General features: G+C 65.5%; 55 protein-coding genes and 3 tRNA genes (2 of these 58 running past the window's edge). 29 read left to right on the top strand and 29 right to left on the bottom strand.

Translation table 11 applies throughout. The annotated features are described in order from the left end of the window. Positions 1-930: the 5' portion of an acyl-CoA dehydrogenase family protein gene (locus ACF3ND_RS05010; RefSeq protein ID WP_394064840.1), read on the bottom strand. 675 nt of this gene lie to the left of the window's left edge; 930 of the gene's 1,605 nt are visible here — the first part of the coding sequence; its start codon is at positions 928-930; its stop codon lies beyond the left edge, outside the window. Between the two features lie 43 nt (positions 931-973). Beyond that, positions 974-1,978 carry a magnesium and cobalt transport protein CorA gene (locus ACF3ND_RS05005; RefSeq protein WP_394064838.1) on the bottom strand — a complete coding sequence of 335 codons (1,005 nt, stop codon included), beginning with the start codon at positions 1,976-1,978 and terminating at the stop codon, positions 974-976. Positions 1,979-2,069: 91 nt separating this feature from the next. Here ACF3ND_RS05005 and ACF3ND_RS05000 point away from each other — a divergent pair, with 91 nt between their 5' ends. The 7 genes from ACF3ND_RS05000 to ACF3ND_RS04970 all read left to right on the top strand — a co-directional run bounded on the left by ACF3ND_RS05000 (position 2,070) and on the right by ACF3ND_RS04970 (position 6,712). Continuing rightward, positions 2,070-2,444, top strand: coding sequence for a DUF423 domain-containing protein (locus tag ACF3ND_RS05000; protein WP_394064836.1), 375 nt, complete (start codon positions 2,070-2,072; stop codon positions 2,442-2,444). Positions 2,445-2,502: 58 nt separating this feature from the next. Further along, positions 2,503-3,540 carry an adenosine deaminase gene (locus ACF3ND_RS04995; RefSeq protein WP_394064834.1) on the top strand — a complete coding sequence of 346 codons (1,038 nt, stop codon included), beginning with the start codon at positions 2,503-2,505 and terminating at the stop codon, positions 3,538-3,540. Then, positions 3,533-4,132 carry a DNA-3-methyladenine glycosylase gene (locus ACF3ND_RS04990; RefSeq protein WP_394064832.1) on the top strand — a complete coding sequence of 200 codons (600 nt, stop codon included), beginning with the start codon at positions 3,533-3,535 and terminating at the stop codon, positions 4,130-4,132. The genes ACF3ND_RS04995 and ACF3ND_RS04990 overlap by 8 nt, the downstream gene beginning before the upstream one ends. A 48-nt stretch (positions 4,133-4,180) precedes the next feature. Next, positions 4,181-4,501: an I78 family peptidase inhibitor gene (locus tag ACF3ND_RS04985; RefSeq protein ID WP_394064830.1), complete on the top strand. Its 321-nt coding sequence runs from the start codon at positions 4,181-4,183 to the stop codon at positions 4,499-4,501. A 6-nt stretch (positions 4,502-4,507) separates the two neighbouring features. Then, complete coding sequence (locus ACF3ND_RS04980) at positions 4,508-4,915, top strand: PaaI family thioesterase (protein WP_394064828.1); 408 nt, start codon at positions 4,508-4,510, stop codon at positions 4,913-4,915. A 160-nt stretch (positions 4,916-5,075) separates the two neighbouring features. Next, positions 5,076-5,675, top strand: coding sequence for an NAD(P)H:quinone oxidoreductase (wrbA, locus tag ACF3ND_RS04975; protein WP_394064826.1), 600 nt, complete (start codon positions 5,076-5,078; stop codon positions 5,673-5,675). Between the two features lie 26 nt (positions 5,676-5,701). Further along, positions 5,702-6,712, top strand: a complete 1,011-nt coding sequence (locus tag ACF3ND_RS04970; protein WP_394064824.1) for a glutathione S-transferase family protein — start codon at positions 5,702-5,704, stop codon at positions 6,710-6,712. Here ACF3ND_RS04970 and ACF3ND_RS04965 read toward each other — a convergent pair. Continuing rightward, on the bottom strand, positions 6,709-7,878 hold the full coding sequence (locus ACF3ND_RS04965) for an L-lactate dehydrogenase (protein WP_394064822.1): 1,170 nt from the start codon (positions 7,876-7,878) through the stop codon (positions 6,709-6,711). The genes ACF3ND_RS04970 and ACF3ND_RS04965 overlap by 4 nt on opposite strands. A 294-nt stretch (positions 7,879-8,172) precedes the next feature. Between ACF3ND_RS04965 and ssuD the strand changes: the two genes are divergently transcribed. From ssuD to ACF3ND_RS04945, 4 genes are all read left to right on the top strand, one after another. Next, entirely contained in the window at positions 8,173-9,300 is a 1,128-nt protein-coding gene (gene ssuD, locus ACF3ND_RS04960) for an FMNH2-dependent alkanesulfonate monooxygenase (protein WP_394065782.1), read from the top strand. A 172-nt stretch (positions 9,301-9,472) separates the two neighbouring features. After that, positions 9,473-9,549: transfer RNA gene (locus tag ACF3ND_RS04955), tRNA-Arg, on the top strand. A gap of 126 nt (positions 9,550-9,675) precedes the next feature. Then, positions 9,676-9,752 (top strand) — tRNA-Arg (locus ACF3ND_RS04950). Between the two features lie 134 nt (positions 9,753-9,886). Continuing rightward, a complete protein-coding gene (locus tag ACF3ND_RS04945; protein WP_394064820.1) occupies positions 9,887-10,222 on the top strand; it encodes a hypothetical protein in 336 nt (111 codons plus the stop codon). Positions 10,223-10,273: 51 nt separating this feature from the next. Here the strand turns inward: ACF3ND_RS04945 and ACF3ND_RS04940 are convergent, their stop codons facing one another. Genes ACF3ND_RS04940 through hisD form a run of 7 tightly spaced genes read right to left on the bottom strand, consistent with a single transcriptional unit; the run spans position 10,274 to position 17,701 of the window. Further along, entirely contained in the window at positions 10,274-11,710 is a 1,437-nt protein-coding gene (locus tag ACF3ND_RS04940; protein WP_394064818.1) for an NAD(P)(+) transhydrogenase (Re/Si-specific) subunit beta, read from the bottom strand. Beyond that, the gene (locus ACF3ND_RS04935; RefSeq protein ID WP_394064816.1) at positions 11,707-12,027 is read right to left on the bottom strand and encodes an NAD(P) transhydrogenase subunit alpha; all 321 of its coding nucleotides are present in this window, start codon (positions 12,025-12,027) and stop codon (positions 11,707-11,709) included. Before ACF3ND_RS04935 ends, ACF3ND_RS04940 begins: the two co-directional genes overlap by 4 nt. Before the next feature lie 3 nt (positions 12,028-12,030). Next, positions 12,031-13,149, bottom strand: coding sequence for an NAD(P) transhydrogenase subunit alpha (locus tag ACF3ND_RS04930; RefSeq protein WP_394064814.1), 1,119 nt, complete (start codon positions 13,147-13,149; stop codon positions 12,031-12,033). A gap of 1 nt (position 13,150) precedes the next feature. Continuing rightward, positions 13,151-14,164 carry an alcohol dehydrogenase catalytic domain-containing protein gene (locus ACF3ND_RS04925; RefSeq protein WP_394064812.1) on the bottom strand — a complete coding sequence of 338 codons (1,014 nt, stop codon included), beginning with the start codon at positions 14,162-14,164 and terminating at the stop codon, positions 13,151-13,153. A gap of 9 nt (positions 14,165-14,173) precedes the next feature. Beyond that, positions 14,174-15,547, bottom strand: coding sequence for an MFS transporter (locus ACF3ND_RS04920; protein WP_394064810.1), 1,374 nt, complete (start codon positions 15,545-15,547; stop codon positions 14,174-14,176). Positions 15,548-15,601: 54 nt separating this feature from the next. Beyond that, positions 15,602-16,366: an SDR family NAD(P)-dependent oxidoreductase gene (locus ACF3ND_RS04915; RefSeq protein WP_394064808.1), complete on the bottom strand. Its 765-nt coding sequence runs from the start codon at positions 16,364-16,366 to the stop codon at positions 15,602-15,604. A 21-nt stretch (positions 16,367-16,387) separates the two neighbouring features. Beyond that, on the bottom strand, positions 16,388-17,701 hold the full coding sequence (gene hisD, locus ACF3ND_RS04910) for a histidinol dehydrogenase (RefSeq protein ID WP_394064806.1): 1,314 nt from the start codon (positions 17,699-17,701) through the stop codon (positions 16,388-16,390). Between the two features lie 169 nt (positions 17,702-17,870). Between hisD and ACF3ND_RS04905 the strand changes: the two genes are divergently transcribed. The 4 genes from ACF3ND_RS04905 to ACF3ND_RS04890 all read left to right on the top strand — a co-directional run bounded on the left by ACF3ND_RS04905 (position 17,871) and on the right by ACF3ND_RS04890 (position 23,126). After that, positions 17,871-18,878, top strand: a complete 1,008-nt coding sequence (locus ACF3ND_RS04905) for a substrate-binding domain-containing protein (protein WP_394064804.1) — start codon at positions 17,871-17,873, stop codon at positions 18,876-18,878. A gap of 504 nt (positions 18,879-19,382) precedes the next feature. Then, on the top strand, positions 19,383-20,432 hold the full coding sequence (locus tag ACF3ND_RS04900) for an ABC transporter ATP-binding protein (protein WP_394064802.1): 1,050 nt from the start codon (positions 19,383-19,385) through the stop codon (positions 20,430-20,432). A gap of 5 nt (positions 20,433-20,437) precedes the next feature. Beyond that, complete coding sequence (locus tag ACF3ND_RS04895) at positions 20,438-22,105, top strand: ABC transporter permease (RefSeq protein ID WP_394064800.1); 1,668 nt, start codon at positions 20,438-20,440, stop codon at positions 22,103-22,105. Positions 22,106-22,121: 16 nt separating this feature from the next. Further along, positions 22,122-23,126 carry an extracellular solute-binding protein gene (locus ACF3ND_RS04890; RefSeq protein ID WP_394064798.1) on the top strand — a complete coding sequence of 335 codons (1,005 nt, stop codon included), beginning with the start codon at positions 22,122-22,124 and terminating at the stop codon, positions 23,124-23,126. Positions 23,127-23,291: 165 nt separating this feature from the next. Here ACF3ND_RS04890 and ACF3ND_RS04885 read toward each other — a convergent pair whose 3' ends face one another. Then, entirely contained in the window at positions 23,292-23,882 is a 591-nt protein-coding gene (locus ACF3ND_RS04885) for a phenylacetic acid degradation protein PaaY (RefSeq protein WP_394064796.1), read from the bottom strand. 116 nt (positions 23,883-23,998) lie between these two features. Between ACF3ND_RS04885 and ACF3ND_RS04880 the strand changes: the two genes are divergently transcribed. Beyond that, the gene (locus ACF3ND_RS04880; RefSeq protein ID WP_394064794.1) at positions 23,999-24,250 is read left to right on the top strand and encodes a hypothetical protein; all 252 of its coding nucleotides are present in this window, start codon (positions 23,999-24,001) and stop codon (positions 24,248-24,250) included. A gap of 48 nt (positions 24,251-24,298) precedes the next feature. Here the strand turns inward: ACF3ND_RS04880 and ACF3ND_RS04875 are convergent, their stop codons facing one another. Beyond that, positions 24,299-24,658 (bottom strand): DUF4870 family protein, encoded by a 360-nt coding sequence (locus tag ACF3ND_RS04875; protein ID WP_394064792.1) that lies wholly within the window; start codon positions 24,656-24,658, stop codon positions 24,299-24,301. 233 nt (positions 24,659-24,891) lie between these two features. On the opposite strand from ACF3ND_RS04875, the gene ACF3ND_RS04870 reads away from it, so the two are divergent. Further along, entirely contained in the window at positions 24,892-26,538 is a 1,647-nt protein-coding gene (locus tag ACF3ND_RS04870; RefSeq protein WP_394064790.1) for a methyl-accepting chemotaxis protein, read from the top strand. A 72-nt stretch (positions 26,539-26,610) separates the two neighbouring features. On the opposite strand, the gene ACF3ND_RS04865 is transcribed toward ACF3ND_RS04870, so the two are convergent. The 9 genes from ACF3ND_RS04865 to cysS all read right to left on the bottom strand — a co-directional run bounded on the left by ACF3ND_RS04865 (position 26,611) and on the right by cysS (position 34,375). Continuing rightward, positions 26,611-27,528, bottom strand: a complete 918-nt coding sequence (locus ACF3ND_RS04865; protein WP_394064788.1) for an SPFH domain-containing protein — start codon at positions 27,526-27,528, stop codon at positions 26,611-26,613. After that, positions 27,515-27,658 (bottom strand): hypothetical protein, encoded by a 144-nt coding sequence (locus ACF3ND_RS04860; RefSeq protein ID WP_394064786.1) that lies wholly within the window; start codon positions 27,656-27,658, stop codon positions 27,515-27,517. The genes ACF3ND_RS04865 and ACF3ND_RS04860 overlap by 14 nt, the downstream gene beginning before the upstream one ends. A 175-nt stretch (positions 27,659-27,833) precedes the next feature. Then, on the bottom strand, positions 27,834-28,340 hold the full coding sequence (locus tag ACF3ND_RS04855; RefSeq protein ID WP_394064784.1) for a hypothetical protein: 507 nt from the start codon (positions 28,338-28,340) through the stop codon (positions 27,834-27,836). 250 nt (positions 28,341-28,590) lie between these two features. After that, positions 28,591-28,683 (bottom strand) — tRNA-Ser (locus ACF3ND_RS04850). Between the two features lie 60 nt (positions 28,684-28,743). Beyond that, positions 28,744-29,997, bottom strand: coding sequence for an aspartate kinase (locus tag ACF3ND_RS04845; protein WP_394064782.1), 1,254 nt, complete (start codon positions 29,995-29,997; stop codon positions 28,744-28,746). Between the two features lie 253 nt (positions 29,998-30,250). Further along, positions 30,251-31,315 (bottom strand): tRNA lysidine(34) synthetase TilS, encoded by a 1,065-nt coding sequence (gene tilS / locus ACF3ND_RS04840; RefSeq protein WP_394064780.1) that lies wholly within the window; start codon positions 31,313-31,315, stop codon positions 30,251-30,253. After that, positions 31,287-32,252, bottom strand: a complete 966-nt coding sequence (locus ACF3ND_RS04835; protein WP_394064778.1) for an acetyl-CoA carboxylase carboxyltransferase subunit alpha — start codon at positions 32,250-32,252, stop codon at positions 31,287-31,289. The genes tilS and ACF3ND_RS04835 overlap by 29 nt, the downstream gene beginning before the upstream one ends. Before the next feature lie 27 nt (positions 32,253-32,279). After that, positions 32,280-32,951, bottom strand: a complete 672-nt coding sequence (locus ACF3ND_RS04830; protein WP_394064776.1) for a DNA-3-methyladenine glycosylase family protein — start codon at positions 32,949-32,951, stop codon at positions 32,280-32,282. Continuing rightward, on the bottom strand, positions 32,936-34,375 hold the full coding sequence (gene cysS, locus ACF3ND_RS04825; RefSeq protein WP_394064774.1) for a cysteine--tRNA ligase: 1,440 nt from the start codon (positions 34,373-34,375) through the stop codon (positions 32,936-32,938). The genes ACF3ND_RS04830 and cysS overlap by 16 nt, the downstream gene beginning before the upstream one ends. A 246-nt stretch (positions 34,376-34,621) precedes the next feature. Here cysS and ACF3ND_RS04820 point away from each other — a divergent pair, with 246 nt between their 5' ends. The 3 genes from ACF3ND_RS04820 to ACF3ND_RS04810 all read left to right on the top strand — a co-directional run bounded on the left by ACF3ND_RS04820 (position 34,622) and on the right by ACF3ND_RS04810 (position 36,751). Next, positions 34,622-35,269 carry a tetratricopeptide repeat protein gene (locus ACF3ND_RS04820; RefSeq protein ID WP_394064772.1) on the top strand — a complete coding sequence of 216 codons (648 nt, stop codon included), beginning with the start codon at positions 34,622-34,624 and terminating at the stop codon, positions 35,267-35,269. Between the two features lie 170 nt (positions 35,270-35,439). Next, complete coding sequence (locus ACF3ND_RS04815; RefSeq protein ID WP_394064770.1) at positions 35,440-35,949, top strand: peptidylprolyl isomerase; 510 nt, start codon at positions 35,440-35,442, stop codon at positions 35,947-35,949. Continuing rightward, a complete protein-coding gene (locus ACF3ND_RS04810) occupies positions 35,939-36,751 on the top strand; it encodes a UDP-2,3-diacylglucosamine diphosphatase (protein ID WP_394064768.1) in 813 nt (270 codons plus the stop codon). Before ACF3ND_RS04815 ends, ACF3ND_RS04810 begins: the two co-directional genes overlap by 11 nt. A gap of 57 nt (positions 36,752-36,808) precedes the next feature. On the opposite strand, the gene ACF3ND_RS04805 is transcribed toward ACF3ND_RS04810, so the two are convergent. From ACF3ND_RS04805 to ACF3ND_RS04785, 5 genes are all read right to left on the bottom strand, one after another. Beyond that, complete coding sequence (locus ACF3ND_RS04805; protein ID WP_394064767.1) at positions 36,809-38,107, bottom strand: type II toxin-antitoxin system HipA family toxin; 1,299 nt, start codon at positions 38,105-38,107, stop codon at positions 36,809-36,811. Continuing rightward, positions 38,104-38,406, bottom strand: a complete 303-nt coding sequence (locus ACF3ND_RS04800) for a helix-turn-helix transcriptional regulator (protein WP_394064765.1) — start codon at positions 38,404-38,406, stop codon at positions 38,104-38,106. Before ACF3ND_RS04800 ends, ACF3ND_RS04805 begins: the two co-directional genes overlap by 4 nt. Positions 38,407-38,578: 172 nt before the next feature. After that, a complete protein-coding gene (locus ACF3ND_RS04795) occupies positions 38,579-39,442 on the bottom strand; it encodes an undecaprenyl-diphosphate phosphatase (protein ID WP_394064763.1) in 864 nt (287 codons plus the stop codon). A gap of 25 nt (positions 39,443-39,467) precedes the next feature. After that, on the bottom strand, positions 39,468-41,051 hold the full coding sequence (locus ACF3ND_RS04790) for a TerC family protein (RefSeq protein ID WP_394064761.1): 1,584 nt from the start codon (positions 41,049-41,051) through the stop codon (positions 39,468-39,470). 143 nt (positions 41,052-41,194) lie between these two features. Further along, the gene (locus tag ACF3ND_RS04785) at positions 41,195-41,986 is read right to left on the bottom strand and encodes an inositol monophosphatase family protein (protein WP_394064759.1); all 792 of its coding nucleotides are present in this window, start codon (positions 41,984-41,986) and stop codon (positions 41,195-41,197) included. Between the two features lie 108 nt (positions 41,987-42,094). On the opposite strand from ACF3ND_RS04785, the gene ACF3ND_RS04780 reads away from it, so the two are divergent. From ACF3ND_RS04780 to ACF3ND_RS04770, 3 genes are all read left to right on the top strand, one after another. Further along, on the top strand, positions 42,095-42,943 hold the full coding sequence (locus ACF3ND_RS04780; protein WP_394064757.1) for an RNA methyltransferase: 849 nt from the start codon (positions 42,095-42,097) through the stop codon (positions 42,941-42,943). A 6-nt stretch (positions 42,944-42,949) separates the two neighbouring features. Further along, the gene (gene cysE, locus ACF3ND_RS04775) at positions 42,950-43,798 is read left to right on the top strand and encodes a serine O-acetyltransferase (protein WP_394064755.1); all 849 of its coding nucleotides are present in this window, start codon (positions 42,950-42,952) and stop codon (positions 43,796-43,798) included. 111 nt (positions 43,799-43,909) lie between these two features. Next, complete coding sequence (locus ACF3ND_RS04770) at positions 43,910-44,680, top strand: IclR family transcriptional regulator (protein WP_394064753.1); 771 nt, start codon at positions 43,910-43,912, stop codon at positions 44,678-44,680. Between the two features lie 67 nt (positions 44,681-44,747). Here the strand turns inward: ACF3ND_RS04770 and ACF3ND_RS04765 are convergent, their stop codons facing one another. Both ACF3ND_RS04765 and ACF3ND_RS04760 read right to left on the bottom strand, forming a co-directional pair. Next, positions 44,748-45,560, bottom strand: coding sequence for a mechanosensitive ion channel family protein (locus tag ACF3ND_RS04765; RefSeq protein ID WP_394065781.1), 813 nt, complete (start codon positions 45,558-45,560; stop codon positions 44,748-44,750). Positions 45,561-46,088: 528 nt separating this feature from the next. Then, positions 46,089-46,697, bottom strand: a complete 609-nt coding sequence (locus ACF3ND_RS04760) for a class I SAM-dependent methyltransferase (protein WP_394064751.1) — start codon at positions 46,695-46,697, stop codon at positions 46,089-46,091. 45 nt (positions 46,698-46,742) lie between these two features. Between ACF3ND_RS04760 and ACF3ND_RS04755 the strand changes: the two genes are divergently transcribed. The 4 genes from ACF3ND_RS04755 (at position 46,743) to ACF3ND_RS04740 (ending at position 51,420) form a co-directional block, all read left to right on the top strand. After that, positions 46,743-47,783, top strand: coding sequence for an LLM class flavin-dependent oxidoreductase (locus ACF3ND_RS04755; protein WP_394064749.1), 1,041 nt, complete (start codon positions 46,743-46,745; stop codon positions 47,781-47,783). Further along, positions 47,780-48,691 (top strand): LysR family transcriptional regulator, encoded by a 912-nt coding sequence (locus tag ACF3ND_RS04750; protein ID WP_394064747.1) that lies wholly within the window; start codon positions 47,780-47,782, stop codon positions 48,689-48,691. Before ACF3ND_RS04755 ends, ACF3ND_RS04750 begins: the two co-directional genes overlap by 4 nt. A 93-nt stretch (positions 48,692-48,784) precedes the next feature. After that, positions 48,785-49,813 (top strand): Bug family tripartite tricarboxylate transporter substrate binding protein, encoded by a 1,029-nt coding sequence (locus tag ACF3ND_RS04745; protein WP_394064745.1) that lies wholly within the window; start codon positions 48,785-48,787, stop codon positions 49,811-49,813. A 20-nt stretch (positions 49,814-49,833) separates the two neighbouring features. Further along, positions 49,834-51,420, top strand: a complete 1,587-nt coding sequence (locus tag ACF3ND_RS04740; RefSeq protein WP_394064743.1) for a gamma-glutamyltransferase family protein — start codon at positions 49,834-49,836, stop codon at positions 51,418-51,420. On the opposite strand, the gene ACF3ND_RS04735 is transcribed toward ACF3ND_RS04740, so the two are convergent. After that, entirely contained in the window at positions 51,414-53,111 is a 1,698-nt protein-coding gene (locus ACF3ND_RS04735) for a 2-isopropylmalate synthase (RefSeq protein ID WP_394064741.1), read from the bottom strand. The two genes, ACF3ND_RS04740 and ACF3ND_RS04735, sit on opposite strands and share 7 nt — an antisense overlap. Before the next feature lie 229 nt (positions 53,112-53,340). Here ACF3ND_RS04735 and ACF3ND_RS04730 point away from each other — a divergent pair, with 229 nt between their 5' ends. Together ACF3ND_RS04730 and ACF3ND_RS04725 are read left to right on the top strand one after the other, a co-directional pair. Further along, on the top strand, positions 53,341-54,135 hold the full coding sequence (locus ACF3ND_RS04730) for an AraC family transcriptional regulator (RefSeq protein ID WP_394064739.1): 795 nt from the start codon (positions 53,341-53,343) through the stop codon (positions 54,133-54,135). Between the two features lie 169 nt (positions 54,136-54,304). Continuing rightward, positions 54,305-54,532 carry the start of an ABC transporter ATP-binding protein gene (locus tag ACF3ND_RS04725; RefSeq protein WP_394064737.1) on the top strand. The gene runs 1,617 nt beyond the window's last position, so 228 of the gene's 1,845 nt are visible here — the first part of the coding sequence; it begins with the start codon at positions 54,305-54,307; its stop codon lies beyond the right edge, outside the window.

The following is a 54,532-nucleotide window of genomic DNA, read 5'->3' as shown; positions in this document are numbered from 1 at the left end:
CTGCACCAAAGCCTGGCGCATCAGGGCGGCGCTGCCCAACACGCAATCGACGCGGGTGCGCGCCGCCATGCCCGCCAGCAGCGCGATCCCCCGACCCGCCTCGCCCACGCGCCAGGCCAGCGCCCCGTCGAACTCGATCTCGGCGCTGGCGTTGGAACGATTGCCCAGCTTGTCTTTCAGGCGGCGGATGCGCAGGCCGTTGAGCCCGTCGGCGACATGGCGCGGCACGAGAAAGCAGGACAACTGCTCCTGTTCACGGGCCAGGACCAGATGAGCGTCCGCCTGCGGCACCGAGAAGAACCACTTGTGACCATACAGGCGAAAGGCCTGGCCGTCGCCGTCGGCATGCGCCTGCGTGGTGCAGCCGCGCAGGTCCGAACCGCCCTGCATCTCCGTCATGCCCATGCCCAGCAGCACGCTGTGCTTGCGCGCGACGGGGCGGCTGGAAGGGTCGTACTGGCGCACTTCCAGGCGTCGCCGCCAGTCCTCGAAGCCTTCGCCCTGCAGCAAGGGCGCCGCCGCGCGGGTCATGGTCAGGGGGCACAGGGTCCCGGCCTCGATCTGGCCGTGCATATAGAAACCCGCCGCACGGGCCAGATGCAGCCCCGGACGCGGCTCGTGAGGCCAGACATGCAGGCCCTGCCCCATGCCCAGCTCCATCAGGGCATGCCAGGCCGGGTGGAAGTCCACCTGGTCGATGCGCTCCCCCTGGGGCGACCAGGGCCGCCATTGCGGCGTCTCGCGATTGGCCAAGGCACCCTGGGCCCGCCAGTGGGCGGACCCCAGCTCGCGTCCGTAGCGCTCCAATCCATGAAGTCCCGGCTGCAGATGTCCGCGCTGCAGCCAGGCCTGCAGCACGGGATCGTCCTGCAGCAAATCATCGTCGGCCAGGTCCGGCACCTGGCTTTGCAATTCCTTGTCCAGATTCATGATGCCTCCTTGCGCGCTGCGCGGCTCAGCACCCCGATGCGCGCTAAAGCCACTTGGCTTTCTTGAACTTCCAGTAAAGAAACCCGCAGACTCCGCCCATCAGCGCCAGCGCCATGGGATAGCCCAGGTGCCAGTCCAGCTCCGGCATGAACTTGAAGTTCATGCCGTAGATGCCGGCCACGGCCGTGGGCACCGCCAGGATGGCGGCCCAGGCGGCCAGCTTGCGGGTGGTGTCGGTCTGCTGCATCTGTCCTATCATCAATCCGCCTTCGAACGCGAAGGCCAGCGCCTCGCGCAGGCTGCCGATGAACTCCGAAGTGCGCGAGATGCGGTCGGCCACTTCACCGAAATAGGCGCGGCTGTCCTCGTCCACATAGGCCAGCCCCACCCTGGAGAGCCGGCGGCACAACTCCGCCAGCGGCGTGACGGCCGTATGGATGCGCAACAGGTCGCGCCGCAGCCTGTAGATGCGGCGCACGTCGCTTTCCTTGAAGCCGCGGATCAGGAACTGCTGCTCGATGGTCTCCACGGCCTTCTCCATCTGCTCCAGCGACACCAGGTACTGGTCCACGATCAGGTCCAGCAGCTCGGAGGCCACGTAATCGCTGCCGCGCTGCAGCAGTTCCGGCGAATTCTCCAGCCGCGAGCGCAGCTCCAGATAGTTGCTGTTCGAGCCGCGCCGCACCGTCATCAGAAAGCCGGGGCCTATGACCAGCTGGGTATTGCCGAACACCGGCCGCAGCTCCTTCATGCCCAGCGTGATGGCCACCACGATCAGGCAATTGCTGTACTCCACCAGCTTGGGACGCCGGTGGGGGGAGATCAGTTCCTCGATGGCCTTGGAGGGCAGACCCAGCTGCGCGCCCACGCATTCCAGCAGTTCATCGGAAGGATCCTTCAGGCCTATCCACACAAAACCGTCCTGGGCCGGGTCCCGGGCCGGCAGGCTGCGCACGTCCACCGCCTCGGCCGGCCTGCCGGGCCTGTACCGGAAGGCGGCCACCACGGAAGACTGATCGTCCTGAAGCACGGGATCCGTCGCGTTCATGCACGCTCCTTGCAGGAAAAGCTGTTTTTTTGTCTGATAATAGCATCCGCCATCACCCGCGCCGCTCCGGCGGCGCCTTGCAAGGACAGACATGAAACCACGATCCGCGATTGCCGCCGGCGCCCTGCTCCTGGCCCTGGGCGTGGGCCTGGGCGCGTTCGGCGCCCACGCCCTGCGCTCCCTGGTCGACGCCTCTTCCCTGGCCGTCTGGCATACGGCCGTGCTGTACCAGTTGCTGCACGGGCTGGGCCTGCTCCTGACGGCGGCCCTGGGCTCGCAGCTGCACCCGGCCTGGCGGGCGCGCAGCGCCGCGCTGATGCTGGCCGGCGTGCTGATCTTCAGCGGCAGCCTGTATGCGCTGGTGCTCAGCGGCGTGAAATGGCTGGGCGCGATCACGCCCATCGGCGGCGTGGCCATGATACTGGCCTGGCTGGCCCTGGCCGCAGCGGCCTTGCGCCGCCCCTGACCGGGGCGCGGCGGCTACGTATAATGGCAGGCAACATCCGTCATCCATGGAGCCCGACGTGACCGCCTCCCCCCAGTCCCTGCGCGAGTTCGTGCGCACCCTGCCCAAGGCCGAACTGCATCTGCACATCGAAGGCACGCTGGAACCCGAGCTGATCTTCCGCCTGGCCCGGCGCAATGGCGTGGACCTGCCCTATCCGGACGTCGAAAGCCTGCGGGCGGCCTACCAGTTCACCGACCTGCAGTCTTTCCTGGACCTGTACTACGCCGGCGCCGGGGTACTGATCACCGAGCAGGACTTTTTCGACATGACCTGGGCCTACCTGCGCCGGGCCCGCGAGGACGGCGTGGTGCATGCGGAAATCATGTTCGACCCGCAGACCCACACCACGCGGGGCGTGTCCATGCAGACCGTTTTCGCGGGCATCGCCGGGGCCGCCCGCCAGGCCCGCCGGGAACTGGGCGTGAGCAGCTACCTGATCCTGAGCTTCCTGCGCCACCTGAGCGAAGAGGACGCCTTCCAGACATTGGAGGCCGCCTTGCCGCTGCGCGAACAGTACGCGGACCTTTGGGTGGCCATAGGCCTGGACTCGGCGGAGAAAGGCAATCCCCCGGCCAAGTTCGAACGCGTCTACGCCCGTTGCCGCGAGCTGGGCTTTCGCCTGGTCGCGCATGCCGGCGAGGAAGGCCCGGCCAGCTATGTGCGCGACGCCCTGGACCTGCTCAAGGTCGAACGCATCGACCATGGCGTGCGCAGCGAAGACGATCCGCAGCTGATGCGACGCCTGATCGAACAGGCCGTGCCGCTGACCGTCTGTCCCCTGTCCAACCTCAAGCTCAAGGTTTTCCACAGCCTGGATGCGCACAATCTGAAGCGCCTGCTGGACCTGGGCCTGAACGTGACCGTCAACTCCGACGACCCGGCCTACTTCGGCGGCTACGTGCTGGACAACTACATGCAGACCGCACAGGCCCTGGACCTGCGGGCGGAGCAGTTGCGCACCCTGGCCGCCAACAGCCTGCGCTCGTCGTTCCTGCCGGCGCAGGAGCGGCAAGCCTGGCTGGACCGCCTGAACGCCGTGCCCGCCCATGTCTGAACAGACGCTCTGGCTGCCGCGCGAGTTCTTCGCGCGCGACGCGCGCATCGTCGCACTGGAGCTGCTGGGCAAGACGCTGGTGCTGGACGACGAACGCGGCCGGCGGCAGGCCGTGATCGTGGAGACCGAAGCCTACCTGGGCCCCCAGGACCAGGCCGCCCACAGCCGGCGCGGCATCACGCCGCGCACGCGCGTCATGTTCGGTCCGGCCGGTCACGCCTACGTCTACCTGATCTACGGCATGCATCACTGCGTGAACCTGGTCAGCGGCGTGGAAGGCGACGGCACGGCGGTGCTGCTGCGCGCGGCCCACATGCCCGGCGCTCCGGCCCCATCGCTGTCCGGTCCGGGCCGCCTGTGCCGCGGCCTGGACATCGACCGGCACTACAATGGTGCCGATGTCTGCACCCCGTCCCTGCACGTGCTCGATGCGCCGGCCCTGACGCTGGAGCAAGTGCGCATCGGCCCCAGGGTGGGCGTGGACTATGCCGGCCAATGGGCGCACGCGCCCCTGCGCTACGCCATCGCCGGCCATCCGGATGTGTCGGCCGGCTGGGGCTCCAAGGCAAGGCGCCCTAGGCAGCAGACGTAGAAAAGGTATCATTGATTCTTCAGGCTTGATGTTTTCAAGGATCTCCCCATGCGACCTTCTTTTCTCCTGACCCTGCTGCCGGCCGTGCTGCTGGCCGCCTGCACCGCCACCGGCGGCTCCTCCCCGTCCAGCGCCCCATCCTCCTCGCAGTTCGAGAATTCCAGCGGGGGCGTGTGCAACGTCGACGCCCTGAATCCCGCCGGCCAGCAGGCCGGCGACAGCCAGGTCCAGCGCCTGGTCCGTCAGTCCGGCGCGGCCCGCGCCCGGGTCCTGGTGCCGGACCGCATGTACACGACGGATTACGACGCCAGCCGGCTCAGCATCCGGGTGGACGAGCAGAACCGCATCATCTCCGTCTACTGCGGCTGAGGCAATATGGACATCCAACAAGCCCGAGAATCGCTGTCGACGCTTTTCGCGCCCTGGGTCCAGGCCCTGCGCCTGCAGGTGGAGCAGATCGGCGACGGCGGCGCGACCCTGCGCCTGCCTTTTTCCGATCAGATCACCCACGTGGCCGGCGTGATCTGCGGCCAGGTCTACATGGCCGCCGCCGACACGGCCATGGTGCTGGCCGTCAGCAGCAGCCTGGGCGCATTCCGCCCCATGACGACGGTATCGCTGAACACCAGCTTCGTGCGGCCCGTCAGCCAGGGCGACGTGCTGGTCCAGGCGCAGGTGCTCAAGCGCGGCAAGAGCCTGGCCTTCGGCGACGTGAAATTGCTGGATGAACAAGGCCGGCTGGTGGCCCACGCCACCACCACCTACGCCCTGCTGCCGGCCTGACCCGGCCGGCCCGCAAGCGCCTCCGACCACGTACCGGACTTGCAGGTCCGGCACGGCTGGCAAAGCCGCCCGCCAGACTCTATGATGCAAGCTCGGTGCGCAGCACAAGCCCTGCCTGTCCCGCACCGTTTTTCTCGGTCCTATTCTCGGAGCAGATCAGATGGCAAAAGTCCTCGTTCTCTATTATTCCGCCTATGGCCACGTGGAAAAAATGGCCCAGGCCGTCGCCGAAGGCGCCCGCAGCGCCGGCGCCACCGTGGACATCAAGCGCGTCCCCGAACTGGTGCCCGAGGCCGTGGCCAAGGCGGCCCACTTCAAGCTGGACCAGGAAGCGCCGGTCGCCACCGTGGCCGATCTGGAGCATTATGACGCCATCATCGTGGGCACAGGCACGCGCTTTGGCCGGATCAGTTCGCAGATGGCCAGCTTCCTGGACCAGGCCGGCGGCCTGTGGGCGCGCGGCGCGCTGAACGGCAAGGTCGGCGGCGCCTTCACCTCCACCGCCACCCAGCACGGCGGCCAGGAGCTGACGCTGCTGTCCATCATCCACAACCTGCTGCACTTCGGCATGATCGTGGTGGGCCTGCCCTACAGCTTCGAAGGCCAGACCCGGCTGGACGAGGTCACCGGCGGCAGCCCTTACGGCGCCTCCACCCTGGCCGGCGGCGACGGCTCGCGCCAGCCCACCCAGAACGAACTGGACGGCGCGCGCTATCAGGGCAAGCACATTGCCGAAATCACCCTTAAACTTAAGGGTTGAATATTGAAAACTTAAAGGAGTAAGGCATGGGCATGCTGGTCGATGGAATCTGGAATACCGAGGAGCCCGTCACCGGCAAAGTCTCCGGCGAATTCAAGCGCGTCCAGTCGCAATTCCGCGACTGGATCACGCCGGACGGCCAGCCCGGCCCCCAAGGCCGGAAGGCCTGGCCGGCCCAGGCCGATCGCTACCACCTGTTCGTGTCACTGGCCTGCCCCTGGGCGCACCGAACCCTGATCATGCGCGAGCTCAAGGGCTTGCAGGAACTGGTCGGCGTATCCATCGTCAACCCCGTGATGGGCGAGCAGGGCTGGACTTTCGAGCCCGCCGCCGGCGTGACGCCCGACCCGGTGATGAACGCACGATTCCTGCACCAGCTTTATCGCCGGGCCCGCCCCGACTACACCGGACGCGTCACCGTGCCCGTGCTCTGGGACAAGCAGCGCAGCGCCATCGTCAACAACGAGTCCGCCGACATCATGCGGATCCTCAACAGCGCGTTCGACAAGCTGGGCGCGCGCGAACTGGACATGGCGCCGGCCGAGCTGCTGGAGCAGATCGACGCCATGAATGCGCAGGTGTACGACGCCATCAACAATGGCGTCTACAAGGCCGGCTTCGCCACCGCTCAAACCGCTTACGAAGCGGCCGTGCAGGCCTTGTTCTCGGCCCTGGACGAGCTGGAATCCCTGCTGGGCCGCCAGCGCTACCTGACAGGCGAATGCCTGACCGAGGCCGACTGGCGCCTGTTCACCACCCTGATCCGCTTCGATCCGGTCTATGTGGGCCATTTCAAGTGCAATGTGCGCCGCCTGTTCGACTACCCCAATCTATGGGGCTACATGCTGGAGCTCTACCAGATTCCGGGCGTGGCCGGCACCGTCAACCTGGATCACATCAAGACCCATTACTACGTCAGCCACCGGCACATCAATCCCACCGGCATCGTGCCCGCCGGCCCCATGCTGGACCTGGAGCGGCCGCACGGACGCGGCCGCCTGCCCGCCCGGCCCGGGCCGCTGAACGCAGATGCTTAATAGCCGGGACGATCGAAAATATCCGGATTGAGCAGGATGGAGCGGTCCACCTTCTCCACGGACGTGCGCCCGCAGAAGGCCATGGACACGTCCATCTCGTTGGCCATGAGCTGCAGCAGGCGCGTCACGCCCGCCTGACCCGCCGCGCCCAGCGCATACAGGAAGGCGCGGCCTATCATGGCGCCCTGGGCGCCCAGGGCGCGGGCGCGCAGCACGTCCTGGCCGGAACGTATGCCGCCGTCCACCAGCACTTCGATGCGGTCGCCCACCGCCTGCGCGATGGCCGGCAGGCAGGAAATCGAGGACGGCGCGCCATCGAGCTGGCGTCCGCCATGGTTGGAGATGATGAGCGCATCGGCGCCGCTGTCCACGGCCAGGCGCGCATCGTCCGCATCCATGATGCCCTTGACGATCAGCTTGCCGCCCCAGACCTTCTTGATCCATTCGATATCGCCCCAGTTCAGGGACGGATCGAATTGCTCGGCCGTCCAGGTGGACAGGGAGCTCAGGTCCGACACGCCCTTGGCGTGGCCCACGATATTGCCGAAGGTGCGCCGGCGCGTGCCCAGCATGTTGCGGCACCAATAGGGCTTGGTGGCCAGGTTGAGCAGATTGCGCAGCGTGGGCTTGGGCGGCGTGGACAGTCCGTTCTTGATGTCCTTGTGGCGCTGGCCCAGCACCTGCAGGTCCAGCGTCAGCACCAGGGCGGAACAATTGGCCGCCTTGGCGCGGGCGATCAGGTTCTCGATGAAGCCGCGGTCGCGCATCACGTACAACTGGAACCAGAACGGCGCGCGCGTGGCCTGGGCCACGTCCTCGATGGAGCACACGCTCATGGTGGACAGGGTGAAGGGGATGCCGAAGTCGCGCGCGGCCACCGCCGCCAGCATCTCGCCGTCGGCGTGCTGCATGCCGGTCAGGCCGGTGGGCGACAAGGCCAGCGGCATGGCCACCTCCTGGCCCAGCAGGGTGGACTTCAGGGAACGGCTCTGGATGTCCACCGCCACCCGCTGGCGGAACTTCAGTTTCTGGAAGTCCTCTTCGTTGGCCCGGTACGTGCTTTGCGTCCAGGAACCGGAATCGGCGTAGTCATAGAACATCTTGGGTACGCGGCGCTTGGCCACGAGCCGGAAATCTTCGGTGCAGGTAATTTTCGAGAGGTCCATCCAGTCGGCTCCAAAACAATGGCGTAATGATGCTCGTTTGTGCCACAGGGAGCAAGCCGTCCGTGCCGGGCGAACCCGCCATGCTAGCTCGCCCGGACGACGCCGGCCAATACGGATTGGCAGGCTGCATATGAGCGCACACGCTATTTCCATATTGGAAATACGTCGTTTTTCCAGCCGTCTCGATGGCTCATAGTGAAATGGAAGACCGCTTCCGAAGAGCCGCCCATGCGTCCCCGCATCGCCGCGTCCCTGACCACCCTCTGCCGAGGAGCCCCCATGAGTGCCCAGCCGTTGTCCATCTTCTGGTTCCTGCCCACCCATGGCGACAGCCGCTTCCTGGGCACCGACAAGGGCGCCCGCCCCGTGGACCTGCCCTATCTGCAGCAGATCGCCCAGGCGGCCGACTCACTGGGCTATGAAGGCGTGCTGATCCCCACCGGCCGCTCCTGCGAAGATGCCTGGATCGTGGCGGCCTCCCTGGTCGCGAGCACGCAGCGCCTGAAGTTCCTGGTCGCGCTGCGGCCCGGCGTCATTTCCCCCACGGTGGCCGCCCGCCAGGCCGCCACGCTGGACCGCCTGTCGGGCGGGCGCGCCTTGTTCAATCTGGTGACCGGCGGCAATTCCGAGGAGCTGCGCGGCGACGGCGTGCACCTGGACCACGACGAGCGCTACGAGGCCGCCGCCGAGTTCACGCGCATCTGGCGGCACGTGCTGGAAGGCGAGACCGTGGATTACGACGGCCGCCACATCCAGGTACAGGGAGCGCGCCTGCTGTATCCGCCTGTGCAGCAGCCGCGCCCTCCCCTGTTCTTCGGCGGCTCCTCGGACGCCGCCCTGGAGCTGGCGGCCGAGCAGGTGGACATGTACCTGAGCTGGGGAGAGCCGCCCGCGCAGTTGAAGGAGAAAATCGAGACGGTGCGGGCGCTGGCCCTGCGGCAGGGCCGGCGCCTGCGCTTTGGCATACGTCTGCACGTCATCGTGCGCGACACCAACGAACAAGCCTGGCAGGCGGCGCAGGAACTGATCAGCCATCTGGATGAAGACACCATCGCCCGCGCCCAGGCCTGCCTGGCGGACTACGATTCGGTGGGCCAGCAACGCATGCGCGCCCTGCACCAGGGCAGCCGCGAACGCCTCGAGGTCAGCCCCAGCCTGTGGGCCGGCGTGGGCCTGGTGCGCGGCGGCGCCGGCACGGCCCTGGTGGGCGACGGCCCCACCGTGGCGCGCCGCATGCAGGAATACGCCGAGCTGGGCATAGACACCTTCATCTTCTCGGGCTACCCGCATCTGGAAGAAAGCTATCGGGTGGCCGAGCTGCTGTTCCCGCACCTGAGCCTGCAGGCGCCCCGCTCGCGACTGCAGCCCACCGGGGAGATCATCGCCAACGACGCGCTGCCCGCGCCCGCCGCCACGCCGTGAACCGGGAGCCGCCGCGCCGCTGCACCTCGACATCACTTTCAGGCGCGGCTTTCCGGCCCGATTGAAATGGGCCGCGGCATGGACTGCTCTCGCGCCCCCGGCATCGTCATGAAAAAAATTACGGCTACTTCGTGACAAGCCCAAAAACCCGTGTTATAGTTCTACTTCTTTAGCGGCTGTAGCTCAGTTGGATAGAGTACTTGGCTACGAACCAAGGGGTCGTGGGTTCGAATCCTGCCAGCCGCGCCAGTTTCAAGAAATCTTCCCGCCAGGCGGGAAGATTTTTTTTGAAGCAGCAAGTCATCGACGTTTATGTTCAACAGGCATGGTCGAACACTTGCAAAAACTTCAAGACGATATATAATATCCGTCTTTGCGGCTGTAGCTCAGTTGGATAGAGTACTTGGCTACGAACCAAGGGGTCGTGGGTTCGAATCCTGCCAGCCGCGCCAAATTCAAAAAACCGCGATGCAACCGCATCGCGGTTTTTTTTTCGTCCGGCACGCATTCTGCCCGACCATGCGACTGGGGTATGATCGACATCCGCCAGCACAGCCTGGTTTTCCGCCATCAAACAGGATCGAGCATGCCTCACACCACCCTACGCATTCTGCCTGCCGTCGTAGTGGCGCTGGCCGCCAAGGCCGCCGTCGCACAAGACATCAATCCGTCCACGCAACTGGCCCAGATGGGCGGAGCCATGCACGCCGCCGCCCAGATCTGCGGCGATTACACAGAGGCGCAACTGCAGGACATGAAGGCCAGGCAGAAAGAATCCATGAAAGACATGGGCCTGAGCGAAGCCGATTTCGACGCCGCCTTCCAGCAAGGGCTGGAGCGCGGCCGCAGGGATCTGGAAGGCGCCACCGAGGAGCAGCGCAAGCAGATGTGCGAAGAACTGCGTTCCGGCCCCAAGTTCTGAACGGCCCGCAGCCGGTACCCGGACCCGACGGGTCCGGGATGGCCGCCTGGTTCACAAGGCCTTGACCATGTCCTCGATGGTCTTCTTGGCGTCGCCGAACACCATCATGGTCTTGTCCATGTAGAACAACTCGTTGTCCAGGCCCGCATAGCCGGCCGCCATCGAACGCTTGTTCACGATCACCGTCCTGGCCTTGTACGCCTCCAGGATGGGCATGCCGGCAATCGGCGAGCCCGGGTCGTTCTTGGCGGCCGGATTGACCACGTCGTTGGCGCCCAGCACCAGCACCACATCGGTCTGGGCGAACTCGTTGTTGATGTCATCCATTTCGAAGACCTGCTCGTACGGCATCTCCGCCTCGGCAAGCAGCACATTCATGTGTCCGGGCATGCGGCCGGCCACGGGGTGGATGGCATAGCGTACCGTCACGCCCTGGCTGCTCAACTTGTCCGACAGTTCCTTGAGGGCATGCTGGGCCCGGGCCACCGCCAGGCCGTAGCCGGGAACGATGATGACGGACTCCGCATTGCTCATCATGAAGGCGGCATCCTCGGCGCTGCCTGACTTGACCGCGCGGCTGCCCTGCTCGGCCGAAGCCTGCGCCCCCGAGGCGTTCGCCCCGAACCCGCCCAGCAGCACATTGAAGAATGCCCGGTTCATGGCCTTGCACATGATGTAGGACAGGATCGCGCCCGAGGCGCCCACCAGGGAGCCGGCGATGATCAGCATGGAATTGTTCAGGGAGAATCCGATCCCCGCTGCCGCCCAGCCCGAATAGCTGTTCAGCATGGACACCACCACCGGCATGTCGGCCCCGCCGATGGGAATGATGAGCATCACTCCCAGCAGGAAAGACAGGGCCAGCAGCACGCCGAAGGCCCACCAGGCCTGGGTCGCGACGAACACCGCGCCGCAGGCCAGCGCCAGCAGCCCCAGCAGCAGGTTCAGCAGATGCTGTCCCTTGAACGTGACCGGGGCGCCCTGGAAGAGGCGAAACTTGTACTTGCCCGACAGCTTGCCGAAGGCGATGACCGAGCCCGAAAAGGTGATCGCGCCCACCAGCGTCCCAAGAGCCAGCTCCAGCCTGTTGCCCATGGGCAAGACGGCGCCGGACGAGCCTATGCCAAAGGCCAGGGGCTCCAGGACGACGGCGATGGCGATGGCCACCGCGGCCAGGCCTATCATGCTGTGCATGAAAGCCACCAGTTCGGGCATCTTGGTCATCTGCACGCGACGCGCCATGACGGCGCCCAGCAGTCCGCCCGCGGCCAGGCCGACCAGTACCCTGAGCAGTCCCGGCACGGCTTGTCCCGGCGCGGACAGGCTCACGATCAGCGCGGCGGTGGTCGCGATGGCCAGCGCCATGCCCAGCATGCCGAACGCGTTGCCGCGCCGCGAGGTCGCCGGATGGGACAGGCCCTTGAGCGCCTGTATGAAGCAGACCGAGGCCAGCAGATAGCACATGGTGACGGTATTCATGGAGATCATGGCCGTTCTCCTCGCGCGGCGTCCTTGCCGCCCTTCTTCTTGAACATCTCCAGCATGCGCCGGGTGACGAGGAAGCCGCCGAAGACATTCACGGACGCCAGCGCCGTGGCGATGACGCCCATGGCCTGCGCCCAGGCGCTTTCGGTCAGCGCCGCAGCCAGCATGCCGCCCACGATGATGATGGCGGAGATGGCATTGGTGACCGCCATCAAGGGCGTATGCAGGGCGGGCGTGACATTCCAGACCACGTGATAGCCCACGTAGATGGCCAGCACGAAGATGATGAGATTGATGACTACAGGGGAGATGATGTCCATGGCTCAGGCTCTCGGCTGTGGAAAGAGACGTTGGCCGGCTCGCAGCACCCGGCTGGCCTCGATGATTTCGTCGCCCTCGGGAATGTGCAGCTCGTCCGATTGGTCCTGGAGCATCAGGCCCAGGAAGTTGCGGATGTTGCGGGCGTACAGGGCGGAAGCGTCCGCGGCCACGCGGGCCGGGAAATTGGTTTCCCCCACCAGGGTCACGCCATGCCGCTGCACGATCTGGTCGGCGACGGTCAGGGCGCAATTGCCGCCGCGCGCGGCGGCCAGGTCCACGATCACCGAGCCGGCGCGCATGGACCGCAGGACGTCCTCCTCGATCAGGCGCGGCGCGGGCCGTCCCGGAATCAGGGCCGTGGTGATGATCACGTCGGCCTGGGCGCAGCGTTCCGCCACCACCCCGGCCTGCCGCTGCAGCCAGGAGGCCGGCATGGGCCGGGCGTAGCCTCCCGAACCCTGGGCCGCCTCGCGTTCCTCGTCGGTCTCGTAGGGCACGTCGATGAACTTCGCTCCCAGGGACTCGATCTGTTCGCGGGCCGCCGGCCGCACATCCGAGGCTTCCACCACGGCGCCCAGCCGACGCGCGGTGGCGATGGCCTGCAGCCCCGCCACGCCCGCGCCCAGCACCACGACGCGCGCCGCCTTGGCGGTGCCGGCCGCCGTCATCATCATGGGAAAAAAGCGCGGATACAGGGTGGCGGCCTTGAGCACGGCGGCGTAGCCCGCGATATTGGCCTGCGAAGAAAGCACATCCATGCTCTGCGCCCGCGTGGTCCTGGGTACAAGCTCCAGCGCATAGGCCTCGCACCCCGAGGGCGCCAGCCTGTCCAGGCCTGGCGCATCGTAGGGGTCCAGCATGCCCACCACCACATGCCCGGCCCGCAGCCGCGCCGGGTCCAGGTCCTGCGCGCCGACCACCAGCAGCACCGTGGCCTGGTAAGGATCGCCGATGGTCGCCCCCGCCTGCTCGTAGTCCGCGTCGGAGCAGGCGATTCCCTGCCCCGCCCCCGCCTCGACCACCACGCCGTGGCCCGCCTTGAGATAGCCCCTGACCGTCTCCGGCGTGGCGGCTACCCTGTTTTCCCCGGTCGCCCGGGGCGTGAACACACCCAGTCGCATCTCAGTCCTCCAGTTCCGGAACCAGCACCAGCTTTCCGGCGGCGATTGCTCCCGAATCCAAGGCCGCGAACGCCGCCGGGCCATCGACCAGGCTGCGTTGCTCGACCCAGCCCAGGTCGCCAAATGCGCCCTCGTGCAGGGCGGCCACCGTGGCCTGCATGTCGGCCATGGTGTAGATGTACGACCCCAGCAGCGTGATCTCGGCCAGGGTCAGCTTGCGCATGTCGATCTCGCTGGCCCAGTCCTGCAGGCCGATATGGACGACCGTTCCGCCCGGCCGCACGCCATCGAGCGCCAGGGCGCGGGTAGGCGCTGCGCCCACGGCGTCGACCACCAGCTCGAACCGGGCGCTGCGGGCGGGATCGCTGATGGGATCATACACCTCGCAGGCCGCATGCCGGGCAGCGGACTGGCGGCGCAGCGGGTTGGTCTCGGCCAGCACGACCCGCCTGCAGCCGTACGAGCGCAGCAGCAGGGCCGTCAGCAAGCCGATGGCGCCCGCCCCGATCACCAGGGCGCCGACTTCGGGCAAAGGCCGGCTCAAACTCCTCATGGCCAGATTGACGGCATGCAGCGCGGTAGCGGCCGGTTCGGCCAGGGCCGCCGCCAGATCGCTCATGCCTTCGGGCAGCCCGATGAGGCAGGACGCCGGAATGGCCATGAACTGGGCAAAGGCGCCGGGCCGGGACATGCCCACCATGCCGCGGTCCTGGCACAGATTGTCCCGTCCGGCCACGCAGTAGGAGCACGCGCCGCAGGCAATGGACGGATTGGCCGTCACGCGCTGGCCGGGCCTGAACAAGGGCGAGGCGCTTTCCTGCACCACGCCCGCCAGTTCATGCCCCAGCACCAGGCCGGGCTGGCGGCGGGGATCCTTGCCATGGTAGGCGTGCATGTCCGAGCCGCAGATCCCGGCGGCCGTGATGCGCAGGATCACTTCCCCATCCCGCAGATCGGGGTAGGCAATGTCCTGCAGGCTGATGTGATTGGCTCGTGTATAGACCAGTGCTTTCATCTCGGCTCCTCAATGGCGTGAAGGGGAATAGGCGGTACGCAGCGCCTGTCCGGGCAAGGCCGCGGCTGCAGTGTCTTCCTCGGGTGCAGGCTGCCGGGATATCCAGATCGTGCAGGCCGTGCTGACAAGGCCGACCGCCAGCACATAGCTGCACAGGAACCAGGGTTCGCCTGCGTTCCAGTCGGTCAGCAAGGTCGCGATGATGGGCGTGAGACCGCCCGCCAGCACGCCCGCCACCTGGTACACGAAGGAAATGCCGGTATAGCGCACCGAGGCGTCGAAGCAGGAAGCGAAGAACGAGGACATGGTGCCGAACACGGCGGCATGGAAGATGCCGAAGGGGATGATGATCGCCGCCCATACCAGGTAGACGTTCCCGCCGCTGTTGTGCATCACGTAGAACGACGGAAAAATGGACAGGGCGGCCAGCAAGGCTCCTGTTCCATAGACGCGGGCCTTGCCGACGCGGTCGGCCACCGCGCCCCAGAAGGGGATGAAGGCCGTCATCAGCAAGGCGCCGAACATGATGCCCATCAGTACCGGAGTGCGCTCGAAATGCAGCTGGCGGGTCAGGTAATTCAAGGAGAACACGCCCAGCACATTGAAGAACACGCCGTCGATCATGCGCGCGCCCATGCAGGCCAGCACCATGCGCGGATAGCGCCGCAAGGTGCTCATGATGGGAATGTCGCGCCTGGGAGCGGCGGCCGCCGTGCGCTGCGCGCTCTTGAAATCCTCCGTCTCGCTCACATGGCTGCGGATGTAGCCACCCACCAGCACCATGACGCCGCTGAGCAGGAAGGCGATGCGCCAGCCCCATGCCATGAACTGCTCCTCGCTCAAGGCCCAGGACAACAGCCCCACCACGCCGGAAGCGCCCACCAGACCCAGCGACATTCCCGTCTGGGGCAGGCTGCCGAAAAATCCCCGTCTGTGCGGCGGCGCCGATTCATAGGTCATCAATACCGCGCCGCCCCACTCGCCGCCCAGACCGATGCCCTGGACGATGCGGCACAACAAGAGCAGGACGGGCGCGGCGAGGCCGATCTGCGCATAGGTCGGGATCAGGCCTATGGCCACCGTGGCCCCGCCCATCAGCAACAAGGTCAGCATCAGCATCTTCTTGCGTCCCAGGGTGTCGCCGAAGTGTCCGAAGACAATGCCGCCTATGGGCCTGGCGACAAAGCCCAGGGCAAACGTGCCGTAGGCCAGCAAGGTGGCCACGAAAGCGTCGTCGCCCGGAAAATACAGCTTGTCCAGCACCAGGCCGGCCACCACGCCGTACAGGAAAAAGTCATACCACTCGATGACCGATCCCAGCACGCTTGAAATAGAAGCCCGCCGCAGGTTGCCCCGCTTGGCTCCGTCGGTATCCTGTTTCATGTCTAGTCTCCTCCAGTTTTCTGGATGGTTCTGTGAATTCGATGCGGCATCACGCTACTTGGCCGTGTAGCCTCCATCGACCATCAGCACTTGTCCGGTCACGTAGGCCGAAGCCTGGCTGGCCAGGAATACGGCCGGACCATGCAGGTCGCTCAGCTCGCCATTGCGGCCGATGCAGGTATTGCGCGCATGCCGGTCGGCCAGTTCCTGGTTCTGGAAGACGGCGGCCGTCAGCGGAGTGGGAAAAAAGCCCGGCCCCAGGGCATTGCAAGTGATTCCGCTGCCCGACCAGCGCTGAGCGATGGCCCGGGTCAGCTGTGCAATGCCGCCTTTGCCGGCGCCGTAGGGAGCGCTGTCGGCGAAGGCCCGATAAGTCTGCAGCGAAGCCAGATTGATGATGCGGCCCCAGGCGCGCGCCTGCATGAAAGGCGCCAGGGCCTGTGTCAGGAAGAACGGCGCCTTCAGATGCAGGTCCAGCTGCCGGTCCCAGCTCTCGGGCGTGACGTCCTCGAAAGCCTCGCGCAGATTCACCCCCGCCGCGTTCACCAGGATGTCGATGCCAGTCCCTCCTGACTCGAGTTCATGGGCCTGCCGCCTCAGAGCCGCGACATCGCACAGGTCGCAGACCGCATAGGAGGCGGCCACCCCCTGCCCGCGCAGCTGCTCGGCGGCGTTTTTCAGCTCCGGCTCGCGCCGCGCCATCAGCACCACGGCGGCGCCCGCCTCTCCCAGGGCCCGGGCAATGCCCAGCCCTATGCCCGAGTTCCCTCCGGTCACCAGCGCGGTACGTCCGCTCAGGTCAAACAAGGTCATCTTCATGTCTGCCTCCCGGATCCCGGCCTAGACCGTCACCGCCTGGCCCAGCTCGAACTGCTCATGAGCGAAATACTTGGCCAGCCTGTCGTCGGCGGTGCGCGCATGCGCTTCCATGCCCTCCAGCCGCGAAATGCGCGCCGTCACCTGCGCCACCTGGCGCACGGCTTCCCTGTCCATGCGCTGCCAGGTCAGCGTCTTCATGAACTTGTGCACGGACAGCCCTCCCGAATAGCGCGCCGCGCCCTTGGTGGGCAGGACGTGGTTGGGACCGCTGCACTTGTCGCCGAAAGCCACGGTGGCCTCCTCTCCCAGGAACAGCGAACCATAGCAGCTCAGGTTCTCCAGCCACCAGTCCAGATCCCGGGCCTGCACTTCCAGGTGTTCCGAGGCATAGCGGTCCGATACCTGCGCCACCTCCTCGCGGGTGTCGCAGACGATGACTTCGCCATAGTCCCTCCAGGCCGCGCCTGCCGCGTCCCGCGCGATGGGCGGCAGGTCCTCGATCAGGCGGGGCACCAGGGCCATGACTTCGCGCGCCAGCGATTCGGAAGTGGTGAACAGCCAGGCCGGAGATTCATGCCCATGCTCGGCCTGACCCACCAGGTCGCTGGCGACGATGGCCGGATCGGCGCTGTCGTCGGCAATCACCGCCACCTCGGAGGGGCCCGCGAACACATCGATTCCCACGCGGCCGAACAAGGAGCGCTTGGCTTCGGCCACGAACTTGTTGCCCGGCCCCACCACCACATCCGCGGCCTTGCCGGTGAACAGGCCGTACGCCATGGAAGCGATGGCCTGCACGCCGCCCAGCGTCATGATGGTGTCGGCGCCGGCGGACTTGAAGGCATACAGCACGTAGGGATGCATGGCCCCGCCCCGGAACGGGCTGGAGCAGGCGACGATGTGCCCTACTCCCGCCGCCTTGGCCGTGGCCACGCCCATGTAGGCGGATGCGATGTGCGCGTAGCGTCCCGCGGGGGCGTAGCAGCCCACGGCGTCGACGGGAATGACGCGCTGGCCGGCGCGCACGCCCGAGGGCAGCGTCACCGAGAACTCCCGCAGGGAATCGCGCTGCGCCAGGGCGAAGTCGTGGACCTGCCGCGCCGCGAAATCGATGTCGCGGCGGATGTCGGCGGGCACGTCGCGGATGGCCGCTTCGATCTGCGCCTCGCTCATCACGATGTCGCCCGTCCACTTGTCCAGCACGCGAGCGTAGTCGCGCACCGCCGCCTCGCCATGAAGCTCGATGTTCTCCAGCATTTCCTGCACCACGGCGCGCGCCGTCCCCGTTTCCGTCTCGGGGGTCTTGCTGGCTTGCTTCAGATAGTTAATAGCCATGTTTCGTCTCCAATGTATGCGCTTACATTTCAAAGCCAAAAAAACGATCCGCGCATTGAATCGCTTTTCGGGAAGAAAGCATTGGGTTGCGCCGGGCTAGGGACATGCCCCGAATGGCCCCGCGCCTGCGGCTTGCTATGATGGACCGGTTCCACTTTCGCGGATACCCATGAAATCCAGAACTCGCATCATCGATGTGGCTTTGCGCGCCGGCGTATCGGTCGCCACAGTGTCGCGCGCCTTCGCCAGGCCCGACATGGTCCGGCCCGAAACCCGCGAACGCATCCAGCGCGCCGCCCAGGAACTGGACTATGTGATGGACGGGGCGGCCCGCGCCCTGGCTCTGGGACGGGCGCGCACGGTGGGCGCCGTGGTGCCCACCCTGGACAACGCCGTCTTCGCCCAGGCCGTGCACGGCCTGCAGACCGTGCTGAACCGCTCGGGCTACCAGCTGCTGATCGCCGCGCACGACTATGACCTGGACCAGGAAAGCCGGCAGATCCGGGCCCTGGTGGAAAGCGCGGCCGAAGCGCTGGTCGTGGTGGGCGCCGAGCATGCGGAATCGGCCTGGCAGTTCATCCGGCAAAGCCGCATCCCGCTGCTGATCGCCTGGTCGTCCCACGATCGCCTGCCGTACATAGGTTTTGACAACGAACGCATAGGCCGCCTGGCCGCCGAGCACCTGCTGGAACTGGGCCATCGCCATTTCGGCATCATCACCGGACACAGGGCGAACAACGACCGGACGCGCGCGCGCTGCCGGGGTTTCCTGCATGCGCTGCGCCGGGCCGGCATCGCTGAATCGGCCTGTCCCATCAGCGAGCAGACGTTCAGTTTCGAAGGAGGCCGGCAAGGTCTTCATGCCCTGCTGCAGTACGGCGGCCCCGCCGTGACCGGCGTCTTCTGCGGCAACGATGTATTGGCCATGGGCTGTCTGTTCGAGGCCCAGGACCTGGGCTTGGAGGTGCCGGGCCAGCTGTCCATCGTCGGCTGCGACGGCCTGCCCATCGTCTCCCAGATGCGCCCCTCCATCACCACGATAGACCTGCCCACGCTGGCCTTGGGCCAGGCCTGCGCCAAGGCCTTGCTGGACTGGCTGGAGCACGACCGCGCCCCTGCCTCGGTGACGTTCGACATCCGGCTTCGCCAAGGGCAGACCAGCGCTCTGGCGCCTTGAGGCTGCTTCGCAGGGGGCCGGCATACAGTACGACAAAAACACATTCATGGCGCGTACCAGCAGAAGGAGTTCATGGTTCGCAATGGGCCGCCATGCTCCCGCCTGGATTCCGATGCGGCAGCACGACAACAAGTCAACTAAATGATATATATCACTTAGCTGTTTTACAAGCTTCTTTTTTTGCGCTTTTCATGCCACGCAGGCCCGGGGGAGTACAGGAGCGAACAAGCGCCGCGGCTTGGCAAAAGAGCATGAATGGCCGCTTCGGGCGCGTTCGCCGCATAATTGAAGTTCAAAACGTCAGCCTGCTGCTAAAATGGGCAACCTTATATATAACTTGTCATCAATTTGTAATAATGCCCCGAGCACACGCCGGGGCGTCGACTTCGCCGTCTCCCGGCTCGCGCCGCTTCCCGCCGGAAAGCGGCTTTTTTCAGCCGGCGGCTCCCGCGAACCCGGAGCGCGGCACATGTCCACTCATCAGTCCCCGACTGGTCTATTCCCATGGCAGAAATCAATATCGACCGCGTGGTCAAGCGCTACGGCAGCAACACCATCATCAATCAGCTCAGCCTGCAGATCGGGCACGGCGAATTCTTCACCTTGCTGGGTCCCAGCGGCTGCGGCAAGACCACCCTGCTGCGCATGATCGCCGGCTTCATCACGCCAGATGAAGGCCGCCTGTTCCTGGACAAGGAAGACATCACCCATCTGCCCGCCCACAAGCGCGAGACCGGCATGGTGTTCCAGGACTACGCCCTGTTTCCCGACAAGACGGTGTTCGACAACGTGGCCTACGGCCTGCGGGTACGCAAGAAAAGCAGCAGCGAGATCCAGACCAAGGTCAAGCACATCCTGGAACGCGTGGAGCTGGGCAATCTGGGCAAGCGCTATCCGGGCGAGCTGTCCGGCGGCCAGCGCCAGCGCGTGGCGCTGGCGCGCGCCCTGGTGATCGAGCCGCGCGTGCTGCTGATGGACGAGCCCCTGTCCAACCTGGACGCCAAGCTGCGCATCCAGATGCGCCAGGTGATCCGCGAGCTGCAACAGGAGGCCAATATCACGGCCATCTTCGTGACGCACGACCAGGAAGAGGCCCTGTCCATGTCGGACCGCATCGCGCTGCTGCGCCAGGGCCGCATCGATCAGCTGGACACGCCCGAAGGCCTGTACTCCAGCCCGCGCACGGCCTATGCCGCGGACTTCATCGGCGCCGCCAACCTGATCGACATCCTGGGCGTGCACACCGAATCGGGCCGGACCACGGTGAGCATCGCCGGCGGCCACCTGGTGCTGAACACCACCCCGACCAGCGCCAAAGTGCTGTTGGCGGCGCGTCCCGAGAACATCCGCCTGAGCACGCAGCCCCAGCAGGGCGGCGTCCCCGCCCAGGTCGTGGGCCGCCAGTACCTGGGCATGAAGACCGCCTACAGCCTTCGCCTGAACGACGGCAAGCACATCAATGCCGACGTGCCCGCCGCCCAGGACCCGCGCCTTCAGCCGGGCACCACGGTCAGCCTGAGCTTCAGCCCCGACTGCCGCCTGGTCGAGGCCTGAACGCCATGAGCATCGCTGCAAAACCTTTCGGCTCCCGTTCGCCCTGGTTCCTGCCCGCGCTGGTCTGCGTGGCCGTGCTGCTGTTCTGGGTCGTGTGGCCGCTGGCCTCCCTGTTCTACCAGAGCGTGACCGACCCTGTCACCGGCCTGCCCAGCCTGCACGGCTTCCGTACCTTCTTCGAGGAGCCGCGCTATGTCGAGGCCTTCTTCAACACCGTCAAGCTGGGCGCCATCTCCACCGTGGGCACCCTGCTGCTGGGCGCGCCCCTGGCCTATGTGGTGGCGCGCTATGATTTCCCCGGCAAGGGCATCGTCGCCATCCTGCCGCTGACCACCATCGTGCTGCCCGACATCGTCGTCTCCCAGGCCTGGCTGATGCTGCTGGGCAACAACGGCGTGGTGCGCCTGGCGCTGGAGAGCATAGGCGTGGACCTGCCCAGCTTCTACGGCTGGTTCGGCATGTCCTACGTGCTGATCCTGAATGATTACACCTATGTGTACATCGGCATGCTGGCCGCCCTGAAGGCCGTGGACGGCACCATAGAAGAAGCCGCGGTGAACCTGGGCGCCAGCAGCCTCAAGCGCGCGCTCAGCGTGACCTTTCCGGTCCTGATGCCCGCCCTGCTGGTCAACGCCATGATCGTCTTCACCCTGGCGGTGGACAATTTCTCCATCCCCATGATCCTGGGCGGACAGGTGGACGTGCTTTCCTCCCTGACCTACACCACCTTCCTGTCCGAGATGAGCGGCAATCCCACCATGCAGGGCGTGCTGGCGGTGGTCTCGGTGGTGCTGGTGGGCGCGGTGCTGTTCATCCAGAAGCGCGTGGTCGAACGCAAGACCTACCACATGCAGCAAGGCCGCGCCCCGCGTCCGGTGCGTGCGCAAGGCCTGTCCGCGGTGCTGCTGACCGTGGGCGCCGTGCTGTTCGTGACTTTCTCGCTGATCCCCGCCTTCATCGTGATCCTGGGCGCCTTCACCAAGGCCAGCGGTCCGGTGATGCAGTACGGCACCTTCACGCTGGACAATATGGAGCGGGCCCTGCGCTACGCGCCCGAGCCCATCCTGAACTCGCTGATGCTGGCCAGCACCGCCACCGTGGCCGGCACCTGCTTTGCCACCGTGGCCAGCTACCTGATCGTCAAGAAGCGCCTGTTCATGGTGACGGCGCTGGACTACATGGTGATGCTGCCCCTGGCCATTTCCGGCACGGTGCTGGGCATCGCCCTGATCCAGACCTACAACAGCGGCATGCTGGTGCTGACCGGCACCTGGGTCATCATGGCCGGCGCCTATTTCGTGCGCAAGGTGCCCTTCTCCATCCGTTCGGCCTCGGCCTCGCTCTACAGCATCCCCGACTCCATCGAGGAGGCTTCGATCAATCTGGGCGTGTCGCCCTTTCGCAGCTTCTTCAAGGTGGTGCTGCCCCTGATGAAGCCCGCCATCCTGGGCGCGGCCATCCTGATGTGGGTGACCTCCCTGGCCGAGATCTCCGCCACCATCGTGCTGTACTACGGCGGCATGGAGACCATGCCCATCCAGATGTTCCGCCAGATCGACGCCGGGTTCCTGGCCCGCGCCTCGGCCTACGGCGTCATCCTGATGGTCGTGATCCTGGTGCCTATCTACCTGGCAGTCCGTTTCCTCAAGCTGGATCTGTTTTCCAGCCGCTAACTTTCAAAGGCTCACTATGCTGACTCAACGTTTCCTGAAAACCGGTCTGGCCCTGTCGCTGAGCGCCGGCGCCCTGGCCCTGTCGGGCGCCGCCCAGGCCGCCAATGTGGTGATGTACACCCCCAACAACGTGCAGACCATCGACACCGCCCTGGAGATCGCCCGCAAGACGGCTTCCGATCTGTCCATCCAGCAGGTGACCTCCGGCGCCGGCGCCCTGATGAAACGCATCGAGGCCGAAGCGCAGAATCCGCTGGGCGACGTGGTCTGGGGCGCGGCCTACGGTACCATGGCCGCCTTCCAGCAGAACTTCGAACCCTACGAATCGCCCGAAGCCAAGCAGATCCCCGAACAGTTCCACGGCAAGGACAATCTGTGGACGAGCTCCAATGCGCACGTCATGGTGATCATGGTCAACGAGCGCCAGCTGAAAGGCCAGGCCGCTCCCAAGACCTGGAAGGACCTGTTCGACGAACAATGGAAAGGCAAGATCATGATCGGCGATCCCGCCTCCTCGGGCAGCGCCTATGACCAGGTCTACGGCATCTACCAGCTCTACGGCGACGAAGGCCTGCAGAAACTGGCCGCCAACGTGATCGTCTCCAAGAGCTCGGGCCAGGTCTACAAGAGCGTGGCCAACGGCGAGTACCCGCTGGGCGTGACCATGGAATACGCCGCCTACTCCTACGTGGCCGGCGGCCAGAAAGGCATCGAACTGGTCTATCCCGAAGACGGCACCTTCATCGCCCCCGAGGCCGTGGCCGTGATCCGCAATCCCAAGAACGGCCAGGAAGCCGCCCGCAAGCTGGTGGACGTGCTGCTGTCCAAGGAAGTCCAGGAAGCCGAGCTGGTGGAGAATTTCCGCCGCCCCACCCGCAGCGACATCAATGTGGCCGAGCTGACCAAGCTGCCCAACCTGGACCAGATCAAGGTGGCCGCGGTCGATCCGCTGAAGGCCGCCGCCGAGTACGACACCGTCATCGAGGCCTGGAAGAAAGCCCTGGCCGCCGCCGGCAAGTAAACCGGCCCTGCCGCACCCGGAAAGCCCTGCCCCGTGACGCGGCGGGGCTTTTTTTGCCTTGGGCCGCCCAAGCGCCGGAGCGCCCAAGGCAAAAAACACCCCCTTGGAACGCAGCAAGCAGGCGATCAGCCTGTGCAGCGTGGGGGCATTTTTATTGCTGCGCTGTCAGTCCTGCGGATAGATCTGATCGTCGCGCAGACGCGGACGGTCCGGCTCCACCTCGGTCAGGGGCTGGACACGCTGCATGCTCGCCAGGGAACGCTGCGCCAGGCGCTGGTACATGCGCGTGCCGAAATGCTTGCCGGCTATGGCGGCCGGGTCCAGTTCCTTGACCACGCGGGCGGGCGAACCGGCCACCAGGCTGCGCGGCGGCACGGCCATTCCTTTCTTGACGAAGGCCATCGCGCCGATGATGCTGTCCGCGCCGATGTCCGCGCCGTCCATGACCACCGCATTCATGCCCACCAGCACGTTGCGCCCGATCACGCAGCCATGCAGCACGGCGCCGTGGCCCACATGGCCGTCTTCGTGCACCACCGTGTCCTGCTCGGGCGTGCCGTGGATGACGCAGGTGTCCTGGATGTTGGAACCCGCCTTCATGATGATGCGACCGAAATCGCCCCGCAGGCTGGCCAGCGGTCCGACATACACGCCTTCGCCGATGATCACGTCACCGATCAGCACCGCCGTGGGATGCACGTACGCCGTGGGATGGACGACCGGCACCAGGCCGTCGATGGAATAAATGTTCTGCATGCCTGTCTCGCTGTTTTTCTGGAGCCGGCCGGGCGACAGGCCCGGCGGAAATTGGGATCATAGTCCCTCCGGGCCGATATAATGCGCCATCCTCCTCCACTTTCCATTGTGTGAACATGTTGTACTACTGGATCGCCTTTGCGGTGGGCATGCTGTTCTATGCCGCCTACCTGTCCCAGCCCCTGCTGGTTTCCCTGGGCATGGCCTACATGAAAGACAGCCAGAAGTCGCCGTCGCTGCCATGGCTGTTCACCCGCCTGCTCGCGGCCATTGCGCGCCTGCTGCCCGCGCTGCTGATGAAACCCGTGCCGCTCCTGCTGTGGATGGGCGGTCTGGGACTGACCGTCTACCAGGCCTTTTCCCTGTGAAAAACAAAGCCCGCTTGAAGCGGGCTTTGTTTTTGATGCGGATCGACATCAGGCAATGGGCTTGCCATCATTCAGGGCCAGCAGGCCCTTGACCAGGCGATAGACGATCCAGATGCCGACGATCCAGATCGTGACGAAGCCGATGGCCACCAACATCAGCAGGAATGAGACGCACACGCCGACCAAGCCTATCCAGAAGGTGTTGATCTGCCAGGTGAAGTGGGACTCCAGATACGTGCCGCGCACCTCGTCGCGCTTGAGGTAATTCATGATGATGGCCACCACGGAGGTGATGCCTCCGAAGATGGACAGTATGTACAGCGCATAGATGATCAGCGTCAGGTTGCGCAGGCTGACCAGTTGTTCCGTGCCGTCCCGTTGCGGCTGTGGACTGAGATCGCTACTCATGAGGCATGGACTCCCTTGAAGCACATCGAAGAACGCTGCCGGGCCCCTGCCCGGCTTCCTGAAGTGTACCGCAGCCGCTCAAGGGTGTGACGCCTGGAACGCCCCAGGCCCAATTGCAGCAAATACCTACCTGAAGCTTGCCAATTCAACTATTAGCCGGGTCATCCACACCACTACAATTTCCATCAGGGAAAACCCTGAAAAACTTTTGCCTCGAGCACACAGGAAAAAACATGACCTGGCTTACCGGCCTTACCGTCAGAACCAAACTAGTCGGTTCTTTTTTGATCGTCGCCGCCATCGCCGCCATTATCGGCGCCGTGGGGTTCCGGGCGACGGCCCATGTCAACACCATGGCCGCCACCATGCACGATGTCGAGCTTGCGGGACTGGACCACGCCGCGACGACCTCGACCACGCTGGTGGCTGCCGGGCGCTCCATACGCTCGGCCCTGCTGGTGCGCACCGTGCAGGAACGGAACAAGGAGCTTGAAAAACTCGATGAACGCATCGCCAAGGTCAAGGCCGAGCTGGACGTGCTGGACGATCTGTTCGTCACCGCCGCCGGCCGGGAAATGATAAGCCGGGCTCGCTCGGCCACGCATGCCTATGAAGCGGGGCTGGCCAAGGTCGTGGCGGCCCTGAAGACGGAGCAGCCCGGCGAGCCTGGGCAGTCCACTCTGGTCGCGCTGGAGCAGACCCGGCTGCTGGGCGATGCCGCCGAGAATCTGGTGCGCGAAATGGTATTCATGAAACGCCAGAACGCACAGCGGTTCGCCAACGAGATCGCCAATGTCTACACCGACACCGTCACCACCCTGAGCGTCATGACCATTGCGGGCGTGCTGATGGCCCTGGTGCTGGGCTGGCTGCTGACGCGCAGCCTGACGCGTCAATTGGGAGGCGAGCCCGCCCAGGTCGCCGCGATCGCCAACGCGATCGCCCAGGGCGATCTGACCGGCCGCATCGACGCCGGGGCCGCGGCGCCGGGCAGCGTGATGCTGGCCATGCACACCATGCAGCAATCCTTGCGCAAACTGGTGGCTTCCGTGCTCGCCAGCAGCGACAGCATCGCCAGCGGCGCCACCCAGATTGCCGCCGGCAACACCGACCTGTCGCGGCGCACCGAGGAACAGGCGGCAAATCTGACGGAAACGGCCGCCGCCATGGAGGAGCTGGCCAGCACGGTGCAAAGCAATGCCGACGCGGCCCAGCAGGCGGCGCAACGCGCGGCGAGCGCCAGCGTCTCGGCTTCCCGGGGCGGTGAAGTGGTCAGCGACGTCGTCGCGACCATGGCCGGCATCAACGTTTCATCCAAGCGCATCGTCGACATCATAGGCGTGATCGACAGCATCGCCTTTCAAACGAATATCCTGGCTTTGAACGCGGCTGTCGAAGCCGCCCGGGCCGGAGAGCAAGGTCGCGGCTTTGCCGTGGTGGCCGGGGAAGTGCGCAGCCTGGCGCAGAAAAGCGCCTCGGCGGCCAAGGACATCAAGAGCTTGATCGACGACAGCGTGGTCAGAGTGGAAACGGGCAGTAGGCTGGTCGACTCCGCCGGGGAAGTCATGCAGGGCATCGTCAAAGAGGTGCAGCACGTCACTGAACTGATGAGCGAGATCAGCGCCGCGACCAAGGAGCAGACCACCGGCCTGGCTCAGATCAACGAGGCCGTGCTGCAACTGAGCGATGCGACGCAGCAGAACGCCGCCCTGGTGGAAGAGTCCGCGACCGCCTCACACAGCCTCAGCGAACAGGCCGGCATGCTGGTCGATACGGTCAGCAGCTTCAAGGTGGAGCCGCGCGAAAAAAAGTCCGGGGACTTCACCGCCGCGCAGCGGCCCCCGGCGATTTCCTACGCCGATCGCAGGCTTGAACGCTGAACTACGCAACTGCCCCACAGCCGTCCCAGCAGGACGGCTGTGGGGCAGGTTCAAGCAGAAAAACCGCAGCGCTCAACGCAGACCGATGAATGGCAGCGCCGAACCGGGAACCAGGCTTTCGGGCAGCTTGCCGTCCCACTTCTCCACGGCATTGAGATTGACCAGGTTGGTGTTCTGGGCCAGCGCCTGCGCCTTGGCGCGAATGGCTTCGGCCTCGGCTTCGCCGCGCAGCTTGATGCCTTCGGCCTCCGCCATGTAGCGCTCGCGCTGGGCGCGAGCCTCGGCTTCGGCCTGCACCACCTTGATCTCGGCCTGGATGGACGCCGTCTCCTTCTGCTGGCGCGTGGTCTCGATCTGCACCTGGGCCAGCATGCGGTTCTCGATGGACTGCTCGTAGGCTTGCGAGAACGACACCTCCTCGACCTGCACCCCCATCATCTGCAAGGGCGCATTTTCCAGGGACAGCCGCATGGCGTCGTTGATGTCGCCGCCCAGCTTCTCACGGTTCTGGATGGACTGCGCCGCCGTGTACTTGCCGAACACATTCTTGATCACGTCCAGCGCCTTGCGCTCCAGCAGGCGCGCCTCCAGTGCTTCCAGCGAGCCATATTCGGAATACAACTGGGCCACGTCGTCTTCCGGCACCCGGTAGGTCACGGAGGCGACCATGGACGCTGACTGCTGATCGAAACTGTAGGCTTCCAGTTGCATGCGCACCGTATGGTCGCGCACCGAGATCTTGCGCACGGTATCGAAGAACGGCACCTTGAAATCCAGGCCCGGGTTGGCCACCCGCACCAGCTTGCCGTTGCGCAGCACCACGCCGCGCTCGCCCTGGTCCACCTGCAGGAAGGAGCCCATCGAGGCGACCAGCAGAATCAGGAAGAGAACGACCACGGCCGCCAGAAACCAGAGCCCTTTGGAGCGCGAGGCGACCGCGCCCGCCGTGCCGTCGGCCTTGGCGGCAAAAGGGTTCTTATTGGTGCTCATCGCGGCCTCCGTCATGAGGCAATTGAGCGGGACCCCTGGCCTGGCGGCGTTCCACCAGGACCTGGCGCACGCCTTTCGCGATCAGGTAGGCCAGCACGGCGGCTCCCACCACAATCAAGATATAACGCATGACGCTTTCTCTTCCACATGTTTTGAAACAGTGGGCAATTATCCACGATCCAGCATTTGAGGTAAGAGAAAAAAGCGTCAAAACATGTCAACAGGCTCTTTTTGAACACATTTCCAGAAAGAGCCTTGAAGCCGGCAAATGCCCAACGCCCCGCCGAAAGCCCGGCCCGGCGGCCTTATTCGATGGAAGACAGCGCCGTATTGAGTTCCGCCAGATGCGGCTGCACCAGCGGCACGTCCGCGCGCGTGGACACCACCATCAGGATGTGGTTCTTGCTGTCCTGGAATGTGCGCATGACCTGCTCCAGCTCCGCCGTTGAATATTGGCGCGCATTGTCCAGCAGGCTCTGCTCGAGCTCGTCCAGGTGGTCGTAGAGCTTGTCCAGTTCCTCGCGCTCCTGGATGTACAGGCGCGTGAGCAGGATGCGGTCGCCTACCCGCGCCCATTGGTCCACGCTGGCGAAGCCGTGCTTCTGGGCCAGGCGGTTCAGTTGCAGGTAAAGCTCCGAGCCGCGGTCTATATGTCCCACGTACAGCGCCTCGGGCACGCCATCGGGCGCGCTGTCCCCCCAGAACTGTTCGCCGCGATCCACCGTCTGCAGCAGGGGCAGCATGTCATCCAGGCTCTGGACGTAGCGCGCCACCACCTTGCCATCCAGCTCGGCCTGGGGCGAAGCCGCCATCAGGGGAAGGCTGAAAAAGGCAAAACCGCAAATGCACAGTATTTTTCTGATCATCGCTCGCTCTGGAAGATAAGGCCGCATTCTTGAACGACAGGGAACATGATCATCCAATTGTAAACAGAGCCGCGCTTTTCATTGCTTGTCTCTGCTCCAATAAACAACACTGGTTAACGATGATTGCGCAAGGCGCGCAAAACAAAAAACCCGCTAAACGAGTTAGCGGGTTTTTGTGCGGCCTTAAAGACCAAGCTGGCGGAGACGGAGGGATTCGAACCCTCGATACGGGTATAAGCCGTATGCTCCCTTAGCAGGGGAGTACCTTCAACCTCTCGGCCACGTCTCCAGCTCTAGGAAAGACGATACTATAGCATTTTAAAAAAACCAATGCAAATAGCAGTTTGAATTATTTTTCCTGATCCAGCTCGAAGGTCTTGTGCAGCGCGCGCACGGCCAGTTCCATGTATTTGTCGGCGATGATGACCGAGGTCTTGATCTCGCTGGTGCTGATCATCTGGATGTTGATGCCTTCCTGGGACAAGGCGCGGAACATGGAGCTGGCGACGCCGGCGTGGTTGCGCATGCCGATGCCCACGATGGAAACCTTGCACACGGCGTCGTCAAAGACGATTTCGCCGGCGCCCACGGCGGGACCGATCTGCTGGGTCAGCAGGTCGCGGGTGCGCAGCGCGTCGTTGCGGCTGACCGTGAAGGAGAAGTCCGTGGTGCCCTGCACCGACAGGTTCTGCAGGATCATGTCCACTTCGATGTTGGCCGCGGCGATGGGGCCCAGGATGGAGTAGGCTACGCCGGGAGTGTCGGGTACGGCGCGCAGGGTGAACTTGGCTTCATCACGGCTGAAGGCGATGCCCGAAACAACGGCAGCTTCCATTTTTTGATCTTCCTCGAAAGTAATCAGCGTGCCCGAAGACATTTCTTCTTCGAGCGGAATCAGGGGGTCTGTCAGCGAGGACAGCACTCGAACGGGAACCTGGTACTTGCCGGCGAACTCCACGGAACGGATCTGCAGCACCTTGGAGCCCAGGGAGGCCATTTCCAGCATTTCCTCGAAGGACACCACTTTCATGCGGCGGGCTTCGGGAACCACGCGCGGGTCGGTCGTGTAGACGCCGTCCACGTCGGTGTAGATCAGGCATTCGGACGCCTTCATGGCCGCCGCCACGGCCACGGCCGAAGTGTCGGAGCCGCCGCGGCCCAGGGTGGTGATGTTGCCCTCTTCGTCCACGCCCTGGAAGCCGGTGACGATGACCACGCGGCCGGCGTCCAGGTCCTGGCGGATGCGGGTGTCGTCAATGGAGCGGATGCGCGCGCGCGTATAAGCGCTGTCGGTCAGCACGGGCACCTGCCAGCCGGCATAGCTGCGGGCGGGGACGCCCTGGGCGGCCAGCGCCATGGCCAGCAGCGCGCTGCTGGCCTGCTCGCCGGTGGCGGCCAGCATGTCGAGTTCGCGGGGATCGGGCTGGGGGCTGAGCTCCTTGGCCAGACCGAGCAGACGGTTGGTTTCGCCGGACATGGCCGAGGGAACCACCACCACCTGGTGGCCGGCCGCATGCCACTTGGCAACCCGGCGCGCCACATTCTGGATGCGCTCGATCGAGCCCATCGACGTGCCGCCATATTTATGTACGATCAGGGACATCTTTTACTCTGCATCAAAGGGCTAATGTCTGGAATAGACACAAAAACGATCTATTTTAACGACTTTCTGCTATTGCGTTTGGGCTAGAGGTGGTCTGTCGAAAAAAAAATCAAGCTCCGAAGGGAAATACCCCCACGCCGCGCAGGCTGATAGCCTGCTTGCTGCCCCCCAAGGGGGCACTTTTTGCCTTGGGGCGGCCCGGCGGCAAAAATACCCCCACGCTGCGCAAGCTGATGAGCCGCGCGGCGCGGGCTCAATCCGTCCCGGCGGGCTCCAGCAGCACCCGGCCGCGCACGCAGCGGATCAGCCAGGGTCCGTGCTTGACTTTCAGCTGCCGGTCGTGGCCCAGCGCGTGGACGCTGCGCAACTGGCGCATCAATTCAGCCAGGCGCGCCTCGGTAGGCATGCCGGCCCCCTGCTCATGCAGCCAGCGGCGGATGACCAGGGCCTGGCGGGCCGGCTCCAGCAAGCGCCAGGAAGCCAGGCTGAAACTGCGTCCCGTCTCGTCCAGGTCCAGCGACTGCAGATCCTGCCGGGCCACGCTGTCCAGGACATCGCGGGTTTCCCGGCTCAGCCGGGCCTGGCGCTGCAGCACGGATTGCCAGCCCGGCCAGCGGGCGTCGAGCACCGGCGTCAGCAGTTCGCGCAGGGCGCCGCGGGTGTAGTCGGGATTCAGGTTGGTGGGATCCTGTACGGCCTGCCAGCCGCAGGCCGCGGTGAAGCAGTCGCTGGCCTGCAGGATGCGCGCGCGCGGCTGCTCCAGCCAGGGCCGCCAGTAAACGATGCCGTCGCGCCGGCTGCTGGGCGCCATGGCGCCCAGGCCGACAGGGCCGGCGCCGCGCAAAAGGCGCAGCAGGACCGTTTCAGCCTGGTCGTCCTGGTGATGCGCCAGCAGAATGTCGCCCACCCCCGCGAAGCCGGCCAGCTCGGCCAGGGCGCGATAGCGGGCGTCACGGGCGGCGGACTCCATGCCGTCGGCGCTCAGCCGGTCCGCCCGGACCTGGACGCGCAGGCTGTGGCAGGGGCGCCGCAAGCGCCGCGCAAGGTCGTGCACGCGGGCCTGCCACTGGTCCGCGGCGGCCTGCAGGCCGTGGTGAACATGGAAAAAATGAAGTTCGATGCGGCGGCGGCTGGCCCAGAGGTGGGCATGCACCGCCAGCATGGCGGAGTCGGCGCCGCCGCTCAAGCCCAGGCCAAGACGGTGCCCGGGCTTGAAGGGCAGATGCAGCGTCAGGGCATCCAGCAGCGCGGGCGAGGGCTCGAAGCCCGCCAGCCCGGCGCTCGCATGATCAGGCGCGGACTTCCTGGAAACGGCCATACGCCAGCAGGCGCTCCATGCGCTGATCCAGCAATTGCTCGGTGGACATGCCCGAGACCTGGCGCAAGGCGTCGGCAAGGGCTCGGCCCAGCTGGCGCGCCATCATGGTGGGATCGCGATGAGCGCCGCCAATGGGCTCGTTGATCACGCGGTCCACCAGGCCCAGCTCCTTGAGGCGCGGCGCGGTGATGGCCAGGGCCTCGGCGGCAACGGGAGCCTTGTCGGCGCTGCGCCAGAGGATGGACGCGCAGCCTTCGGGAGAGATCACGGCGTAGGTGGAATACTGCAGCATGGACACGACGTCGCCCACGGCAATGGCCAGGGCGCCGCCCGAACCGCCTTCGCCGATGATGGTCGAGATGATGGGCACGCGCAGCTTGGCCATGGCATACAGATTGTGGCCGATGGCTTCGGACTGGCCGCGCTCTTCCGCGCCGATTCCCGGATAGGCGCCGGGCGTATCCACGAAGGTGAACACCGGAATGCCGAACTTCTCGGCCAGGCGCATCAGGCGCAGGGCCTTGCGATAGCCTTCGGGACGCGGCATGCCGAAGTTGCGGCGCGCGCGCTCCTTGGTGTCGCGGCCCTTCTGATGACCGATGACCATGCAGGGCGTGCCGTTGAAACGCGCCAGGCCGCCCACGATGGCCAGGTCGTCCGCATACATGCGATCGCCGTGCAGCTCGTGAAAGTCGGAGAAGATCTCGCGCACGTAGTCCAGCGTGTAGGGACGCTGGGGGTGGCGGGCCACGAGCGCCGTCTGCCAGGGAGTGAGCTTGGCGTAGATATTCTTGGCCAAGGTCTGGCTCTTCTGCTGCAGACGGCTCAGCTCTTCTGAAATATCCACGGCGGAATCAGACTGCACGTAGCGGAGCTCTTCGATCTTGCCTTCGAGCTCGGCCAGAGGCTGCTCAAATTCCAGGAATGTATTTCGCATTGTCGGGTCTTAAGGTTTGGGCCTAATTTAATATCGTACAGCAACCGTGTTCAGGCTGCGCCACAGATGCCAGGTGGCCACCGTGCACCACGGCGCCCAGGCCTGGGCTACTTCACGCGCTTCGAACCGGGAAACCGGCTCGCCACTGAAATAGTGCTGGGAAATTGCCTTGAGCAGGCCGGCATCGTCCAGGGGCAGGACGTTGGGCCTGTGCAAGTTGAAAATCAGAAACATTTCGGCGGTCCAGCGGCCCACGCCTCGAATGGCGCACAGGTCCGCGACCACGGCTTCGTCCGGCATGGACTGCCAGGCTTGGGGATCGATTTTACGGGCATCGAAGTGCGAGGCCAAATCGTGGATGTATTCCACCTTGCGCTTGGGCAGTCCCAGGCCGCGCAGATCCTGCGGATCCAGCGCCAGCAGCGCGGCCGGCGACAGCGGCTGTCCGCAGCGCTCGAGCAGGCGCTGCCAGAGCTGGTCGGCCGTGCGCAGGGCAACCTGCTGGCCGACGATGGAGCGGGCCAGCGTCATGAAGGCCGGCGCCTTGTGCTGCAGCCAGTGCTCCCCATGCTGGGGGATCAGCTTGCGCAGGATGCGGTCGCGCTTCATGAGCTGTGCGCAGGCCTCGTCCCAATAATCCGGCTTGCCCACCAGACGCACCTGGGAGCCGGCCAGGGAACCGGCTATGCCCTGCGCCATTGCGTCGCTCCGCCGGGCCGGTCCTCGAGTTCGACGCCTTGCTCCTTGAGCTGGACGCGGATCGCGTCCGCGCGGGCGAAGTCGCGGTCCTTCTTGGCCTGCGCGCGCTCGGCCACCAGAGCGTCGATGGCCTCGTTGTCCAGGCTGGAGGCGGCGCCGCCCAGATAGCGCGACGGCGACTGCCAGTACAGGACGGGATCGACCTGCAGCAGCCCCAGCACCCCGCCCAGGGCGCGCATCAGGCCGCTGGCCTGAGGGTCCTTGTCGCGGTTGGCCTGCCCGGCCAGCTCGAAGAGCACGGCCACGGCTCCGGCCGTGTTGAAATCGTCGTCCATGGCCTGGGCGAAGGCCTGCGCCGGCCCCTGGGCCCAGTCTATCTGCACCGGGGCGGCCGGCACGTTCTGCAAAGTCTGGTAGAGGCGATCCAGCGCATGCTGGGCGTCGCGCAGGTTGTCCGGAGCATAGTTCTGCAGGCTGCGGTAATGGTTGCGCACGATGAAAAAACGCACCATTTCCGCTTCGCGCGGATTGGCGGCATAGCTGCTCTGCCCTTCATCCAGGCCTTCAGGCGCGATGGTGTCGCGGATGCGGCGGAAGTTGCCCAGGGACTTGGACATCTTTTCCGAATCCACCATCAGCGGCCCGCAATGCATCCAGACGTTGGCCAGCTGGCCTCCGAAGGCGCCTTCGGTCTGGGCGATCTCGTTTTCGTGATGCGGGAACTTCAGGTCCGGGCCTCCGCCATGGATGTCCAGCGGCAGGCCCAGGATGGCCTTGCTCATGGCCGAGCATTCGATGTGCCAGCCCGGCCGGCCCAGCCCGTAGGGCGATTCCCACTTGGACTCCGGCGGCTCCTCTTCCTTGGCGGACTTCCACAATACGAAGTCCAGCGGATCGCGCTTGGCGGAATTGAGCGCCACGCGCTCGCCGGCGCGCAGGTCGTCCAGGGAGCGGCCCGACAGCTTGCCGTAGCCGGGAAACTGGCGCACGGCGTAGTTGACGTCGCCGTCCTCCGACCGGTAGGCCAGGCCATTGGCTTCCAGCTTGGCGATGATGCCCAGCATGTCGGGCACGTGCTGGGTGGCGCGCGGCTCCGAATCCGGGCTCTGCACGCCCAGCGCCTTCTCGTCGGCGTGCATGGCGGCGATGTAGAAGTCGGTGACTTCGGACATGCGCTGCTTGCGTTCGACCGCGCGGCGGATGATCTTGTCGTCGATGTCGGTGATGTTGCGCACGTAGCTGACCTGGTAGCCGCTGGCGCGCAGCCAGCGCTGCACCACGTCGAAACTGACCAGCATGCGCGCATGCCCGAGGTGACAGAAGTCATACACGGTCATCCCGCACACATACATGCGTACGTGGCCCGGCTCGACCGGAGTGAACACCTCTTTGGAGCGTGACAGCGAGTTATAAATGCGCAACATGGGCTGTAATCGTCATAAAATCGGAGCTTTGCGCCAGGAGGCATGATCCTGGCCTGCAGTCCGGATTTCCCGCCCGGCAATGGGCAAGGTTAGAATGATGGTCGACAAGTATAGCAAGCAGACCTCGTTAAAGGCAGCAATCAACCAACCTTCCTGGTCTCCAAGCCAGATTTTATAGGCGCTCCCGCTGTGTTCAGTACACCTCGACGGAATCGGTTTCTTGCCCCCTGCGCGCTGGCCCTCTTCGTGGCCGGAACCCAGGGCGCAACGGCCCAGCCCCATCCCCCCGCCCAGGTCGCACCGGCGTCCTCTTCCTCGGCGCCGCGCGTCAACGACCCGCTGCTGGAGGCTCCCCGCGAAGAGGAACGCGGCTGGAAAGGCCTGGCGCGCGCCCTGGACGTGCTCGCGCCCAGCGTGGACACCTCGGTGCCGCTGAGCGCCGGCGAGATCAGCAAGCGCATCAGCAGCCTGATCGCCCAGGGCCGCCATGACGACGCCCTCCAGGCCATCGAAAACCGCCTCAAGCAGCGCGAAAGCAATGGCGAGACGGGCACGGACGTGCAGTTGCTGTTCCTCAAGGCCCGCGCCCTGTCGGCCGCCGGCCGGCACAACGAGGCCATCCGCATCTACCAGGACATGACGACCTATTATCCGGAGCTGCCCGAGCCCTGGAACAACCTGGCGGCCGAATACATCGCCCAGGACAAGCTGGACATGGCGCTGGAAGCCCTGAAGATGGCCCTGACCGCCGATCCGTCCTATGCGCTGGCGCGCAACAACATGGGCGAAGTGCAGCTGATGCTGGCCAATGACGCCTACCGCAAGGCGGCATCCGAAGGCGTGCAGAAGGCTGCGCAGCGCGCGCAACAAACGGGCCGAATTCTGCAACAATAGGGTTTTCACTCGACGGGAACGCCCGCTTTCATATGTTTGCAACCGCTTTTCAATGGTGTGCGCAAGCCCGCGGCTTGCGCACTCTCGGTATTGCCGCCTGTCTGGCCATGTCCGCCATGGCCAGCACGCCTGCCGCGGCAGATTCTTCAACCCCTTCCCAAGGTAAATCCATGAGCACCTCCCCGCGCGTCAAACTGCAGACGAACCAAGGCGACATCGTTATCGAACTGAACGCCGAAAAGGCTCCCAACACGGTCGCCAACTTCCTGAACTACGTGAACAGCGGCTTCTACGACGGCACCGTGTTTCACCGCGTGATCAACAACTTCATGATCCAGGGCGGCGGCTTCGAAGCCGGCATGAAGCAAAAACCCACGGAAGCCCCCGTCAAGAACGAAGCCGACAACGGCCTGAAGAACAACAAGTACACCATCGCCATGGCCCGTACTTCCGATCCTCATTCCGCCACCGCCCAATTCTTCATCAACGTGGCCGACAACGACTTCCTGAACTTCACCGCCCCCACCTCCAACGGCTGGGGCTACGCCGTGTTCGGCCAAGTGGTCGAAGGCACCGAGGTCGTGGACAAGATCAAAACCGTGCGCACCGGCAACAAAGGCTTCCACCAGGACGTGCCTGTTGAAGACGTCGTCATCGAAAAAGCCACGGTTGCCGAGTAAGCAGACCCTGCCCGGCGTCGTCTGGATTGCCGCCGACCTGCACCTGGGTCCGGACAATCCGGCGACCATCCAGGACTTCCTGCGATTCCTGGACAAGGCCAAGGCCCAGGCCGACGCCTTGATTCTGGGCGGCGACATCTTCAACGCCTGGATAGGCGACGACCAGATTGCCCGCCCCGCTCCCTGGCTCTCCCGTGTCAGCGCGGCCCTGCAGGCCTACGGCGCCCGCCGCCGCCTGTTCCTGATGCGCGGCAACCGGGACTTCCTGCTGGGCCCAGCCTACGCCCGCCACGTGCACGCCAGCCTGTTGCCCGATCAGGTTCTGCTGGATACGTCCGCCGGCCTGGTGCTGATGTCGCACGGCGACGAATACTGCCTGGACGACGCCGCCTATCAGCGCTTTCGCCGCTGGGTGCGCAAACCCTGGCTGCAATCGCTCTACCTGGCCTGCCCGCTGGGCCTGCGCCAGCACATCGCCGACGCCGCCCGTGCGCGCAGCCGGCGCGGCCAGCTATACAAGAACATGCAGATCATGGATGTCACGCAGTCCGCCATCGAGCAGGCCTGCGCAGCCCAGCCGCTGCAGGCGCTGGTGCATGGCCACACGCATCGTCCGGCCAGCCACGCCATTCCCGGCCAGCCCGAAGCTCGCCGCTGGGTCCTGCCCGATTGGGACAGCGACCACGATGGCCCGGCGCGCGGGGGCTACATCAGCATCCAGGGCGCGGAGCTGTGCCTGCGCCAATGGGGCCGGCCCGAACAGTGCCAGACATTGAACCCCCAGGAGCCACACCGGACGTGAAGCCTGTCACGATCTTTGCAGGACGCCCGCCGACTTGCAAAGATCATGAGAGGCCTCTTAGCGCGTCAGCGCCAGCCCGCCCTGCAGGCGTTCCGAGACCGATCGCTGCATGGAGGGCGGCGCGTCCTTCAGCAAGGCTGGCCATTGCGCCTGGGCCTGGCGTACCAGATCACGAGCCAGGCGCAGGTAATGTGGAGCACGCATCAGGCCCGCCTGGCGGATCAAGCCATCCAGATCATTCCAGCCGAATTCACGCAGTTCCCGGTCTATGCGGCGGTTGACGCCGTAATCCTGCGCCCCCACGGACTCGAAGAACGCCGTCACGCAGACGGGATCGTACAAGGGAGCCAGCTGCGGATGCCGTGCATCGGGATAGACCAGCGCCCAGTTCTTCAGGTGGGCATCGGTATTGCCCAGCAGGATGAAGGCCACGAAGCGCAGGATGAATTCACGCAGATCCGCCGCCCGGCGGCTGGAGACGGCGTCGATCACGCGCAACATGTCCGCATAGTCCCCCATGCCCCGGCCATACTTGTGGCGCGGCGAGAAACCCAGCACCTGCGCGAACTCCTCCATATGCACGCGCAGGCCGTCCGGCCCCCGGTCGAAACGCGGCACGGCCAGGATGCGCTCGAAAGGCACGGCTTCGGGCAGCTCCGCCTGCGCCCGCGTGATGATGCCGGCCTGCGCGCACTCCAGCCCCAGAGCCCGGCACAGCACATAGCCGGAATACTCGTTGTCCACCAGATCCGGATGCCGGGACGTGGGCAGCTTCAGGATGGTGGATCCCGCCCGCCCCTGCCGGCGCACCACATAGCGCCGTCCGTCATAGACCGCCGAGAACTTGGTGACGACGCCGGGCAAGGCGGCGGCGTCCTCCACCGGGTCCTCCACGAAGCCCGGCTCCAGCACATCCAGCCCCAGGGCGGTGTGCCACAGACGCACGGCATCCGGTATACCTTCTCGGGCGGGCACCGGCTCCACTTCCAGGGCGCCCATCAAGTCGTGGCCCGCCGCCGCAAGCAGCTCGAACTCGTCATCGGCCGCGCAATGGCGCTCGCGCGCAAGACGTTCGCGGTTGTGGCCTTCCGGGAGGAGATTGGCGAAATAGCTGGGCCAGCGCCCGTCGGCGCGCACCAGTCGAGCATCGCGCGCCGCGCTCAGGATGGCCTGGGTCGCGGCCTCGTCCTGGCCCACATAAGTCAGCGACAACACCGGACGCAATGGATCGGAAATGTAGTCCTCGTCGAAGGATACCCGCAGGATATCCCCGTACTGTGACAGATAGCCGATGGCGCGACGGCTGCGGTCCGGCAGGTGCATGAACATGCGCAGGTATTTGATGGACGTGCTCATGACCTTTCCCGCAGGCTGTCCGCCAGCGACAAGGGCGCCGCGGCGCCCGCATCCTGCCCCAGGTAGCGGCCTCCCGATGCCAGAAACGCCTCCAGTTCCTTGCGTAGTCCGGTCGGCACGACCAGATACTGCGCCCCCAGCACGCGGGCCAGTTCCTGCAGCGTGGACAACTGCGGATCCACTTGGCCGCGCTCTATCTTGCTGACAGTCATGCGAGACAGGCCCGCCAGCCGCGCCAGTTCAGCCTGGGTCAGCCCGTGCGCCTTGCGCAGGCGTATCAAATCCTGAATTACGCTCATTTCGATTATCTTTTTGGCCGAATAGATAACGTAAGTTATCAAAACGCTTAGTCGATGTCAAAAAGATTATTATCGTTATCAAAATTACTAAAAAGATATTTTAAGTTATCTTTTCAGGTAAAAAAATTCCCCATCCGCAGCCAGGATGGGGAAGTCTGACGGCGCTGCGTTCTTATCGCGCCATCAACCAGACCAGGACCACCAGGCCCAGGGCGATCCGATACCAGGCAAAAGGCCGGTAGGTGCGGCTGGACACGAAACGCAGCACGGCCTTGACCAGAACCAGGGCGCTGATGAACGCCGCCACGAACCCCACCACAATGGCCGAGGTCTGGTCGGCGCTCAAGGCCGCGCCATTGCGATAAAGATCGTAGACAGTAGCCGCCAGCATCGTAGGCATGGCCAGGAAGAAAGAAAACTCCGTGGCGGTCTTGCGCTGGATGCCGGCCAGCATGCCGCCGATGATCGTCGCTCCCGAACGGGACGTGCCGGGAACCATGGCCACGCATTGGGCGAACCCGACCACCAGCGCCTGCTTCCAGGTGATCTCCTCCAGGGCGAAAGCCGTGGCGCGCTGCGAGGTGGCCGTCTCCCCTTCGGCAAGCGCAGGAGCATTCTTGGCGTACTCGGGCTTGCGCTCCACCCACAGCATGAGCAGCCCCCCCAGCACCAGGGTGAAGACGAACACGATGGGATGGTGGAACAGAGCCTTGACGTACTTGATGGTCAAGGCGCCGATCACGGCCGCGGGCAGGAAGGCGATCAGAAGATTGCGGGTGAACATCACCTCCTTGCGCTCGCCGCGCAAGGTGCCGCCGATCAACTGGATGAGGCGGGCCCGGAAAATCCAGATCACGGCCAGAATGGAGCCGAACTGGATGACCACTTCAAAAACCTTGTCGTCCCCGGAGGAAAAGTCGATCCAGCTTCCCAGGATCAGCAAGTGCGCCGTGCTGGAAACCGGGATGAACTCCGTGAAACCTTCAATGATGCCCAGCAGCAGGGCCTTCAGCAGATACAGAGTGTTTTCCGTCATGTTTCGTGAAGTGAAGTGAAAAAACTTAAACAGTGGACTCGTCGGCGATCATGTCGGGATCGGCCGACTGACGTTCCAGGCGAACAGAAGCGATGCGACGGCCTTCGAGCTGGTCCACGGTGAAGCGGTACAGCATGCCGCCCTGCACGAGCTCGCAGCTGTCGCCCGCCTCGGGAAGGTGGCCGAAGCGCTCCAGCAGATAACCGGCCAGGGTGGAGTACTCCTCGTCCTCGTCCACCAGGCCCTCCACGCCCAGAAGCTGCTCGAGGTGATGCAGGTCGGTGGAGCCGTCCAGCAGCCAGTGATCCGGGGATTCCTCGACGATATCCGGGGATTCATCTTCGTCGGGGAAGTCTCCGGCGATGGCCTCGAAGATGTCCAGCGGCGTGACCAGGCCTTCGATCGCGCCGAACTCGTCCGTCACCAGCACGAGCTGGCCGCGGGTCTGCTTGATCGTCTCCATCAACTGCAGGATGCCGATGGATTCGTACACGAAGATGGGCTGCCGCAGCTGGTCCACGCGGATATGGCCATGAACCAGCAGATCGGCCAGCATTTCCTTGGAACGCCCTATGCCGACCACGTCATCGAGCGAGCCGCGGCAGACTGGCAGCATGCTGTGCGCTTCCTGGGTGATCTTCTCGCGCAGGAGCTCGGGATCGTCCTGCAGATTGATCCAGGTAATGTCATTGCGCGGCGTCATGACCGACTGCACATTGCGCTCGGACAGCGTCAGCACGCCGCTGACCATGTTGCGCTCCTCGTCGCCGAACACCAGCTGCGCACCACTGGCGGGCTGGTCCGGGCCGGCCGCGACCAGTTCGGACACCGGCCGTTTGCCCAGCATGCGCAGCACCGCCTCGGCCGTGCGCTCGCGCATGGGACGCCGGGCTTCGGCCAGCCGCATCTTGCGGCGCGCCAGCTGGTTGAACACCTCGATCAGGATGGAGAAGGAAATGGCGGCGTACAGATAGCCCTTGGGCACATGCACGCCGAAGCCTTCGACCAGCAGCGAGAAACCGATCATCAGCAGAAAGCCCAGGCACAGGATGACCACCGAGGGCCGGCTGTTGATGAAGACGGTCAGAGGCTTGGAGGCCACCAGCATGATGCCGATGGCGATGACCACCGCCGCCATCATGATGGGCAGGTGTTCGACCATGCCCACGGCGGTGATGACCGCATCGATGGAGAACACCGCATCCAGTACCACGATCTGGGCCACGATGACCCAGAAGCTGGCGTACATGCGCGACCCCGAGGCGTGCGCGCCGCGGTTGTCGATGCGCTCGTGCAGCTCCAGCGTGCCTTTGAACAGCAGGAAGAAACCGCCCACGATCAGGATCAGGTCCCGCCCGGAGAAGTCCAGCTCGCCCAGGGATATCAGAGGATCGGTCAGCTGCACCAGATGCGACATGAGGGTGAGCAAGGCCAGGCGCATGATCAGCGCCAGCGACAGCCCCACGATGCGCGCGCGGTCGCGCAGTTCCGGCGGCAGCTTGTCCACCAGGATGGCGATAAATACCAGATTGTCTATGCCCAGGACGATTTCCAGGACCACCAGCGTCAACAGCCCTACCCAGGCCGTCGGGTCCATCAACCATTCCATGTCAGCTCCTTGTCGCCTTCATAAAAAATGCCCCGCGCTGCACAAGCCATAGCCCGCTTGCGGCCCCGGGAGGGGGCGCTTTCTGTCCTGGGCGGACCGATGGCAAAAAACACCCCGGCAGGCCGGGGTATGCGTACTGGATTCTAGTCCTGCATGTGCGCCAGCATCTGGGTGAAGATCTTCGGGGTGGCCGCCAGCACATTGCCGGTTTCCTTCCAGGTCTGCTCGCCGTCGAAGTCGGCGACCAGGCCGCCCGCCTCGGTCACCAGCAGCGAACCGGCCGCCAGGTCCCAGGGCTTGAGGTTGACGGCGCAGAAGCCGTCCAGACGGCCGCAGGCCACGTAGGCCAGGTCCAGCACCGTTGCGCCCACGCGACGTACGGCGGCGCATTCGCCCAGCATGTCGGCGAAGGGCGACGTGCTCTTCACGCCGGCGCCCGAATCGGGCACGTGCGCGCCGATCAGCGCATCGTGGTAGCGGGTCAGGCCCGACACCCGCACGCGGCGGTCATTCAGGAAGGCGCCGCCGCCCCGGCTGGCCGAGAAGATCTCGTTGCGGTTGGTGTCGAAAATGACCGCGTGGACGGTCTGGCCCCGGTGCAGCAGCGCGATGGAGATCGCATAGGCCGGGAAGCCGTGGATGAAATTGGTGGTGCCGTCCAGCGGATCGATGACCCATTGGTATTCGGGTTCGCCATCGCCGCGCGGCTCCAGGGGCGGGCGCACGCCCGATTCCTCGCCGATGAAGCCGTGGTCCGGGTAGGCTTCGCTCAGGACTTCGATGATGGCTTCCTCTGCAGCGCGATCCACTTCCGTGACATAATCCTTGGGGCCTTTACGCGCAATCGACAGGTGTTCCAGGTCAAGACTGGCGCGATTGATAATGGTGCCGGCACGGCGAGCCGCCTTGATGGCGGTATTGAGCATCGGGTGCATGGAAATTCCGTATTTTTAACAATGATTGAGCCTGCCTCGTTCGCCCTGACGCAGGACGAGACCGCTTTGGCAGACACAGGAAGCGTTGCTTCAAACCAGCTATTTTAAATGACTCAGACGCAAGCATCGGCATTTAACGATAATTTTGACCGGGTTCGCTTCATTATGGTGCAACCCAGCCATCCTGGAAACGTGGGCGCGGCCGCGCGCGCGATCAAAACCATGGGCTTCGGCGACCTGTGCCTGGTCGATCCGCAAGACCCCGGCGTGCTACAGGATCCCCAGGCCATTTCGCTGGCCAGCGGCGCCACCGACGTGCTGGCCTCGGCCCTCATCGTCCCCACCCTTGCCCAGGCCCTGGAGCCGGTCACCCTGGCATTCGCCCTGACCGCCCGGCCGCGCTACCTGGGCCCGCCGCCGGCGGACATCCGTCGGACCGCCGAACTGAGCCGCGACCACCTGCGCAGCCACTCGGGCGCCGTGGCCATCGTGCTGGGCACCGAGCGCGTGGGATTAGCCAACGAACACATCGCCCAGTGCCAGTACGTCTGCCACATCCCGGCCAACCCCGAATACAGCTCGCTGAACGTGGCCCAGGCCCTGCAACTGGCAGCCTGGGAGCTGCGCTACGCGCTGATCGCCGCGCAAGGCGCCGACCTGATCCCGCATACCGAGGGCAAGGCCGACCCGGGCAAGGAGCTGGCCACGCAGGACAAGGTGCAGGCCCTGATGGCGCACTGGGAGCAGGCCATTGAAAGCGTCAAGTTCCTGGATCCGCGTCATCCCAAGAAACTGGTGCCGCGCATGCGCCATCTGTTCGCGCGCAATCAGTTGACGGTGGACGAGGTGGACATGCTGCGCGGACTGTGCACGGCCATGATCAAGACCGCCCGCGCGGCGGGCTTCCCCGTGCCTGGGCAGCCCTCTCCCGACGACGGGCAAAGCGTGCCAAAATAAGCTTATATGCTCAAACAGTTACGCGAAGACATAGCCTGCATCCTGCAGCGCGATCCGGCCGCCCGCAGCTCCCTGGAAGTGCTGACCTGCTACCCCGGCCTGCACGCCATCCTGATCCATCGCCTGTCCCATCGTCTATGGAACAGGAACTGGTTCTGGCTGGCGCGTTTCTGCTCGCACCTGGCCCGCATGCTGACAGGCATAGAGATCCATCCCGGAGCGCGCATCGGCCGGCGCGTCTTCATCGACCACGGCTTTGGCGTGGTGGTGGGCGAAACCGCCGAGATCGGCGACGACTGCACCATCTACCAGGGCGTCACCCTGGGCGGGACGCGGCTGTACAAGGGTGAAAAACGCCACCCCACCCTGGAAAACGGCGTGGTGGTGGGCGCGGGCGCCCAGGTCCTGGGCGGCTTCACCGTGGGGGCCGGGGCGCGCATCGGCTCCAATGCCGTGGTGGTCAAGCCCGTGCCGGCCGGCGCCACGGTCGTGGGCAACCCGGCCCGGCTCATCGTCAAGGAAGAGTCCGGTCCGCAGGAGCCGGCGGCGCAGATTCCCGGCGTCCCCGCAACGCCTTGCCAGAGCCCCGGCTGGGACGCGGCGCCCCTGCAGGACCTGCTGCGCCAGGGCCGCCCGGACCGCGATGCGCCCGAGGCGCCCGGTTTTGAAGCCTACGCCGTTTGCCGCGCCGCCGAGGACCCGGTGGCCAAGGTGCTGCAAGAGTTGATCGATCACACCGCCCGTCAGGACGCCCGCATCCACACGCTGTGCCAGGCTCTGGAAGAACTGGGCCAGCGCGTGGAGAACGGCCAGCAGCCGCTGGACGCCGAGCGCCTGAACAAAATGGTGCAATAGGCACGCGGTCTGCCGCCGCCCAGGAGGGCGACCGCCTGGTGGACACCTGGGCCCAGCGCGTTTATTCTTACCTGAACCATTTTTTCGGTAAGCAACAGCGCGTTTCTATCCATGGACACACCCGAAATCGTCGAGCAGCAGGATTCGGCCGGACCCCGCACCCTGCAACGCGGCCTGCTCGTACTCAAGACCTTGCAGAACCACCAGGGCAAGGGACTCAGCGTGACCGACCTGTCGCGCGCCACCGGCCTGCAACGCCCCACCATCTACCGCCTGCTGGCCGCGCTGATGGACCATGACCTGGTCCAGAGCAGTCCCCACAGCCGGCGCTACACCGCCACGCGACAGGATCATGGGCTGCTCGGCCTGGACCCGCGCGTGACCATCATGCAGCCCATCATGCAGGAGCTTGCCCAGCTGACCGGCGACGCCGTCTTCCTGGTGGGGCGCGACGGCGACGAATCCGTGAGCCTGTGGCGCGAGATCGGCCCCTATCCGGTGCAGATCCTGGCCACCTACGTGGGCAAGCGCCAGCCCCTGGGCGTGGGCTCGGGCGGCATGGCCTACCTGGCCAAGCTCAGCGATGACACCATAGACCAGATCATCGAGCGCAATGCCGGCCAGCTCGACCAGTACGGCGGCATGACGCAGCGCGAAATGCGCCAGTTGGTGGCCAATACCCGCATACGCGGCTACTCCGTGGTGGGCAACTACGCCGTACGCGGCGCCCTGGGCGTGGGCGCGGCCTTGTGCGACCACAAGGGCCGCCCCATCCTGGCCATGAGCGTCACCGCCATCACCGAGCGCATGCCCGCGCCGCGCCAGAAGGAAATCGCCAGCCTGCTGCGCGACGCGCTGGACTCCGTGGCGGGCAAGTTCTAGGACGGCGCGCCCGGGCATGAAAAAGCCCCGCCCTCCCGGGCGGGGCCAACAGCCGCAAAAGGCGATATCAGGCCGCTTTTTCGGCGGTCGAGGATTGCAGGATTTCTCGAACCGGAATGGGAGTCTGCAGGCCGGCCCGGTTCAGCACCTGCACGGCCTGACGGTACAAGTCGAAACGCAGGTCCCAGAAATCCTCCGCCTTGGCCCAGGCGCGCAGGTTCACCGTGATGACGCTGTCCTTGTACTCCATGGCCATGACCTGCGGGGCCGGATCCTGCAGGACTTTTTCGTGGCCGTCCAGCAGTTGCTTGAGCAGTTCGATGGCGCGGTCCAGGTCGTCGCCATAGCGCACGCCCACGCCGATGTCCAGACGACGGGTGGTGTTGCGGCTGTAATTGATGATGGGATTGCCCCAGATCAGGCTGTTGGGCAGGGAAAAATGAATGCCGTCCACCTGCACGAAGCGGGTCAGGAACAGGCCGACTTCCTGCACCGTGCCGTCGCCCTTGCCCACCACGGATACGAATTCGCCCGCCCGCAAAGGACGCAGCATCAGCAGCATGATGCCGGCGGCGATATTCTGCAGCGTGTTCTGCAAGGCCAGCCCGATCGCCAGACCGGCCGCGCCCAGCACGGTGATGATGCTGGCCGTCTGCACCCCGAAACGAGCCAGCACGGCAATCAGCACGAAAATGCGGATGGTCCACACCGTGACGCTCTTGCTCATGGGGACGATGGTGGGGTCGATGCGCGGCGAACGCTGCGCCAGCCGTTCGATGGCGCGCCCCGCCACCGAAGACAGCCACCAGCCCAGGATCAGGATGGCCAGCGCGATCACCACATTCAGCGCAATGGCCCAGGCGGCGGGAAACTCCACCATCCATGCTTTGAGTTTTTCCACTGTAGGGTCTCCTAGAGTTGCGGCGCAGGCCGCCGGCGTATGCCGCAGCGACCGCGAACCGGAAGCCGCCATCATAGCCTCTGGACCCTCGGCCCCTCAAACCCGCCCCCCAGGGCCTGCTTATCCACGCAAACTGTGGATAGGCCGCAGGAAAAACTGGGCAAATCAGCAAAACCTGCTTATATATCAAAGCAATGGAACCCTAGGCCAAAAAACAGCCAGATGGCCCCATTTTGCACGGCCTTATCCACCCAAAATGTGGACAAGTCGCAGGATAAGCCGTGCACCACCGCATTTAATAATTAAAAAACAAGCACTTGCAATCGATGATCAGAAAAACGACAGTTTTTGACATTTTTCGTCGCCCGGCCAGTTCACCTTCTTGCCGTTCCGGCTTATCCACAAAAGATGTGCATAAAATTCGGGAAAACCCTTGGAGTAACAATAAATTCCATTAGAAAACAAGCCATTGCTTAGCAGGGTCAAGAAATCGCCAAGCGCCTCCGCTCAGGCAGTCCGACGCCACACCGACGCGAGCCACGGCTGTTCCTCGCGAGGCCGCCCCTCGGGCCGGTAGTAATGGCGTATTTCCTCGAAGCCCGCGTCCTGCATGCGCTGCGCCCATTGCTCCCAGGAGTAGTAGCAGCCATAGCGCTCGCCGTTCCAGCCCTCCTCGCCCTGGCCGCGCGGATTGGAGGAGAACAGCGCGCCGCCCGGACGCAGGCAGGCCCGCAGGCGCGCCAGCACCTGCGCCAATTCCGCGCTGGGCACATGAAACAGCACGGCGTTGGCGAAGACGCCGTCGAATGAGCCTGGCGGCAACGCCAGGTCCAGAAAATCCTGTTGCAGGACCTTCAGGCCGGTCTGGCGGCGCGCCATCTCCACGAACGCCGGGCAGGCGTCCAGCCCCACCGGCCTGTGCCCCAATGCCTGGAAGGCCAGCAGGTCCCGGCCCGGTCCGCAGCCCAGGTCCAGGATGTCGTAGGGTCCCGGCCCCGGCAAGGCGTCGAGCAGCGCCTGCCGGTTCTGGCTGACGTCGTGGTCCCAGGTTCCGTCCCGGAAGGCCTGGGCATGGCGTTGATAATGATCCACGGTGCGGCGGCTGGCTTCCTTCATGATCATCCTTTCCTGTCCTGTGGGTTTGCTTGACGGTGCCTGACTATGCGTCGACTATATCCCGAATACCAGCCTGAACCTTATGCCATGAAGCCCAGCTACCCCCTGTCCGTACTGGACCTGTCCCCCGTCACCCAGGGGTCCACCCCTGCCGAATCCTTCCGCCGCTCCGTCGACATCGCCCGCCATGTGGAAAACTGGGGCTACCGACGCTACTGGCTGGCCGAACATCACGGCATGCCCGGCATCGCCAGCGCCGCCACCTCGGTGCTGATCGGCCACATCGCCAGCCAGACGCGCCAGATCCGCGTGGGCGCGGGCGGCATCATGTTGCCGAATCATTCTCCGCTGCTCATCGCCGAGCAGTTCGGCACGCTGGAATCGCTGTATCCCGACCGCATCGACCTGGGCCTGGGACGCGCGCCCGGTTCGGACCCCGACACCGCCCGCGCCCTGCGCCGCAACCTGAACAGCGACCCGGACCAGTTCCCCCGCGATGTGATGGAGCTGCTGGATTATCTGTCGGACGAGCCGCGCAACCGCATCCTGGCGGTGCCCGGCAAAGGGCTGAACGTGCCCGTCTGGATCCTGGGCTCCAGCCTGTTCGGCGCTCAGCTGGCCGCCGCACTGGGCCTGCCCTACGCCTTCGCCTCCCATTTCGCGCCGGCGCAACTGATGCCGGCCATCGACATCTACCGGCGCCAGTTCCAGCCCTCCGCCTACCTGGACAAGCCCTACGTCATGCTGGGCTACAACCTGTTCGCCGCCGACTCCCAGGAAGAAGCCGAACTGCTGGCCTCCTCCTGGCAGCAGTCCTTCGTCAGCCTGCGCAGCGGCCGGCCCATCCAGTTGCCGCCGCCGGTGGCCAACTATTACGAGCAATGCAGTCCGCCGGCGCAGGCCTTGCTCGATTCGCTGCTCAGCTGCACCGCCGTGGGTGACGCGGACCGCGTGCGCGAACAGATGCAGTCCTTCATCCGCCTGACCGGCGCCGACGAACTAATGCTGAACGCCAACATCTACGATCATCGCAAGCGCCTGCGTTCCTACGAGATCGCCGCCGAGCTGCGCCACAGCCTGGCATGAACGCGCGCCGCCTGCAGGACACCGCCCTGCGCTACTTTCTGGAAGTGGCGCGCTGCGGCTCCATCGCCGAGGCGGCCGCCAATCTGCACGTGGCCGGCTCGGCCATCAGCCGCCAGATCAGCAGCCTGGAAGAGAGCCTGGCCACGCCGCTGTTCGAGCGCCATGCGCGCGGCATGACCCTGAACGCGGCCGGCGAACTGCTGGCCGCGCATGCGCGCCGCGCCGCCATGGACGCGGAACGCACGCTGCACGACATCGCCGCCCTGCAAGGCCTGCAGACCGGCCTGGTGCGCATCGCTTCCTCCGAAGGCGTGGCCGCCCAGCTCCTGCCGCAGTGCATAGCGCAGTTCCGCCGGCAGCACCAGGGCGTGCACTTCCAGCTCGACGTGCTGGCCCCCCGGCAAATCACCATGCTGCTGCTCAGCGGCCAGATCGACATAGGCATCAAGTTCACCCAGGCGGCGGACAAGGACATCAAGGTGCTGTTCCGGCGCGATGCTCCCGTCATGGCCCTGGCCGCCCCCGGCCACCCCGCCACGCGCACGCGACGCATCAGCCTGAAAAGCCTGCTGGCCCATCCTCTGGCCCTGCCTGGGCCGGACACCACGGTGCGGCAGATGCTGGACGTGGCCTGCAGCGCGCAGAACCTGGACCTGCGCCCCGTGCTGACCAGCAACCACATGAATTCCCTGCATCAGTTCGCCTTGTCGGGCGCCGGGGTGACGGTGTCGGCGGAGCTGTCGGCCCGGCACTTGATCGAGCAGGGCCTGCTCCAGGCCAACCTGATCCAGGAACGCGTGCTGCTGGGCCGTCAGATCGAAGTCCAGGCCCTGGCGGGCCGCCGCCTGCCGCCCATTGTCCGCAGCTTCGTGGACTTCCTGACGCCCTGGCTGGAAACATCGGCCTGAACATTGCCAAAAAAGCAAGGCAGACCTGCTAATTTCTTGCTGGTTCGGCATGTGGTGCTTTTATATGATCCTCTGAAAACAGGAGGAGACCCCATGAACATCCAGAATTCCGCCCTGGCGCGGCCCGGCACGGGCGCCAAGAGCCGACGCTGGCTGCGCCCGCTGCGGGCGCTGGCCGGACTCTTGCTGGCCGGAGCCTGCGCGGCATCGCAATCAGCCCAGTGGCCGGAGCGCCCCATACGACTGATCGTGCCCTTTCCCACCGGCGGCGCCACTGACGTCATCAGCCGCCTGATCGCCGAACAGGCCTCCAAGGAGCTGGGCGCCAGCATCGTGGTGGACAATCGCACCGGCGCCGGCGGCACCATAGGCACGGGCGAGGCCGCGCGCAGCAAGCCGGACGGCTACACCCTGCTGCTGACCACCAGCAGCACCCACGCCGTCGCGCCGCACCTGTACCGCTCCCTGCCCTACTCGGTGGAAAAGGACTTCACCTCCATCGTCCACCTGGGCGACGCGGCCAGCGTGCTGCTGGTCAATCCGGGCGTGCCGGCCAAGACCCTGTCCGAGCTGATCGCCTATGCCCGCGCCCGCCCCGGCGAATTGAACTACGCCAGCAGCGGCAACGGCACCATCGTGCACCTGGGCACCGAAGCCTTCCTGAACCAGGCGGACATCGTCATGTCGCACGTGCCCTACCGCGGCACCGGCCAGGCCATCAATGATATGCTGGCAGGCTCGGTGCACGTCCTGCTGGACGCCATTCCCACGGGCATGCCTTATGTGCGCAGCGGCCAGCTGCGTGCGCTGGCGGTGACCGGTCGACAGCGCTCGCCGCTGGCGCCCGAGCTGCCCACCTTCCAGGAAGCAGGCCTGCCCGGCTATGAATCGCTGACCTGGTTCGGCCTGTACGGCCCGGCGGGCTTGCCCGACGACATCCGCGACAAGGCCTATGCCGCCTTCGCCAAAAGCATCCTGGACCCCAAGGTGCGCGAACGGCTGCAGAACCTGGGCGTGGACCTGCCGCGCAGCGCCAGCCGGGAGGAGTTCATCACCCTGGTGCGCGAAGACAGCGATCGCTGGCGGGGCCTGATCGAAAAGACCGGCATACTGATTCAATAAGCATTTCTACAGAGCACAGCATGGACTGGACCAACCCTTACCCCTCTTCGCGCTCGGCCGTACTGGGCCGCAACATGGTCAGCACCTCGCATCCGCTGGCGGCGCAGGCCGGCCTGCGCATGCTGCAGTCAGGAGGCAACGCCGTGGATGCGGCGCTGGCGGCGGCTCTGGCGCTGACCGTGGTCGAACCCACGGGCTGCGGCATAGGCAGCGACGCCTTCGCCATCGTCTGGGACGGCCGCGAGCTGCACGGGCTGAACGCCTCGGGCCGCGCGCCGCGCGCCTGGACGCCCGAACGCTTCCAGGGACGGGAGCTGATGCCCGACAAGGGCTGGGAAAGCGTGACCGTGCCGGGCGCCGTCTCGGCCTGGGCGGAACTGTCGGCCAAGTTCGGCGCGCTGAGCCTGGAACAGGTGGCCGCGCCGGCCATCCATTATGCCCGCGAGGGCTTTGCGGTTTCGCCCATCATCGCCCGCCTGTGGGAGCTGGGGCGCCTGCGCCTGGGCGACCAGCCCGGCTTCGCGCAAGCCTTCCTGCCCGACGGCCGAGCGCCGCTGGCCGGGCAGTGGTACCGCAATCCCGAACAGGCCGATACGCTGGAGCGCATCGCCGCCAGCCAGGGCAGGGACTTCTACACGGGCGAGCTCGCGCGGCGCATCGCCGCTTTTTCCCGCGAGCACGGCGGCGCCCTGGACGAGCAGGACCTGGCCGAGCACCGTGCGCACTGGTGCGGCACCATCAGCCAGGCCTTCGGCCATTCCGTGCTGCATGAGATCCCGCCCAACGGCCAGGGCCTGGCCGCGCTGATGGCGCTGGGCATGCTGGAGCATGCGGGCATAGGCCGCGAACCCGTGGACCATGTGGATACCGTGCACCTGAGCATCGAAGCCATGAAGCTGGCCTTTGCCGACCTGTACGAACATCATGCCGACCTGGAGCACATGCGCCACGCGCCGGAACATCTGCTGGACGAAGGCTACCTGCGCGAACGCGCCGCCCTGATACGCCGCGACCAGGCGGGCGATCCCCGCCACGGCCTGCCCGGCCCTTCGGGCACCGTCTACGTCACGGCCGCCGACGCCTTGGGCATGATGGTGTCCTTCATCCAGTCCAACTACATGGGCTTCGGCTCGGGCGTGGTGGTGCCCGGCACCGGCATCAGCCTGCAGAACCGGGGCCACGGCTTCAGCCTGCGCCCCGGCCATGCCAACCAGGTGGCCGGCGGCAAGCGCCCCTCGCACACCATCATCCCCGCCTTCGCCATGAACGCGGACGGCAGTCCGCAGATGTCCTTCGGCGTCATGGGCGGGCCCTTCCAGTCCCAGGGCCATGTGCAGATGGCCTTGCGCGTGCTGCTGTACGGCCAGAACCCGCAGGCGGCCGCCGACGCGCCGCGCTGGCGCGTCACCGGCGGCCGGGGCGTGGCCGTGGAGCCGGACTTCGACCCGGCCGTGGTGCAGGCCCTGCGCGAACGCGGCCACGACATCCAGGTCGAAAGCGGCAGCGGAGTCTTTGCCTTCGGCGGCGCGCAGCTGATCCTGCGCCAGGGCTCGCACTACGTGGGCGGCTCCGATCCGCGCAAGGACGGGCAGGTGGCCGCCTACTGACGCGACCCGGCCGACGGGACCGCCGCGCCCTCGGCCTGGGCCGCGGCCCGATTGCAGGCGCACAGGACCGCCAGGATGGAAGCGGTGGTGATGTTGCGGTCCACTCCCACGCCGAAGCAGCTGCCCATGCGCTGCGCGCCGGCCAGCTCCACGATGGCCACGGCCTGCGCGTCCGAGCCGCTGCCCAGGCTGGACTGATGGAAATCGTCCACGCGCCAGCCCGCCTCCAGGGCCGCGACCGTCGCCGCCACGGGCCCGCTCCCGCACCCGGTCAGCACGGCTTGCCCGCCCTGCCCGTCGATCAGGCGCAATTCGATCTCCTGGCCATCGTCGATGTCCTGCAGGCGATGCCCCTGGTAGCGCCACCGCCCCGAGCGGCGCGGGTCGCCATATTCCCGGCAGAACAGCGCCCAGATCTGCTCGGAGCTGATCTCCGTTTCGCTGTCGTCCACGCTGGCCTGCACCACCGCGCTGAACTCCACCTGCATGCGCCGCGGCATGCGCACGCCATGGTCCCGCTCCAGCAGATAGGCGATGCCGCCCTTGCCCGACTGGCTGTTGACGCGCACGATGCGGTCGTAGCTGCGGCCAAGATCATGCGGGTCGATGGGCAGGTAGGGCACGCGCCAGGGCTGCTCCGGTTTCTGCGCCGCCAGCCCCTTGGCGATGGCGTCCTGGTGCGAGCCCGAGAACGCCGTGAAGACCAGGTCGCCCACATAGGGATGGCGCGGATGGATGGGCAGGCTGGTGCAGTCCTCCACGATGCGCGCCACGGCGGCGATGTCCGAGAAATCCAGGCCCGGCGATATGCCTTGGGTGTACAGGTTGAGCGCCAGGGTGACCAGGTCCAGGTTGCCGCTGCGCTCGCCATTGCCGAACAGGCAGCCTTCGACGCGCTGCGCGCCGGCCAGCAAGGCCTGTTCGGCGCAGGCCACGCCCGTGCCCCGGTCATTGTGCGGATGCACGGACAGCACGATGTGTTCGCGCCGTTCCAGGCGCCGGTCCATCCACTCGATCTGGTCGGCGAACACATTCGGCGTGGACACTTCCACCGTGGTGGGCAGATTGATGATCATGGGCCGTCCCGGACCGGCGTCCCAGGCACGGATGGCGGCATTGCACACCTGCAGCGACACCTCCAGCTCCGCCATGCAGAAGGTCTCGGGCGAATATTGCAGGATCCATTCGGTCTGCGGCTGCGCTTCGGTCAATTCGCGCAACAGGGCGATATGACGCTCCACCATGGCGATGATCTCGGGCACGGTCAGCCCGAACACGAGCTCGCGCCAGGCCGGCGCGATGGCGTTGTAGAAATGGACGATGACGCGCCGCGCGCCCTGCACGCTGCGCACGGTCTCGCGGATCAGGTCTTCGCGCAGCTGCGTCATGACCATGGGGGTCACGTCCGCCGGAATGCCGCCTTCGTCGATCAGGCCGCGGATGATGTCGAAGTCCGTGCGCGAAGCAGCCGGAAAGCCCAGCTCGATCTCCTTGAAGCCCAGCCGCACCAGTTCATGGAACAGGCGCAGCTTGCGCTCGCGGTTCATGGGTTCGAACAAGGCCTGATTGCCGTCGCGCAGATCGGTGGACAGCCATACGGGCGCCTGGGTCAGGGTGCGCGAGGGCCACTGCCTATCGGGCAGCGCGACGGAAGGAAAGGGGCGGTATTTGGTCTGGGGCTGGCTCAACATGGAAACCTCTCTTGCAATGAATGGAGCGATTTCCCTGGCGGGCCGGGCCGCCTGTTCAGGTCGGGATCAGGGGAAATCGTTCTCTGCGCGCAAACGGCAGGCCGACCCCGACCAGGGTCAGGGATAGGCGTGCCGATAGCGCGAGGTGGAACGGGTTCATGCCGGGATCCAGAAAACGGAAAGGACAAGGGCATGATACGCAGCACTTGCAGGACTTGATTTCTATAATATGTCTATTGCTATCTTGAAAGAGCCAAGCATGCAGGAACTGGACCTGTCCCTTCACGACACGGCCGCCGCCCGCCTGAGCGGGGCCGCGGCGGACTACGCCGACGGCGCGGTCGTCCCTCCCCACCGCCATGCCCGCTGCCAGCTGCTGGCGACCTTGCAAGGCGTCGTGGAGGTGCGCACGCCCGCGGCGCGCTGGCTGATCCCGCCCGACCGCGCCATCTGCCTGCCGCCCGCTACCGACCACGAGCTGCTCATGCGCGGCGCCGTGCGGGTGCGCTGCCTGTACCTGGCGCCGGAGGTGCGTCCGGACCTGCAGCAGGCTCCCGGAGTGATCGCCGTCAGCGCGCTGCTGCGCGAGATCATCGCGGAGCTGGCTCTGCTGTCCACCGACATCGAAACCGGCCGGCGCGGGCAGTTGCTCAGCGAGTTGCTGCTCGAGGAACTGGACAGGCCCGCCGACGCCGCCTATCTCCTTCCCTGGCCGCAGGATGGGCGCATCGCCCGCGTCTGCCAGCAGCTGCTGGATCAGCCGGCCCTGGATCTGACCGCCCAGCAATGGGCCGGGCAACTGGCCATGAGCCTGCGCACCTTCCACCGCCACTTCGAACGCCAGACGGGCATGCGCTTTGGCCGCTGGCGCCAGCAGGCCCGCCTGCTGCACGCCCTGGAAGCCCTGAATCGCGGCCAGGCCGTGCTGCAGACCGCCTTGGACTGCGGCTACGACAGCCACAGCGCCTTCACGGTGGCGTTCCGCCGCCACTTCGGCTTCACGCCGTCGAGGGCGCGCGCCTGATTGTTGACGCATCTGCAACACAAGGGCTGCATGCCCGTGAGGTTTTCACGATCTGGCGATACAGACTGCGTTACGATCAAACAGCGTCCCGCCCCGCACCCCTCGGGCGGAGCCCCTCTTCTTCCAATCGGGCCCGCCATCCGCAGGCCTGCCAGCCGGAGCCCCCTCGGTGCTGTCTTTCTTCGAACGCCGCGTTCCGCCCTATCCGGAACATGAACCCGCTATTCCTCCCAAAGGCTTCTTCGCCTTCATCTGGGCCTGTACGCGCGGCTCGCGCAGCTGGATCGCCCTGCTGACCATCACCTCCATAGGCCTGTCCGCCTACGAGGCGCTGCTGTTCGGTCTGCTCAGCTACATCGTGGACTGGCTGCCCTCCATCGAGCCGGCGCTGTTCTGG

The organism is Alcaligenes sp. WGS1538 (assembly GCF_043187505.1).
GTDB lineage: Bacteria > Pseudomonadota > Gammaproteobacteria > Burkholderiales > Burkholderiaceae_B > Alcaligenes.
Note: the sequence above shows the minus strand (reverse complement) of the source record. Positions and strands in the feature narration are given on the sequence as shown.

Excerpts from the sequence above, each read along its gene's own strand:
- ACF3ND_RS05005 (WP_394064838.1), bottom strand. The coding sequence starts at position 1,978 with ATGAACGCGACGGATCCCGTGCTTCAGGACGATCAGTCTTCCGTGGTG.
- ACF3ND_RS05000 (WP_394064836.1), top strand. The coding sequence starts at position 2,070 with ATGAAACCACGATCCGCGATTGCCGCCGGCGCCCTGCTCCTGGCCCTG.
- ACF3ND_RS04990 (WP_394064832.1), top strand. The coding sequence starts at position 3,533 with ATGTCTGAACAGACGCTCTGGCTGCCGCGCGAGTTCTTCGCGCGCGAC.
- ACF3ND_RS04985 (WP_394064830.1), top strand. The coding sequence starts at position 4,181 with ATGCGACCTTCTTTTCTCCTGACCCTGCTGCCGGCCGTGCTGCTGGCC.
- ACF3ND_RS04980 (WP_394064828.1), top strand. The coding sequence starts at position 4,508 with ATGGACATCCAACAAGCCCGAGAATCGCTGTCGACGCTTTTCGCGCCC.
- wrbA (WP_394064826.1), top strand. The coding sequence starts at position 5,076 with ATGGCAAAAGTCCTCGTTCTCTATTATTCCGCCTATGGCCACGTGGAA.
- ACF3ND_RS04970 (WP_394064824.1), top strand. The coding sequence starts at position 5,702 with ATGGGCATGCTGGTCGATGGAATCTGGAATACCGAGGAGCCCGTCACC.
- ACF3ND_RS04965 (WP_394064822.1), bottom strand. The coding sequence starts at position 7,878 with ATGGACCTCTCGAAAATTACCTGCACCGAAGATTTCCGGCTCGTGGCC.
- ACF3ND_RS04945 (WP_394064820.1), top strand. The coding sequence starts at position 9,887 with ATGCCTCACACCACCCTACGCATTCTGCCTGCCGTCGTAGTGGCGCTG.
- ACF3ND_RS04940 (WP_394064818.1), bottom strand. The coding sequence starts at position 11,710 with ATGATCTCCATGAATACCGTCACCATGTGCTATCTGCTGGCCTCGGTC.
- ACF3ND_RS04935 (WP_394064816.1), bottom strand. The coding sequence starts at position 12,027 with ATGGACATCATCTCCCCTGTAGTCATCAATCTCATCATCTTCGTGCTG.
- ACF3ND_RS04930 (WP_394064814.1), bottom strand. The coding sequence starts at position 13,149 with ATGCGACTGGGTGTGTTCACGCCCCGGGCGACCGGGGAAAACAGGGTA.
- ACF3ND_RS04925 (WP_394064812.1), bottom strand. The coding sequence starts at position 14,164 with ATGAAAGCACTGGTCTATACACGAGCCAATCACATCAGCCTGCAGGAC.
- ACF3ND_RS04920 (WP_394064810.1), bottom strand. The coding sequence starts at position 15,547 with ATGAAACAGGATACCGACGGAGCCAAGCGGGGCAACCTGCGGCGGGCT.
- ACF3ND_RS04915 (WP_394064808.1), bottom strand. The coding sequence starts at position 16,366 with ATGAAGATGACCTTGTTTGACCTGAGCGGACGTACCGCGCTGGTGACC.
- hisD (WP_394064806.1), bottom strand. The coding sequence starts at position 17,701 with ATGGCTATTAACTATCTGAAGCAAGCCAGCAAGACCCCCGAGACGGAA.
- ACF3ND_RS04905 (WP_394064804.1), top strand. The coding sequence starts at position 17,871 with ATGAAATCCAGAACTCGCATCATCGATGTGGCTTTGCGCGCCGGCGTA.
- ACF3ND_RS04900 (WP_394064802.1), top strand. The coding sequence starts at position 19,383 with ATGGCAGAAATCAATATCGACCGCGTGGTCAAGCGCTACGGCAGCAAC.
- ACF3ND_RS04895 (WP_394064800.1), top strand. The coding sequence starts at position 20,438 with ATGAGCATCGCTGCAAAACCTTTCGGCTCCCGTTCGCCCTGGTTCCTG.
- ACF3ND_RS04890 (WP_394064798.1), top strand. The coding sequence starts at position 22,122 with ATGCTGACTCAACGTTTCCTGAAAACCGGTCTGGCCCTGTCGCTGAGC.
- ACF3ND_RS04885 (WP_394064796.1), bottom strand. The coding sequence starts at position 23,882 with ATGCAGAACATTTATTCCATCGACGGCCTGGTGCCGGTCGTCCATCCC.
- ACF3ND_RS04880 (WP_394064794.1), top strand. The coding sequence starts at position 23,999 with ATGTTGTACTACTGGATCGCCTTTGCGGTGGGCATGCTGTTCTATGCC.
- ACF3ND_RS04875 (WP_394064792.1), bottom strand. The coding sequence starts at position 24,658 with ATGAGTAGCGATCTCAGTCCACAGCCGCAACGGGACGGCACGGAACAA.
- ACF3ND_RS04870 (WP_394064790.1), top strand. The coding sequence starts at position 24,892 with ATGACCTGGCTTACCGGCCTTACCGTCAGAACCAAACTAGTCGGTTCT.
- ACF3ND_RS04865 (WP_394064788.1), bottom strand. The coding sequence starts at position 27,528 with ATGAGCACCAATAAGAACCCTTTTGCCGCCAAGGCCGACGGCACGGCG.
- ACF3ND_RS04860 (WP_394064786.1), bottom strand. The coding sequence starts at position 27,658 with ATGCGTTATATCTTGATTGTGGTGGGAGCCGCCGTGCTGGCCTACCTG.
- ACF3ND_RS04855 (WP_394064784.1), bottom strand. The coding sequence starts at position 28,340 with ATGGCGGCTTCGCCCCAGGCCGAGCTGGATGGCAAGGTGGTGGCGCGC.
- ACF3ND_RS04845 (WP_394064782.1), bottom strand. The coding sequence starts at position 29,997 with ATGTCCCTGATCGTACATAAATATGGCGGCACGTCGATGGGCTCGATC.
- tilS (WP_394064780.1), bottom strand. The coding sequence starts at position 31,315 with ATGGCCGTTTCCAGGAAGTCCGCGCCTGATCATGCGAGCGCCGGGCTG.
- ACF3ND_RS04835 (WP_394064778.1), bottom strand. The coding sequence starts at position 32,252 with ATGCGAAATACATTCCTGGAATTTGAGCAGCCTCTGGCCGAGCTCGAA.
- ACF3ND_RS04830 (WP_394064776.1), bottom strand. The coding sequence starts at position 32,951 with ATGGCGCAGGGCATAGCCGGTTCCCTGGCCGGCTCCCAGGTGCGTCTG.
- cysS (WP_394064774.1), bottom strand. The coding sequence starts at position 34,375 with ATGTTGCGCATTTATAACTCGCTGTCACGCTCCAAAGAGGTGTTCACT.
- ACF3ND_RS04815 (WP_394064770.1), top strand. The coding sequence starts at position 35,440 with ATGAGCACCTCCCCGCGCGTCAAACTGCAGACGAACCAAGGCGACATC.
- ACF3ND_RS04805 (WP_394064767.1), bottom strand. The coding sequence starts at position 38,107 with ATGAGCACGTCCATCAAATACCTGCGCATGTTCATGCACCTGCCGGAC.
- ACF3ND_RS04800 (WP_394064765.1), bottom strand. The coding sequence starts at position 38,406 with ATGAGCGTAATTCAGGATTTGATACGCCTGCGCAAGGCGCACGGGCTG.
- ACF3ND_RS04795 (WP_394064763.1), bottom strand. The coding sequence starts at position 39,442 with ATGACGGAAAACACTCTGTATCTGCTGAAGGCCCTGCTGCTGGGCATC.
- ACF3ND_RS04790 (WP_394064761.1), bottom strand. The coding sequence starts at position 41,051 with ATGGAATGGTTGATGGACCCGACGGCCTGGGTAGGGCTGTTGACGCTG.
- ACF3ND_RS04785 (WP_394064759.1), bottom strand. The coding sequence starts at position 41,986 with ATGCACCCGATGCTCAATACCGCCATCAAGGCGGCTCGCCGTGCCGGC.
- ACF3ND_RS04780 (WP_394064757.1), top strand. The coding sequence starts at position 42,095 with ATGACTCAGACGCAAGCATCGGCATTTAACGATAATTTTGACCGGGTT.
- cysE (WP_394064755.1), top strand. The coding sequence starts at position 42,950 with ATGCTCAAACAGTTACGCGAAGACATAGCCTGCATCCTGCAGCGCGAT.
- ACF3ND_RS04770 (WP_394064753.1), top strand. The coding sequence starts at position 43,910 with ATGGACACACCCGAAATCGTCGAGCAGCAGGATTCGGCCGGACCCCGC.
- ACF3ND_RS04765 (WP_394065781.1), bottom strand. The coding sequence starts at position 45,560 with ATGGTGGAGTTTCCCGCCGCCTGGGCCATTGCGCTGAATGTGGTGATC.
- ACF3ND_RS04760 (WP_394064751.1), bottom strand. The coding sequence starts at position 46,697 with ATGAAGGAAGCCAGCCGCCGCACCGTGGATCATTATCAACGCCATGCC.
- ACF3ND_RS04755 (WP_394064749.1), top strand. The coding sequence starts at position 46,743 with ATGCGTCGACTATATCCCGAATACCAGCCTGAACCTTATGCCATGAAG.
- ACF3ND_RS04750 (WP_394064747.1), top strand. The coding sequence starts at position 47,780 with ATGAACGCGCGCCGCCTGCAGGACACCGCCCTGCGCTACTTTCTGGAA.
- ACF3ND_RS04745 (WP_394064745.1), top strand. The coding sequence starts at position 48,785 with ATGAACATCCAGAATTCCGCCCTGGCGCGGCCCGGCACGGGCGCCAAG.
- ACF3ND_RS04740 (WP_394064743.1), top strand. The coding sequence starts at position 49,834 with ATGGACTGGACCAACCCTTACCCCTCTTCGCGCTCGGCCGTACTGGGC.
- ACF3ND_RS04735 (WP_394064741.1), bottom strand. The coding sequence starts at position 53,111 with ATGTTGAGCCAGCCCCAGACCAAATACCGCCCCTTTCCTTCCGTCGCG.
- ACF3ND_RS04730 (WP_394064739.1), top strand. The coding sequence starts at position 53,341 with ATGTCTATTGCTATCTTGAAAGAGCCAAGCATGCAGGAACTGGACCTG.